Raw genomic sequence first — 57,671 nt, forward strand, 5'->3', positions numbered from 1 at the left:
AGAACGGTACGAACTCATTGCGGCTCAGTGCGCGGCGCAGGTCGCCTTCCATCTCCAGCAAGGACAGTGCCTCGCGGCGTAGACGGTCGTCGAAGACGGCGGCGCGATGGCGGCCTTCGTCCTTCGCTCGATACATGGCCGCGTCGGCGTCGCGCAGCAACTCTTCCGGTCGCTGGTAATGCGGGCTCGGCAGGGCGATGCCGATCGATGCGGAGGTAAAAATCTCCTTGGCACCAAGGCGGAACGGCGTTTGCAGTTCGTCGATGATGCGTTCGGCGATCAGCAGCGCCATCTTCGGATCGGTAATGCCTTCAGCCAGCACGGCAAACTCATCGCCGCCCAGGCGTGCGACCACGTCGCGTGTCTTGAGGCAGGCGCGGATACGGCCACCGACCTGGAACAGCAGGTCGTCACCCACCAGATGACCCACCGAGTCGTTGATGACCTTGAAGCGGTCCAGGTCGATGAACAGCACGGCGAACAGTTCTTGCGTATCGCCGTGATAGCGCTGCAGTGCTTGTTCCAGACGTTGCAGCAGCAGGGTGCGATTGGGCAGGCCGGTCAGCGAGTCATGCAGGGTTTCGTACTTGAGCCGGCGTTCGACACGCTCGCGCTCAGCGATTTGTTCGCGCAGGTCGCGGTTGGCCAGCGCCAGTGCGCGCGTGCGTTCGGTGACGCGACGCTCGAGGCTCGCATAGGCCTGCTTCAGCGATTCGGTGGTGTGCTTGCGCTGCAGTGCGTTGGCCACGTGATAGCCGACGAAGGTCAGCAGCTCCTGGTCGCGCACGTCGTAGGTGTGCTCGGGCGAATAGCTCTGCACCGCCAGCACGCCCATGGCGCGGTCACCCCAGATCAAGGGCACCCCCAGCCAGCACACCGAGCGCGAACCGCGGTGGGTGAGTTCCCCTTGCTGCTGCAGCCGGTCGAACTCATCGGGGTCCGCCAGCAGCGGCTTGGCGTGGCGCAGCACATACTCGGTGACGCCGCGCCCATGTGCGCGTGGCAGGCGCACCGTGTCGAATTCATCGACGGAGTAAGGAAAGCTCAGCGTCTTCTGCTCTTCGTCCAACAGCGCGATGTAGAAGTTGCGCGCGTACAGCAGGCCGCCGATCACCCGATGGACGGCGGCGTAGAAGTTGTCCAGGCCTTCCGAGGCGTTGGCCAGCTCGGCGATGCGGAACAGCGCGGCTTGCAGGCGTTCGCCGCGCTGGCGCTGCAGCACTTGCTGGCGCAATACGCGGTTGGCCTCGCGCAGAGCGGCGGTGCGGCTGGATACGCGACGCTCCAACTCTTCGTGGGCCTCGCGCCGTTCCAGCGCGGTTTGCACGTGCTTGGCCACATAGCTCAGCAGTTCGCGATCGTGCTGGGTGTAATGCGTGTCTTCGCGATAGCTTTGCATCACGATGCCACCCACCACGCGACCGTCGCGCAGCAGCGGCACGCCGAGCCAGTGCTCACACACCGGCCCCAACAGCACGAAACGACCCTTGAACTGCTCAGTCAGCTCGGCCACCGAGCCCATGATGGCCTGGCCGCTTTGCAGCAGATTCCAGGTGAGGCTGTGACGCATCTCCTGCAGCGGTACCGCCTCATTGGGTGACGGCGGCTCCTTGTCCATGGTGTCGACGTAGTACGGGAAGCGCACCGTGTCGGTGGCGGCGTCGTACAGCGCGATATAGAAATTTTCCGCGTACATCAGGCTGCCGAGAATCGCGTGCAGCGAATGCATCATCTCGGTCATGTTGTGCTCGGCGCCCGCCTGATCGGCAATGGCATAGAGCGCTCGCTGCAGGCGTTCGGCCAACGCCAGGCGCGAAATGGCTTCATACAAACGCGAGGTTTCCGCCAGTTGGCGCAAACGCGCGGCGGCCAGGCGGCCCAGCCAGGAAATGTGACTCTGCAACGCCTCGCTGGCCATATCGACGGGCAGTTCAAGCACCAGAGAGCGCAGTCCTTGCGGATCCTCGGCCAGATCCCACTGCACGTGACGGGCGTCCGGCGCAGCTTCGTCACCCACCAAGCGCCAGTGCAGCCGACCCCTGGCACCCATCTCGCCCAGCATCACCTCACAGATTTCCAGCACGCTGGCGGCATCCGTCGCGCGGAACAGGCGCTCCACGGCCGCGTGCATGGCCGCGACATTGCTGTCAGCAGGCCAGGGCACTACAGGCGTATTACTGGAAGGGACCGAAGTCATCAGTCGAAGGCTGATCCGTGCGTAGTCGACAAACGCGACTATATAGCGAGTCCATTCAGCTTTGTCGCCGCCCGTTTCACTTCCCGGGAACTGAACGGCGACTCCGATGTCAAAATTTCGTGATTTGGCGAATCCGGACCTCTGTCACAAAGGCCGTATTTGGGTGTTAGCAAAAAGTAAAACGTGGTACTCTGTGGACGTAAATCGTCTCTGGGAGGGGGCGACTTCCATCCCGTCCTAATGGTACCGCGGGGGTTTTCGCGTACATGCGTCGTTTGTTCTTGTCATTGCCACTGCTGTTGATGCCGCTCATTGCGGCAGGGCAGACTGCGGCCAATGATTCTTACGACGTGGCGGGCCGTCTCCTTACCCAGGCGCCGGATCAGGTCGTGCAGGTGGGGCCTGGTGTGGCCGTGCCGCTGTGGCGTGGTTCGGATGGTCACTGGCTGGCGTTGCAGGCGAGCAATCAGTCGCTTACGTCAGCTCAGCGCGCTGATTCGCCGCTGCAGTTTCGCGCGGTGGATGCAGCTTCCGTGCTGGCTACCGACTTCCAGTATGGTCTCGCCCCGAATGTGCAGGCTCACGTTGGCGTGAGCGAGCACAGCTGGGCGAATAATCAGGCTCCGCGCATCATCGGCAGCGAAGTAGGCGCCACTTACAGCGGGGACCGTTACTCACTGGGTCTCAGCGTGGGTACCGACACCGTCTCGGGCGCTCCGAACCTGCCGCGCTTGCTTCCGGGTGCCATGCCGGGCATCAATGGTCTTTCGGGCTTCGATAGCAGCACGCAGATCAATGCGCGTGGCCGTGTTGCCCTGGACAGCAAGAGCGGTATCGACCTTGGCGCCAGCGTGGGCCGTGTGCGTCTGCTGCCGGGCAATCTGCTGGGCATCAATACGCTCGACCAGAAGGCGGTGAGCTTCGGTGTGGATCGCGGCCCGCTGAGCGGCAGCATCGTCGGTCGCACCATGGCTCCGGAAGCCGGCATCCCTGGCTCGGGCTACAACCCGGAGCGTCGCTGGAATAGCATCGACCTTGGCGTCACCTGGCGTCTGCCGTGGCAGGGTGAGTTGAGCATCGGTGCGCAGAACCTGTGGTCGTCGGGCAATAGCGTGAACACGCCGTCAGGTCCGGAACCGGATCAGTCGCGCACGCCTTACGTGCAATATCACCAGGATCTCTGAGTCGCGCTTCATCGGTGCGCAGACAGCAAAACGCCGGGCATTGCCCGGCGTTTTTCGTTGAGCCTTTGATTTGGAGTCGCTGACAAAACTGCCCTCATCTCTGCGAGGCGGCTTCCAGCGGCCGAAGAATGGTCAAGAAGGGATTCCGCGCCTTCGCAACGTGCCAAGTTGCTGGGGAATGACGACCTTGAACTTCCCACAGGTTTTATGGGTTGCTCGAAAGTCGTCCGGAACAGTGGCTGCCGCTATGAGACGAGTACCCCAGTCGCTGCGAGATCACCACCATAGGCATCCCGATAAGTTGCATGGAATGTAAGTAGGCTTCCTGGATCCGTCGAATACATATCGAATACAGGCGCGGTCCGACCCTTATCGCCTGCATCCGCCTCGCACGTTACATTGTCAGCGCCATCTCTTGCCACGACGGCGGCCACATGAAATTTGCATCCCATTCCAGTGAATTTAGCTTTTGGTATGGTTGTGTAGGCTTGGCCAACCCCGGGATTGGCCGCAGCGTTTACCGCAAATTGGTTGTTATTAGCCAAATCGCCACTCGTGAAACCACTCGCACTGGTCGTGCTCTTCACGGAAAAGCGCGTCGTGGATTTCGCGCCATTGATCTGACCGTATAGACGCTGATCCAGGGGTTCGCCCGCGTGTTGCTGCACCAACATCCGAGCAAATTTCCCGCAATCATTAATATAGTTATCAGCGCTGAATTCGTATTCGTCGAAGCCCGATGTTTTCTTGCCAGTTGCAGTTATCCACGTGTCGGGTACCGGAGCAGTAGCCCCGGGCTTCATCCCCATATAGTTAGCGGCATCAATGCGGGTTCTATAATTTTCGCCATCCGTTGTCTTATACGATGTTCCAATTTTTACCCGTTGGAAAGTCGCGGCTTGACGCGCAAGCGGGGTGGGCGTGATGGGTTGCGGCTGCGCTTGGACCGAATCAGACGATGCCGCTTTCGCCCCCATCACATCTGCTTCGTGCTCCAGCGATTTATCGTCGTTGATTGGCGTGTCACCCGTCATCTGCATGGTCGGCTTCACTCGCCCTTGCGCCTGTTGCACGACATGCCAGGCTTCATGTGGAAGATGCTTTTCCTGCCCTGGCCCTAAATGAATATCGCGCCCTTGCGCATAAGCTAAAGCGTTGAGCTGCGCCGGCCGAGAAGAATTGCGATGCACGCGCACGTCGTCTAGTGCCATCCCGGACATGCCTTCCATGTTGGTTCTCAACACGTCGGGTAGTCCACTGGGGCCCACCGATTTCTTCGCGGATTCAATGGGCGATACCCGCTGCAAGATACCGGAACTTCGACGGTGCGCTGCTAGTCGAGGGCTTGCCTCAATGCCCTCGATAGCTCTCGCTTGAGCCAACTGGCGGGAGCTGCCTCCGAAGGATTGCGAAGGCTGTCGCTGTCGCGCTGAGCCTTCCCCATAGGACGATGCGGCACTGGGATCGTGCTTCTGTTCACCATACTTCTCAGACGAGATGCGTTCCATAGGAAATTTCTAGCCAGAGCCCATTTCATGGTCAGGGTAAAATTCCGCCGCATGGTTTGCTATCAGCAAAATGCTGATTTGGAGGCTCGAGGGGATCAAGCCTCCCTAAGGCTGCCCCCCAAAGAGGTCGATGGTAAGCGAACCGGCGGTTGCAGGCGTGCAGAACGCTGGATGACCAGGCACCGGTTGTCGTGAATCACCTCCAGCGTTCGTTGAAAAGACGACCTTGATCAGCCCAACGATTTTGTTAGCCGCTCTTAGTCCTGTTTGCGGATACGCAGGTCGCCGCTGAAGGTTTCGATGCTCATCTTGCCGTTGCCGCCACCGACCGTGGCTCGCAGCTCGCTGCCCGGCCCGTGTTCCACCTTCTGCACGGTGCCGAAGTCGCTGCGCAGGTCGCCACTGAAGGTGTTCGCCTTGATGACGGCGGAGAGGTTGGCGGGCACCTGCACCTGCACATCACCGCTCATGCTGTCGACGTTGTAGGTGCCGCTCGGTGCAAGCCCACCTGCCAGCTGCACGTCGCCGGATACCGTGCTGAGGCTGAGTTTGCGCCACGGCCCGCCACTGACGCGGATGCGCCCGGACACGGTCTGCAGATCGGCATCAGTGCCGACGTTCGGCGCCAGGATGTCACCGCTCACTGTCTGCAATGCCACCTTGTCCGCACTGCCAGCCAGCTCGATGCTGCCACTCACGGTGTTTGCGTCGACCGAGGGCGCGCGCGCATTCACGCGCGTCTTGCCACTGACCGCGTTGGTCTTGATCTTGCCACCTTCGATCCCGTCGATGCTGAGCGATGCGCTGACGACATCGATATCCAGCGAAGCACCCTTGGGCACGCGCACGTCCAGCGAAGTGGCTCCCATCGAGGTGTCGTTGTTCCAGTTGAACCAACCCGACTTGCTACCCGACTGCACCTTGATGCTCATGTCGCTGTTGCTGCCATCGATGGTGAGCGGTTTGGCGCCGTCGCCAAGATGGCCGCCCACCTGCACCTGGTTGCGATCCCAGGCGGTCACCGTCACCGAGCCTTTGACGTTGCTGATGCTCACGCGCACGTTGGGCGTGGCCTCGTGGTTGAGATTGATGGGCGTATCGGCCAGGGCCTGGCCGATCGACAGGCAGAGCAGGAGGGGAATGATGCGTGCGGTTTTCATGGTGAAGGCTCCGCTGGAATCAACCAGCCTGGTGTTCCATCTGTCGCAACTGCGACTGTTGTTTTTGTGTCCGGTAAAGCAGGCGCTGCAAAGCGGGTGATTTCGGGGCTTGCTCCATGGCCTGACGCAATTCCATGCTGGCGGCATCCAGTTCCACGGCCGCACCGGCAAGGCGTGGGTCATTTGGGCGCCAGCGTTCGGCGTTCGATGGCCATGCGTTGGCGGCGCTGGTGACCGGGCGCTCACGCAGGTGTACTGCCAGGCTGCCGGCAAACAGTGATAGCCCGGCGAAGCTGGCGGCGATCAGCCAGCGCTGAAGGCGATGCGCAGGGCGGCGGGCCACTGGCGTTGTCGTCGCGGTGGCAGCGTCCAGTGTGGCATCGATGTCGCCCCACAAGTCGCGGCGCGGCGATACGGGCTCGCGCAAAGCGCGTGTCTGGCGGAGCCATTCAAATTCGTTCATGAGCTTTCTCCCAATACTTTCCGCAGCAGGCCGCGTGCGCGATGCAGCTGCGCCTTGGACGAACCTACCGCCATGCCGAGTTCGGCACCGATTTCTTCGTGTCGCCAGCCTTCCACGTCGTGCAGCACCAGTACGGCGCGTGCACGCGGTGGCAGTTTGCCGATAGCACGTTCCAGCTCTTCGCGTTCTGCAGCGCAGAAAGGTGTTTCGCCGTGGTCGGGAAGGTTGTCCTCGTCCACCATGCTGACTGGATCGGCGTTGCGCGACCTGATATCCATCAGGGCGACATTCACGGCCAGCCGATACAGCCAGGTACCGAACGAACTCTCGCCGCGGAAACCCGACAGCTTTTGCCAGGCCCGCACAAAAGCATCCTGCGTGAGATCTTCCGCGCGTGCATGGTCGAAACCGGCCAGGCGATAAACGGCGCCGTACACACGGTCCACGTGCAGCCGGTACAGCCGATGGAACGCTTGCCGGTCACCTGCGGCAGCGGCCCGAACGTCGTCCATGTCATTGGGGTCCGCGGCGGGCGCTGGCGGCGGCATCGTGTTTCCGGTGGCGGGGCAGGCTGCAATCATCTTGCCAGCTTGGATGCGCCTGTGTCAGACAAGGTTTAGACGACGTCCAAAAGAAAACCCCGCCGACCTTGCGGCCGACGGGGTTTCAGGGTCACATCCGATCAGGAGGCGACGGCAGTACGCGGCGCCACGCCGGCGTCGTGCAGCTCCTTGGCCACGCGCTGCTGTTCGGCATACAGCTGCTGCGGCATGCGGGCGCCAAAGCTGTGGAGGTACTCGCCGATGGCGGTGAGTTCCGCCGTCCAGCCTGCGTGATCCACGTCGAGCAGGGTGTCGACGGTGGCGGTGTCGAGGCTCAGGCCGTGGAGCTTCAGCTCGCCGTCTGCCGGCAGCGTGCCGATCGGCGTCTGCTTGCCGCTGGCGCGGCCCTCGACGCGGTCGATCATCCACTCCAGCACGCGCAGGTTGTCGCCGTAGCCAGGCCACATGAAGCGGCCGTCTTCGCCCTTGCGGAACCAGTTGACGTGGAAGATCTTCGGCAGCTTCGCGCCGGGCTTGTCGAACGACAGCCAGTGACGGAAGTAGTCGCCGTAGTGGTAGCCGGCGAACGGCTTCATCGCCATGGAGTCGCGACGCAGCACGCCGACGGCACCGGTGGCAGCGGCGGTGGTTTCCGAGCCCATGGCGGCGCCGACGAGCACGCCGTGCGCCCAGTCCTTCGCTTCGAACACTAGCGGGACCAGCGACGGACGACGACCACCGAACACGATGGCGCTGAGCGGCACGCCCTGTGCGTCTTCGGCGTGCGACGACCAGGTCGGGCACTGCTTGGCGCTCACGGTGAAACGCGAATTCGGGTGTGCGGCCGGGCCATTGGCCTGGTCATAGGGGCGACCCTGCCAGTCGGTGACCGGTGTGCCCGGCAGGCCTTCCCACCACGGCTGGTTGTCAGCGGTGACGGCGACGTTGGTGAAGATGGTGTCGCGCGCGATGCTGGCGAGCGCGTTGGGGTTGGTCGAGGTGCTGGTGCCCGGTGCCACGCCGAAGAAGCCGGCTTCCGGGTTGATCGCATAGAGACGTCCATCCGCGCCCGGACGCATCCAGCAGATGTCATCGCCCACGGTCCACACCTTCCAGCCGTCCTTGAGGTAACCCTCCGGCGGAATCAGCATGGCAAGGTTGGTCTTGCCGCAGGCCGACGGGAATGCCGCGGCGACGTAATGCGTCTCGCCCTTCGGATTCTCGATGCCCACGATCAGCATGTGCTCGGCCAGCCAGCCTTCGGACTTGGCCTGGTAGCTGGCGATGCGCAGGGCGTGGCACTTCTTGCCCAGCAGCGCGTTGCCGCCGTAGCCGGAGCCGTACGACTTGATGGTCAGCTCTTCCGGGAAGTGCATGATGAAGCGGCGCTCGGGGTCGAGTTCGCCGGTCGAGTGCAGGCCCTTCACGAAGCTGCCTTCGCGCTCGATGCGCGCCTGTGCAGCCGCGCCCATGCGCGTCATCGTGCGCATGTTGGCCACCACGTACGGGCTATCGGTAATTTCCACACCGCAGCGGGCCAGTGGTGAATCGATCGGGCCCATGCAGTACGGGATGACGTACATGGTGCGGCCTTCCATGCAGCCTTCGAACAGCTCGTCCATCTTGGCGTGGGCGTCGGCCGGGGCCATCCAGTGATTGTTCGGGCCGGCGTCTTCCTCGTCCTTGGTGCAGACAAAGGTGAGGTGCTCAACGCGCGCCACGTCAGAAGGGCTCGAACGATGCAGGTAGCAACCCGGGTGGGTCTGCTGGTTGAGCTCGATGAGGTCGCCGGTCTGCAGCATCTGCTGCACCAGCTGTTGGTATTCGGCGTCCGAGCCATCGCACCAATGGATTTGCGCAGGGCGGGTCAAGGCCGCGACTTGGTCAACCCAGCGCTGCAGTGCTTCCAGCTTGCTCGACATCGTTTCCTCACTCTGGTCTTAAGCCAAAAAAGAACAGAAACGGTAACTTACGTACACTGGCACGGCAAGTTAGACTGCAGCAAAAAACCAACTGGGCTCACCATAAATCGCTGTGCCGGCCCACAGTTAGAGCAGTGGTACCAGACCAATTTGACCAGATGGCTACCAGTGATCGGGGTCACAAAAAAACGCCGCCCGAAGGCGGCGTTTGGATACCGAAGGACGCGGCCGGCGAATCTGGGTCAGGCTGGCGTCAGCGTGCGGATCATGTGCTCGACGTAGGCATCAAACTCATCGTGGCTGATGCGCGGCAGACCCAGCGTGAAATTGAGCTGCAGGAAACCCACATAGGCCGCGTAGGTAAGGCGGGCGCGGTTGAGCGCCTCCTCGGGCGCGAGGCCGGCTTCGTTGTAGATGTTGGTGAGAAATTCCATGCGGCGCTGGGATACGCGCGCCATCACCGGCACCACCTGGGGGTGATCCAACGCCTTCAGCAGCGCGGCATACACTCGGTGCGGCGCCAGTTCGTGCGCGACGCGACGGAACAACTCGGGTAGGCGGGCGCGTGGATCGGGCATGGCCTCGATCTGGGAGATGACTTCGCGTTCGCCGTATTGCTCCCAGCGCTCCAGCGCGGCCTGCAGCAACGCCTCGCGGGTGCGGAAATGCCAGTAGAAGCTGCCCTTGGTCACGCCTAGCTGGCGGGCCAGTGCCTCGACGGCGAGGGCGCCCACACCCTGGTCGGCAATCAGCTTGAGGGCGGCGTCTTCCCAATCTTCGGCGGAAAGGCGAGTGCGTTCAGGTTTGGCGCTTACATTCATTGGCGAATGGTAGCCCAGTCGTAGGCCTTATCGGTGGTGTGATAGCAAGTTATTGAATCAATGAAGGCCGGATGCGGCGGCGCATATTGACGTGGCCATTTGCCGCAATCCATACTCGAGCGTATGGTATCGACATCCCCGATCGAAAAAACCGTCAGCCGAGTCCGCACCACCGATGGCCTGGAACTGGCCGTCGAGGTGCGCAACCCATCAGGCAGCCCTGGTCTGCTGTTTGCGCATGGATTCGGGCAAACCCGGGGCGCCTGGCGGGGTACTGCTGCGGCGCTCGCCGCCGAGGGGTATCGCTGTATCAGCTTCGATAGTCGCGGTCACGGTGAGAGCGACCGCGTACCCGGCGGCGACTACCACATGGAGCAGTTCGTCGACGATCTGCGCCTGCTTGCACGTTCCGAGCAGCGCAAGCCGATTCTGATGGGCGCCTCCATGGGCGGTCTGCTGGGTCTGGTGGTGGCCGGAGAGATCGACCCGGAGGCATTCAGCGCACTGGTGCTGGTGGATATCACGCCACGTTGGGAAACCGCCGGTGTCGAACGCATTCTCGCTTTCATGCAGGCGCACCCGGACGGCTTCGCCAGTTACGAGGAAGCGGCCGAGCAGATCGCCGTCTATATGCCGCATCGCGCCGAACGCAAAACCGAGGACCAGCTGCGTCCGCTGCTGCGTCAAGGCGCTGATGGCCGCCTCCGCTGGCATTGGGATCCTGCGCTGCTCAATGGCCTCGTGAGCGAAAGCGAACGCTACCAGCCGCGTCTTATGGCCGCCGCAGCGCGTGTGCAGGTGCCCACGCTGCTGTTATCGGGCGGGCGCAGCGATGTCGTATCGCGCGGCAATGTCGATGAATTTCTGAAGCTGGTGCCCCACGCGGAACATGTCGAGTTGCCTCGCGCCACGCATATGGTGGCCGGCGATGCCAACGACGCGTTCACTCGCGAGATCGCACGCTTCATCAGCAAGCTTTCTTCACACGATCGCAGCGATGCGGTCGCCCACTGAATCCGTGAACTTGTTTCGCAAAGTCGTCACTCGTAACGAGGTGTTGAGATGTCCGTGATCCTGACTCTGCTGGCGGCGCTCATTGCCACCGGCGCCTGTGCCTACCACCGCACCAGTTTGCGTACATGGGCGATTGCCACGGTGATCACCACCGTCGTGGTTGGCTTTGTTGCTGGCGCGCCATGGACAACCTTCATTCTTCTGGTGATTGAGCTGGCGATTGCCGTGCCGCTGCTCATGGACGGCTTCCGCCGCAAACAGATCAGCGCGCCGCTGCTGAAAATGTTCGCCAAGGTGACGCCCAAGCTTTCCGAAACCGAGCAGACCGCACTGGAAGCGGGCACGGTGGGCTTCGAGGGCGAGCTGTTCTCCGGCAAGCCGGACTGGCACGAGCTGCTGAAGCAGCCCAAGCCCGAGCTGAGCGTGGAAGAGCAGGCCTTTATGGATGGCCCGGTCGAAGAACTGTGCGGCATGATCGATGACTGGCAGATCACCCATGAGCTGGCCGACCTGCCGCCGGAGGTCTGGGCCTTCATCAAGAAGCACAAGTTCTTCGGCATGATCATTCCGAAGCAGTATGGTGGCCTGGGCTTCTCGGCGCTGGCGCACTCGGCCGTGCTGCAGAAGCTCGCCACCATGTCGGCAACGGTCGCATCCACCGTGGCCGTGCCCAACTCGCTCGGCCCGGCCGAACTGTTGCTGCACTACGGCAGCGACGAGCAGAAGAACCACTATCTGCCGCGTCTTGCCGTGGGTGAGGAGATTCCCTGTTTCGCGCTCACTGGTCCGTATGCGGGCTCCGATGCGACGTCGATTACCGACTACGGCGTCGTGTGCAAACAGATCGTCGATGGCGTTGAAACGCTGGGCATGAAGCTCACCTTCGACAAGCGCTACATCACCCTGGCGCCGATTGCGACGGTGGTGGGCCTGGCCTTCCGCTTGTACGACCCGGAAAAACTGCTGGGCGACAAGGAAGATCTGGGCATCACGCTGGCGCTGCTCCCGCGTTCGACGCCGGGTCTGGAGATCGGCCGTCGTCATTTCCCGCTGAACGTCCCGTTCCAGAACGGCCCGCTGCACGGCAAGGACGTGTTCGTGCCGCTGTCGGTGCTCATCGGTGGTCCGCATATGGCCGGCCACGGCTGGCGCATGCTGGTGGAATGCCTTTCGGTTGGTCGCGCCATCTCGCTGCCGTCTAACGCGACGGGTGGCGTGCGCGCCGCCGTGGCAGCGACGGGCGCCTATGCGCGCATGCGCAAGCAGTTCGGCCTCTCCATTGCCCGTTTCGAAGGCGTCGAAGAAGCACTGGCCCGCATCGGCGGCCTGACCTACGCCACGGCAGCGCTGTCGCGCGCTACGGCGGCGGCGGTGGATCGTGGCGAGAAGCCGGCAGTGCCGTCGGCCATCGCGAAGTACCACGCCACCGAATGGGGCCGTGTGATCGCGGGTGATGCGCTGGACGTGCACGGCGGCAAGGGTGTGCAGCTCGGCCCGAAGAACTACGCTGGCCGCGCATGGCAGGGTGTGCCCATCGCCATCACGGTGGAAGGTGCCAACATCATGACGCGCAGCCTGATGATCTTCGGTCAGGGTGCCATTCGCTGCCATCCCTACGTGCTGAAGGAAATGCAGGCGCTGTCGATCGCGGATTATGGTGATCGCCTGCGGTCCTTCGATCGTGCGCTGTTCGGGCACATCGGTTTCGGCATCTCCAATGCCGTGCGTGCCTTCACCATGGGTATCACCGGTTCGCGCATTGGCGAAACGGCGGGCGATGCCTATGTGCGCCGCTATTACCGCAAGCTCAACCGCTACTCCGCGGCGCTGGCACTGTGCGCGGATACCTTCATGGGTGTGCTGGGCGGCAAGCTGAAGTTCAAGGAAAAACTGTCGGCGCGTCTGGGTGACGTGCTGAGCTATCTGTATATCGCCAGCGCCATGCTCAAGCGCTACGAGGACACCGGTCGTCCGGAAGCGGATCGCCCGCTGTTGGCGTGGGCGTTCCATGAATGCATGTGGCGTACGCAGATGGCGCTGGATGGCGCGATCCGCAACTTCCCGGTGAAGCCGGTAGCGTGGTTGCTGCGTGCGCTAGTGTTCCCGTTTGGCCGCCGTGAAGTGCCGCCTTCGGATCGCCTGGGTCGTCGCGTGGCTGCCCTCATCACAGCGCCGGGCGAGGCGCGCGATCGCCTGACTGAGTGGGTTTATCTCACCCCGACGTCGAACAACACGATTGGTCGCATGAACGCGCTGCTGCCCGACGTGATCGCCGCAGAACCGGTGGAGCGCAAGTTCGGCAAGGCGCAGAAGACGGGCCAGTTCAAGTCGCACGACTACAACGGCCAGCTGGTCGAGGCCATGCAGGCGGGTGTGATCAACGCTGCCGAGTTCGAGCTGCTCAAGCGCGTGCGCGAGGGCGTGTTCGAGTTCATCTCGGTGGATGACTTTGATCCTGCCGAACTGCGTGCAGCGGTGACCCGCGCCGATCGCAACAAGAAGCTGGCCGACGCGGCCTGATTCTTCCCGACACCCTAGGAACGGGCGGAGCACCTTAGGCGCTCCGCTCTCGCAGGAGAGCTGCCATGAGTCAGGCGTTGTCGCTGTATCGTCGGTTGGTTTCCCTGCCAGGTGGGCGTTGGCTGTACTCGCGCCTGATCTGCTTCAAAGCACCTTACTTCGCCACGATCCGTCCGCACTTTGTTGTCCTGGAACCGGGCCGTTGCGCGGTCGATATCCGCGATCGTCGTCGTGTTCACAACCACATCGGCACTGTGCATGCGATCGCGTTGTGCAACGCCGCCGAGCTGAGTGCCGGCATGATGACCGACGTCACCATTCCCGCCAGCATGCGCTGGATTCCCAAAGGCATGAGCGTGCAATACCTGGCCAAGGCCAAGGGCACCATGCATGCAGTGGCTACACCGGAGTCCGCCGCTGTTGAATCGATCAGCGGTTATGCGTGGCCGGTAACGGTCAGGATCAGCGATGGTGCGGGCAAGGAAGTGTTCCGCGCACGCATCGACATGTGGGTGTCGCCGCGTAGCTCGCGTTGAGCATTCAGGACGCCATCACGCAGCGGTTCTTGCCTTCGTCCTTGGCGCGGTAAAGTGCGCGATCGGCCGCCTGAATCAGATCCTCGTCGTTCTGCGTTGTGCCCTGCCAAAGCGCGATGCCGATGCTGGCGCTCACCTTGGCAATGAAAGCCCCCTTGCTGCCATCCAGCGGGTAGGGCGCCGCAAGCGCGGCACACACTTGCTGGCAGCGCCGCATCAGTGAGTCTTCGTCACTGACGTCTTCAAGGACGAGTGCAAACTCGTCGCCCCCCAGTCGCGCGACGGTATCGTTCGCGCGCACCTGATCGCCCAGCCGCTCGGCAATGGCCTGCAGCAACATGTCACCGGCGGGATGGCCCTGGGTGTCATTGATGCCCTTGAATCCATCGATATCCAGCAGGGCCAGCGCAAAACCGGGGCCATGGCGTGGCACACGCTGCATGGCGGTGAGCAGCCGGTCGTGAAACAGCACGCGATTGGGTAGGCCGGTAAGCATGTCGTGCGTGGCCTGATAGCGGATGCGCTCCTCCACGCGAAGGCGCTCGGCAATCTCTACATTGAGCTGCGCATTGCGTTCTTCCAGCGTGGCCAGCGTGGCCCTGAGTTCGGCGCGTGCGCGGTACAGCTCCAGAAAGACTCGCACCTTGGACTGCAGGATCATGTCGTTGATCGGCTTGGCGATGTAATCCACCGCGCCGAAGTGGTAGCCGCGCACGCGATTGATGTCATCGGCGTAGGCGGCGGTGACGAAGATGATCGGCGTCTCACGCAGCTTCTCGTCTTCACCGATCAGGAAAGCGACTTCAAAGCCGTCCATCTCCGGCATGTTGACGTCGAGCAGAATCAGCGCGAACTCGTGGTCCAGGCACAGCGCGAGCGCGGCATTGCCGCTGTCGGCCTCAAAAAGTTGCGCACCGCTCTCGGCGAGCAGGTGACGCATGGCCACCAGGTTGGCAGGCGTGTCGTCAACAACGAGGACTTTGGGAGCGGGCAGGGTCATGGCAGGCACAAACGGTTGAGCAGTGGGGCGATGCCGGCAAGCGGCAGGCAATGGTCGGCGCCGGCGAGCTCCAACGCCGCTGCGGGCATGGCGGAGACTTCGGCGTCGGTGGGTTCCTGTACGACGGCCAGGCCGCCGAGGCGACGGATGTGTCGCAAGCCTTCGGCGCCATCGCTGTTGGCGCCGGTGAGTAGGACACCGATCAGCGCTTCGCGATAAGCCTCGGCAGCCGAGTCGAACAGGACGTCGATGGACGGGCGAGCAAAACTGACGCGTTCGTCGACCGACAACGAAAAGCGATGACTGGTTTCCACCAGCAGGTGATAGCCGCTGGGTGCGACATGGATGATGCCGCCTTGCAACGCCGCACGTTCACGGGCTTCGACCACGGGCAACGTGGCGTGCTGTGCCAGGAGTTCACACATCAGGCTCACGGTTGACGAGCCGGTATGGCAACACACCGCGATGGGCAGGGTGAGCTGAGGCGAGAGTGCGGCAAACAGCACTTCCAATGCATGGAGTCCACCTGCGGAACAACCGATGACGATGGCCCGTGCCGTGGTCATGTCACTCCCTGCCAGCCATGCGAGATCCCAGCCGGTAGATGCGCAGCGCAGGATCGACGGGAGTGAAGTCTGCTGCGGATGGGGCAAAATCCAGGCTTTCGCGTGTGCCGAGACACAGGAAGCCGCCGCGCACCAGGCTGTCGCGGAACAGCGCAAGCGTGCGGTCCTGCAGCGGATCGGAGAAATAGATCAACACATTCCGGCACAACACCAGATGTGCCTCGCAAAATACCTCGTCGGTGACCAGGTTGTGATTGGCGAAGATCACATTGCGGCGTAGGCGCTGATCGAGCTTGATCAACTCATAGCGCGCGCTGTAGTAGTCGGCAAGCGAATGGCTGCCACCGGCCGCGAGATAATTGCGCGACCACAGTTGCGCCTCCCGTGCTGGATAGATCCCTTCCTGTGCCTGCTCGAGTGCCCGCTCGTTGAAATCGGTGGCGTAGATCTGCGTGCGTTCGTACAGGCCGGCTTCTTCAAGCAGGATGGCCAGTGAATACACCTCCTGCCCATGCGCACAGCCGGCTTGCCAGATATTGATCTGCGGGTACGAGGCCAGCACCGGGAACACCTGCTCGCGCAACGCGCGAAACACGTCCGGGTCGCGGAACATTTCCGACACCGGTACCGACAGCCCCTCTAACGCGACGGAAAGAAAACCCGGCTCGTGCAGCAGGCGGGCGATAAGCGCGCTCACCGACTCCGCGTGCTGTGAGTGGGCCAGCTGCAAGATGCGTCGCTTCAGCGAGGCGGGCGCGTATTGGCTGAAATCGTAGCCGTGGCGCAGCCTGAGCGCGCGCACGAACAGGTCGATCTCGATGTCTTCCAGCGCGATCTCGGCATCGGCGTCGTGGCTGGTGTCATTCATCGATGCAGCCATACATGCATCATCGACGACAGCTTGTCGATGTCGATGGGCTTGGACAGGTAGTCGTTGGCGCCCGCATCGAGGCATTTCTCGCGATCGCCACGCATGGCCTTGGCGGTCAGCGCGATGATCGGCAGCTTGGCCAGGTGGGCTTGCGCGCGCACTTCACGAATGGTGTCGTAGCCGTCCATGACCGGCATCATCACATCCATCAGCACCAGCTCGATGTCCTCGTGGTCGGCCAGCGCCTTGAGCGCCTTCTGACCGTCCTGCGCCATGGTTACCTGCATGCCCCAGCCACGCAGCACCTTGGACAAGGCAAACAGATTGCGCATGTCGTCATCCACCAGTAGTACCTTGCGGTCGCGCAGGCCGCTGCCGTTGGCGGTGTTGACCGTGGGTGTCGCTACCTTGGAACCGTGGCCCTGGCCGTCCTGAATGCTGTGCAGGAACAGACTCACCTCATCCATCAGACGCTCCGGCGAGCGCGCGCCCTTGATCACGATGCTGTCGGTGTACTGGCGCAGCTTGAGGCTTTCCTCACGGCTCAGCTCGCGGCCGGAATAGATCACCACCGGTGGAATCCGCCCGGTGCTGGACAGCTGCTCCAGGAACTCGGTGCCCGACATGCCGGGCAAGCCGAGGTCGAGCACGATGCAGTCGTAGTTCGTTTCCGCGCTGCGCTGCAATGCTTCTTCGGCGGTGCCTACTTCGTCGATGGTCACGTCGTCATGGCGTAGCAGCGTGCGCATGGCAGCACGAGAGTCAGCATCGTCGTCCACGATCAACAGATGGCGCATGTGCCCTTCGGCAAAATGCAGCAGGCGGTCGAACGCCTCGCCGATGGCTTCACGGCTCACCGGCTTGGTCAGGAAGCCCACCGCGCCCAGTTCGCGGCCGCGACCGGCTTCATCGACGGCGGAGATGAAGTGCACCGGCACATGGCGTGTCGCCGCGTTTTCTTTCAGCTTTGAGATCACCGTCCAGCCATCCATGCCCGGCAGCATCACATCCAGCAGAATGCCGGTGGGCCGATAGCGCAGGGCGAGTTGCAGGCCCGACTCGCCGTCGACAGCGGCCAGCGCGCGGTAACCTTTGCGACGCACCATGTCGGCCAGAATGCGAGCGAACACGGGGTCGTCCTCGATGATGAGGATCACGGTATCCCCCGGCCCGACGAGCTCGCGGTCATCCTCGATCGTTTCAGGCAACAGGGCCGTCGTCGTCGCAGGGCGGGCGACCGCAGGTGCCGGAGCGGATGCAGGCGTGGTTGGCGCCACGCCGTTCGCTGCCGGGCCGTGCTGCGGCAACAGGATGGTGAAGGTGCTGCCGTGCCCGACGTCGCTGTGCATCACGATGTCACCGCCCAGCAATTCCACCATGCGCTTGGAAATGGTCAGGCCCAGGCCGGTGCCGCCGTACTGGCGGCTGGTGCTCGCGTCCACCTGTTCGAACGCGTGGAAGATCTTCTGCGCTTTCTCTGGTGGGATGCCGATGCCGGTATCGCTCACCGCGATGGCGATGACGTCCTTGCCCTGCATCGATGGCGGCAACGCCAGGGCGGGTGACGGCCTGCCGATGTGGACGTTGACCGAACCCTGATGGGTGAACTTGAACGCATTGCCGATCAGGTTGTTGGCCACCTGCTCGAGCTTGGTCGCATCGGTGCGTAGGGTGGTCGGCAGCCCCGCCTCGATATCGACATGGAAGCCGAGCTGCTTCTCCTGCGCGACATGACTGAAGGTGCGCCGGAGCGAGCGCTCCAGGTCACTCAGCGGCACGTCCACCACCACCACGTCCATCTTGCCGGCCTCAACTTTGGAAAGATCGAGGATGTCGTTGATTAGGCGCAGCAGATTGCTGCCGGAGTCGTGGATGATGCGCGCCGATTCGATCTGCTCCGCGTCGAGATTGCCTTCACGGTTGTCGGCGAGGCTGCGCGACAGGATCAGCAGGCTGTTGAGCGGCGTGCGCAGCTCATGCGACATGTTGGCGAGGAACTCGGATTTGTACTGGCTGGCACGCGCCAGTTCCTCGGCCTTCTCCTCGGTTTCGTGCTGCAGGGTTTCAAGCACGAGTTTTTGCTGGTTGAGCGTGTCGGTCTTCTGGCGCAGCTCCTCGTTGGAGGCCTGCAGTTCCTCGGTCTGCACGCGCAGCTCTTCCTCCGACGCCAGCAACCGCTGCGACTGCTCCTGCAGTTCACGGGTCTTGTCGTTGAGTTCTTCGTTGGTCGCCTGCAGGTCCTGCTGTTGGCGCCGGAGAATGTCCTCTGACGCGCGAAGCTCATCCGCCTGCATGGTGGTGCGCAGCAACAGCTCCTGTGTGCGCAGCGCGCGTCGCAGGTTTTCCAGCGACAGCGAAGCGATCGGCAGCAGTTCCTGGAGCAGCTTCTGCTGGGACTCATCGAGATGATGGAAGCTGGCTAGTTCGAGTACACCGAGCAGCTTGTCGCGCAAAAGCAGCGGCAGCACGGTGATCTCGCGCGGTGGCGCCTCGCCGGTGCCGGAGTGGATGCGAACGTAGTCGCCGGGCACCTCCTGCAGGCTGATCGGCTTGCGCTCGATGGCGCATTGGCCCACCAGGCCTTCGCCGACTTCATATTCCGTGCTCAGGTGCCGGCGCTGTTGCAGGCCATAGCTGCCAAGCAGCTTGAGGCGCTGGTCGTCCTCGTCGAAAAGATAGAACACACCAACGCCTGCCTGGAGCAAGGGCACGAGCGTGCTGGTGAGGTGCTCGGCGAACGCCCGCTCGTCCGATACCGCCTGCAGTTCGCCGGCGATCTGCGAAGCATGGCTTTTCACCCAGGTCTGATCGGCGGTTTCGATCGCCATCTGCTTGAACACCTGCAGTGCGCGGGCGATCTCGCCGATTTCGTCGCGGCGCTCCAGCTGGCGGATCTCGATGTTGTGATCGTGATTGGCCAGGCGCGTCATCAGGTCCGTGATGCGACGCATCGGGCGCGTAATCAGGCGGAACGTCATGAGTACCACGGCGGCGCCGAGCAGCAGGCTCAGCAGCAGGGTGGTCCAGGTGACGGCACGTACCACCAGCACGTCGCGACGCTGGGTGTTCTGGCGCTCGTCGAGCAGGCTCAACTCGGTGTCGTCCATCTGCCGAACCAGTGCCACCGCATCGTCGGTACGCACGGTGCGGCGCTCGAGATAAGACGTTTGCACGCGCACGCGTTCCTGGGCGCTGGTACTTGCATCACTCGCCTTGATGGCCTGCATGGCGTCGATGCCGTTCGCCATGGCCTCCTTCTGCCACTGGGCAGCCATGACTTCCAGCCGATCGAGGCGTGCCTGTTGGAGCGCATTGTCGCTGGTCATCTTTCGCAGCTCGGCCAGGTCGGCGGCCACGTCGGCGTTGGCTTTGTGGAACGCCGGCAACTCGGGTCCCTGCGGATTGAGCAGATACCCGCGCAGTGCCATCTGGCCGGCCTGCAGGTGCTCGACTACATCGTCCAGCTTGGCGCGCACGTCATAGGTGTGCCGGGACCATTGCCAGCTGACGTCCTGACGGGAAAGGGATTGCAGGGTAACAATGCCGCTCACCACGAACAGCAGCATGAGCAGGCCGATCGCGAGCAGAATCTTTACCTGCATCGGCTGATGCGCCAGCCAGGAGTAGCGGCTTTTTTTGGGGGTGGCCATACGTCTTCACGGTGAGTTGGCCCGGACGTCTTGCCGGGCCGGACGGTAACTGTCGAACCCACCCGCCTGACCCTGCGACGTCATATCGCTGGTTCTGGCGGGTAGGCCCTCAGGTTATCGCCACTTTCGTGAAGGCGATAGCTGACTCAGGCGCCGGCAGCTGCGCGTCGACGCCAGCTCGGCGCAATGATGGTGCCGCGACGAAGGGCAATGATGAGCAGCAGGGCGGAAAGGCTCGAGCAGAGGATCAGCGCTATCACCGAGGCTTCGGCGCCAAATACGCCACCACTCAGCCAATCGGGTCCGGTGCGGTTGGAGACCAACCAACCCTTCGCATCGGTGCCCGACACCGGAATGCCGAATACCGTGCCTTGCATGATGTTCCATGCGGCGTGCAGGCCGATGCACGGCCACAGCGAGCGCGTCACGTGATAGAGCAGAGCGAGCAGGACGCCGGCCTCGATGGCGATGGCGAGTGAGCTCCATAGGGTAGCGCCGGGGTTGGAGATGTGGATGCCGCCAAAGACCACTGCAGAGATCGCCAATGCTCCCCACGTGCCGAGCCCTTCCTCGGCGATTCGGAACAGGACGCCGCGAAAGACGATCTCTTCAAAGAGGCCGGCGCCGAGACCAACGGCGAGCACGGCAGGAACCCAGTCGACGTCCGGATTTGTGCCGGTGACGTGGTAACTGCCCGCGAGCCAGAGCACCAGCACGACCGCGCTGAAGAGACCCGCGCCGAGAAACAGACCAGCCAGGCCCAGCGTGGGAATGTCGCGCAAGGCGAACTCGCCCATCTTGCGCCGTTCGACAGCCTTGGTCAGCACGAAGTAGCTGATGGCGCTGGGCGCCAGCGTTAGCGCCAGTCTAGCCAGTGCGTGGTCCAGGAGGGTGGCGTCTTTGTCCAGCCACCCGAGTGCGACGACTACAGGTGCGATCAGCTTGTAAAAGACAATGCCTAGCGCGACGAAGAATGCGATGCGTGCAACGGGCGAAAACACCATCCAGCGTTGCCACCCAGTGGCAGATGCAGGCGTGGTGAAGGCGATCGGGTTGGCAGGCATGCGCTAGTTCCCCTTGAAAGAGCACCAAGGTTAACAGTGCAGCTATTGCGGCCACATCTGCCGACCGTCACCCCGACGCTTGCGAGGGGGTGACGGCGGGTTGCGTTACAAATCCACCGACGTGGCGTGCTCGCGCGTCGCCGAGAAACGCACAGCCGGCGAACGTTCCTGCGCCAGCTGCAGATTCACACGCGACGGTGCAAGGTACACCAGCTCGCCGGCAGCATCGACGGCGAGATGGTTGGCATTCTTCTCGCGGAATTCCTCGAGCTTCTTCGCGTCGTCGCAATGGATCCAGCGCGCGGTGGCGACGGTGACGGGCTCGAAGGTGGCGTCCACGCCGTACTCGTCCTTCAGGCGATAGGCCACCACGTCGAACTGCAGTACGCCGACCGCGCCGAGGATCAGGTCGTTGCTCATCAGCGGGCGGAAGAACTGCGTGGCGCCTTCTTCCGACAGCTGGGCCAGACCCTTCTGCAGTGCCTTCATCTTCAGCGGATCGCGCAGGCGTGCGCGGCGGAACAGTTCCGGCGCAAAGTTGGGGATGCCGGTGAAGCTCACCATCTCGCCTTCGGTGAAGGTGTCACCGATGCCGATGGTGCCGTGGTTGTGCAGGCCGATCACGTCGCCGGGATAGGCGTTTTCCACGATTTCGCGGTCGCTGGCCATAAAGGTGAGCGCGTTGGCGATGCGCACGTCCTTGCCAGTGCGCGTCTGCATCATCTTCATGCCGGCGTTATAGGTGCCCGAGCAAACGCGCATGAAGGCGATGCGGTCGCGGTGCGCGGGGTCCATGTTCGCCTGGATCTTGAAGACGAAGCCCGTCAGCGCATCTTCCTCCGGCTTGATGTCACGCGTGAGCGTAGCGCGCGACTTGGGCGAGGGCGCATGCTCGACGAAGAAGTCCAGCAGCAGCTGCACGCCAAAGTTATTTACCGCGGAGCCAAAGAACACCGGCGTGAGCTTACCGGCGAGGTACTGGTCGAGATCGAACGGATGCGAGGCGCCTTGCACCAGCTCCAGTTCATCGCGCAGCTCTGCCAGCGCTTCGGCGCCGATGGCTGCCTCAAGGCCCGGTGCGTCGAGACCCTTGAAGATGGTCGAATCCTGGCGCGTGAAGTTCTTGCCCTGCTCGAACACGTGCACTTCGTCAAGCAGCAGGTGGTACACACCCTTCAGGCGCTTGCCCATGCCGATCGGCCAGGTAAGCGGCGCGCAGGCGATACCCAGCACCGATTCCACTTCGTCCAGCAGCTCGATCGGCGAGCGGCCCTCGCGGTCGAGCTTGTTGATGAAGGTCATGATGGGCGTGTCGCGCAGGCGGCACACCTCCATCAGCTTGATGGTGCGTTCTTCCACGCCCTTGGCGCAGTCGATCACCATCAGCGCGGAGTCCACCGCGGTGAGCACGCGGTAGGTGTCTTCGGAGAAGTCCGCGTGGCCTGGGGTGTCGAGCAGGTTGACGATGCGGCCCTCGTACGGGAACTGCATCACCGACGAAGTCACCGAAATGCCGCGCTCCTTTTCCAGCGCCATCCAGTCGGAGGTGGCGTGGCGAGCGGCCTTGCGGCCTTTCACCGAGCCGGCCATCTGGATGGCACCACCGAACAGCAGCAGCTTTTCGGTGAGCGTGGTCTTGCCCGCGTCAGGATGGCTGACGATGGCGAACGTGCGGCGGCGACGGGTTTCGGTGAGATGCGTAGACATGGCGGTTTCTGGGCTCGCGAACCCGCCATTGTACCAAGGGTGGGGGAGGGGTGCCGGGCAGGCCCAGAAGACCTTGTAGGAGCGCACTTGTGCGCGACCGCGGCCTTCACGACGTTGTTGCCTCAACACAGGGCCAAATGCCCCGCCAGCGGCGGGTCGCGCACAAGTGCGCTCCTACAAATGGGGTTGGGCGGTTACCGGCGAGGTTCCCGCCTCTCCCGCAACACGAGCCGTCGCGCCTGGCTTTCGGGCGGCCAGTACTCGTCCAGCGAATAGAACTCCGGCACGGCCGGCAGGCCCTCGGGTATCACCACCCAGGGCTGCTTGCTGGTGGTGTAGATGTGGATGTCCGGGCTCACCCGGAACGGTTCGTCCATGGTGCCGACGCGGATAAAGGCCACCGCATCGCCGCCACCGCCATAGTGGCTCCACAAAGCGATGCGGCAGGTGGGGCACCGGAAGATCTTCTGACCCTTGCCGCTTTCGGACGGGGTCACGATCACTTCTGGCATGCCTTTGAGCAGGCTGAGGCGGTCCGTTTCGATCATGGCGTTGAGCGCGAACGCGGTGCCTGTTTCGCGTTGGCACCACCGGCAATGGCAGCAGTGCACAAACAGCGGCGGGCCGCTGAACCGGTAGCGCACCTCGCCGCAGTCGCAGCCGCCTTCCATTTCGGGGTTGCCAGTCATCATGGGGAGCACCTCCACCAGACGATGGGCGCGACGCTCAATCGCGCGTCAACAGATCCTCGTAGAACGCTCCATAGGGTTCCGTCGGGTGGGCGATCTGGATCTCCAGAATCCACAAGCCGCTGGCCGGTAGCTCGCTGAGTTCACCCAGATCGCCCGCCTTGAACACCGCGTGGGGGAAGTCACTCACGCGGTGGCCCTTGGTCTCATGGTTGAGACGCCAACCCATCGCCGTCGCTTCTTCCTCGGCGAATGCATACAGGGCCTCACCGCTCAGGCCCTGCGTGCGCCATGCATTGGCCACCCGGCGGTGCAGTTCGCGCGCGGCGTCCGCACAGGCCTGTTTTTCCGGTGCGTGGCCCACCACGAAGGTTTCGCCCGCGTCGCCTTCATGGCCGGCGAACACTAGTCCGAGGTCGATGAAGTAGATGTCGTTCTCGCCCAGGCGCACATAGGGTTCGGAGCGCTCGCGGTACATGAGGGTGGTGTTGACGCCGATGCGGATGATCACCGGGTGCCACAGCCGTTCCATGCCTAGCCCGCTGAACACCTCCGCGGCAGCGGCGCGGGCTTCATCTTCGCTGATGCCGGGGTGCATGCGTTGGCGAATGCCCTCCACCGCAGCCCAAGTGCGCTCGCGCGCGTGCTGCATCAGTGCGGGATCGAAGCGGCTGCCGACCGCTTCCTTCGATGACGTGGGCATGATCTTTCCGTGGTGCTTTGAGTCGGAAAGCATGACACAGCGCGCCCTGCGGCGCAGATCAGGCCAGCAGTACCAGAGTCAGGCCGATCAGCGCGGGCAGTGCCTGAATCCACAGCACTTTACGGCTGGCAGTGAAGCCGCCGAACAGGCCGGCAATCAACACGCAGCCCAGGAAAAACAGCGTGATCGGGGTGCCTTCCCGGCCCTGCCAGAGGCCCCAGAACAGGCCGGCGGCGAGAAAGCCGTTGTAGAGCCCCTGATTGGCGGCCAGCACCTTCGACTGCTTCGCGAATTCCTCGGTCAGGCCAAAGGCGCGGCGGCCCGAGGGGCGGTCCCACAGGAACATTTCCAGTATCAGGAACCACACGTGCAGGAGGGTGACCAGGGCAACAACGAGTTGGGCGGCGATGAACATCGGCTGGGCTGCAAGTGGGAGGAGGTCGAAGTGTTACAGCCTGCCTGCGGTGTCGCAAATGGGTGGGGCGCCCGGCCGGTGGCAGGCGCTGACGGCGCGGCGTAGTGTGTCGGGGCTGGGCTCCAAGCGGTGGTGCGGCAGATTCCAGGGACAATGGGCCTGGCGACTCTCCACTTTCACGGAATCGCAACCATGAAACAGTCACTGCGTACGGCTGTGCTGCTGGTTCTTCTCTGCCCGGTTTGCGCGATGGCCCAGAGCGCTTTCGATGGCACCTGGAAGATCGACACGAGCAAGGTGCAGATGCCCAAGAAGCCCGACGTGATCGTGCTGCAGAACGGCATGTATCACTGCGAGACCTGTGCGCCGCCCATTACGGTCAAGGCGGATGGACAGGACCAGAAGGTCGAGGGCCACCCCTATTTCGACACCATGGTCGTGCAGGTGGTCAATGACCGTACTGTGAAGGAAACCGACAAGAAGGCAGGCAAGGTGGTGGGCACGTCCACCACGACCGTCGCCGCGGATGGCAAGACGGCGCATTTCGAATTCAGCGACAGCAGCAATACCAATGCTGCGCCCGTCACCGGCAGTGGCGACATGAAATTGGTCGCCAAGGGCCCTGCAGGTTCGCATGCAATCTCGGGTTCCTGGGTCACCGCGGACCTTGGCAATTTTTCCGATAACGGTCTGCTGTTCACCTACAAGGAAGAAGGCGGCATGCTCAGCATGACCACGCCGACCGGCCAGTCATACCGCGCGAAGACCGATGGCACTGAGGCGCCCTACAAGGGCGATCCCGGCATCACCAGCGTGACCGTCAAGCGAACCGGCAAAAATTCCCTGGTGGAAACCGACAAGCGTGATGGCAGGGTGATCAACGTCATCAAGCAGACCCTGAGCCCGGATGGCGAAAGCATGACCGTCGTCTTTGACGACGAGTTGCGGCAGCGCTCGATGTTGTACGTGGCGGTGAAGCAGTAACGGTCACTCGTCCAGATGGCGGAACGTCACCACCAGCACGTCGCGGTGCGCGGGATGCGTTGGGTCGTGCGGTGTCACTGCGGTGACGCCATGGCAAACGCGCGTGTCGTCCACCAGCGCCGCATCGAGGGAGTGGGTGAGGGTGAAGCTGCCCAATAGCTCACCATCCGGCTGGTGGATGCTGGTGGTGCCGCTTTCGATATTCACGCGGTCGATCAGCAGCACCAGCACGTAATCCACGCCGTCGCGATGGACGCCCTCGGGCGTGGGCTCGCCAGCGGCGCCGGGGCGCGCCTCGATGCGAAACTGGTGCACTTCCACCTGCCAGCGCTGTACGGCGGGTGCGAGGCTGCTGAAAAAGTCACGACTGAAACCAAGGATGCACTGCAGGCTTGGGCCATCAGCGATGGCGGGCAGCACGGGCTCGAACCAGCGCTCGATGCCGCCCTGCAGGCTGTTGTAGTCCAGGCTCTGGTAATGCGGCTGATGGGGTTTGCGCTGGATGTCACCGTGGGCGCTGGCCGTGAACACCGCGTGGCGCCTCCGCCGGTGGCGCCCCTTGGCGGCCAAGTAGCTGTCCGGACCGAGCTCGTCCCAGCTGGCGACAAAGGCGGCCCATTCCGCCAGGCCGGCGTCCGGGCCCAGCAGCTGGCGCATCACGTCGCTGGTGACAAAGGCAAATCCGTCCTGGTGGATAAGGGTCTGCAGGTTCTGCAGGCCGGAGGCTTGGTGGTTGGTCATGTCGCAATGGGGTGGGGTGGAGGACATAAGCATAGCGCCCTTCGAAACCCTGAGAAATGGCGCAGCCATGCGGCTTCGGGGCGCATGTACTGGCCCTGCGGGTGACCTGTCTCTGTCAATTGGATGTGTAGACGTTTAGACGTCTATTGACACGAGTGCCAATGCGTCGATAAAGTCCCCTCCACTCATCGAGACCGGCGGAGGGACAGGCCCTTTGAAGCCGGGGCAACCTGCGGAACAGTTCCGCGACGGTGCCAATTCCTGCGGCAGCGCGTCGGGCGCAAGCCGCGAGATGGGGGCAAATCCGCACCGCTGCGTCATCGCAGGCTGTGCGTTGCTCTCCTCTCCGGTCCGCAGTTCGATGCCGACCGGAGAAGAGACCCATGTCCAGCCAGCCGCAACCTGTTCCTCCCGCTGTGACCGCCCCTATCGCGGCCACCGGTGCCATGCGGTCGGACCTCACCACCCAGCGCTGCACTCGCCGCCTCACCCTGACGCCCAAGTACGGCAGCGCGCCGTGCGAGGTGGATGTGCGTTACCTCTGGTGTGGCGCGCCGGATGCGCCCACGGTGATCGTGCAGGGCGGTATCTCTGCCAATCGCGACGTGGTGACGCTGGATGGTGAAGCGGCACCCGGCTGGTGGCAGGACCAGGTAGGCACTGGCCTGCCGCTGGATCTCGATCGCTATCGCGTGCTTTGCATTGACTGGCTCACGCCCGCCGACCTTGGTGGCGTACATGCCATCTCGAGCGAGGATCAGGCTGACGCACTGGCGGCGCTGGTAGAGGCGCTGGGCATCGGTCGCGTACACGCTTTCATCGGCTCGTCCTATGGCGCCATGGCCGCGCTGGCATTCGCTGCGCGCCATCCCTATGCGCTGGGCCGATTGGTGCTGTTGTGCGGCGCGCATCGTCCGCATCCCCTCGCTACCGCGCAGCGTTCGGTGCAGCGCGGCATCGTACGTCTCGGTCTTGATTGCGGTCAGCCCGGGCAGGCGCTGGCGCTGGCTCGTCAGTTGGCCATGACCACCTACCGCGGCAGCGAAGAGTTCGCGCGTCGCTTCAATGCCGCACCCGAGTTTCGCGAGGGTCGTTTCCACTTTCCAGTGGAGGACTATCTCGAGCACGCCGGCCGGCGCTTCGTCGAACGCTTCGACGTGGAGCGCTTTCTCGCGCTGTCCGAGTCGATCGACCTGCACGATGTCACGCCCGAACAAATCGCCGCTCCCGCCACGCTGATCGGCTTCCCGTCGGATCGCCTGGTGCCGCTCGCCGACCTGTGCGAACTGCAGCGCCGCCTGCATGGGGCCGCCACGCTGGAAGTGGTGGAGTCGCCCTACGGACATGACGCATTTCTCAAGGAAACCGACCGCATCGCGCCGCTGCTGCGCGAAGCGCTGGCCGGCTGTTGACCCCGACTCCAACAAGAACGCCACAAAGCTAGATGCACGGAGAATCACCATGAGCGACACCCCCGCCCCCTGTACCCGCGCCGTGCGCGCCGGCATCGAATCGGACACCCAGCATGGTGCCGTGGTGCCACCGCTGCATCTGTCAACCAACTACGCGTTCAATGGCCTAGGTGGCAAGCGCGCGTATGACTACTCGCGCAGTGGCAACCCCACGCGCGATCTGTTGGGCGAAGCGCTCGCCGAGCTGGAGCAGGGCGCTGGCGCCGTGGTCACTGCCAGCGGCATGGCGGCGGTAGCACTGGCACTGGAGTTGGTGCCGGCGGGCTCACTCGTGCTCGCGGCGCACGATTGCTACGGCGGTACCTGGCGCCTGCTGGATGCGTGGGCGAAGAAGGGGCGGTTCCGGGTGAAGTTCGCCGACCTCACCAACAGTCATGTGCTTGCGGATGGCCTGGCGGAGAAGCCTTCGCTGGTATGGGTGGAAACGCCCTCCAATCCGCTGCTGCGCATTACCGATATTCGCCACATCACCCAGGCTGCGCACGCGGTGGGTGCGTTGGTGGTGGTGGATAACACTTTCCTCTCGCCGGCATTGCAGCAGCCTTTGACGCTGGGTGCTGACGTGGTGGTGCATTCCACCACCAAGTACATCAATGGCCACAGTGACGTGGTGGGTGGTGCCGTGGTGGCGCGCGATCCTGCGGTGGCCGAACAGCTCAAGTGGTGGGGCAATTGCAACGGTCTTACCGGCGCGCCGTTCGACAGCTTCCTCACCCTGCGTGGTCTTCGCACGCTTAGCGTGCGTCTGCGCCAGCATCAGGAAAGCGCAGCTCGCATTGCCGAGCTGCTGGACGGCCACGCTGCCGTGCGCAAGGTTTATTACCCAGGTCTTGAGAGCCACACGGGTCACGCGTTGGCCGCCCGTCAGCAGCTGGGCTTCGGCGCGATGCTGAGTTTTGAGCTGGAAGGTGATGTCTCGCATATCGAGGCCTTCGTCGATGGTTTGCGCTACTTCTCGCTGGCCGAGTCGCTCGGCGGCGTCGAAAGCCTGATTGCACATCCCGCGTCGATGACGCATGCGTCGATGGCTCCCGACGCGCGCCGCGCGGCTGGTATTGCGGATAGCCTGTTGCGCCTGTCCGTGGGTATCGAGGATGGCGACGACCTGCTGCACGATTTGAAGGCAGCGCTGCAGCGTGCCGAGGCAGTGGGTGAAGGCAAACGCCGGGTGAGCGCATGAGCGCCGTGTTGGTGGAGGATGCCGCGACCACGTCGAAACCGCAGACGTCCGCGGGTATTGCCGCTGTGCTGCTGGGCACCGGTGTGGTGGGCGGTGCTTTTCTCAAGCTGCTCAACACGCCGGCCGCTGCATCGATCAAGCTGGTGGGCGCGGCCAATTCGCGTCGCCAGCAGACGCACACCGAACAACTGGCCGACCGCACGCTGCGCGAAAAGCTGAAGAGTCACGGCGATCCGCGCAACGACGCCACCCTGCTGGCGGCGCTCGATGAAAGCGATGCGTCGGTGAAGGTCATTATCGATGCCACCGCGAGCGGCGCGCTCGCATCACGGCATGCGGAGTGGCTGGCGCGTGGCTATCACGTCGTCACCGCCAACAAATCACTAGCCGGTGGTGACCTGCCCGGTTGGCGCTCGCTGCAGGCGGCGCTCGCGCAGGGCGGACGCTATGGTGATTCGGCGACTGTGGGCGCGGGCTTGCCCGTCATCTCCACGCTGCGCCGCCTGCGTCATTGCGGCGACGCGCTGCTGACACTGGAAGGTGTGTTCTCGGGTTCACTGTCGTACCTGTTCAACCAGTACGACGGCAGCCAGCCGTTCTCCGCATTGCTGCGTCGCGCACGCGAACTGGGGTACACCGAACCCGATCCTCGCAGCGATCTTTCCGGTGAAGACGTGGCGCGCAAGCTGCTGATTCTGGCGCGCTGTGCTGGCTTCGCGCTGCGCCCGGACGAAGTGGAAGTGGAAAGTCTGGTGCCGGAAAGTCTGCGTGGTGTGGATGTGGAAACCTTCCTGGCGCGTTTGGACGAACTCGACGAGCCGCTGGCGGCGCGTCATGCGGAAGCGAAAGCACGCGGCGGTGCGTTGCGTTTTCTTGCGCGCCTCAATCAGCGCGGCCGCGCACGCGTGGGGCTGATGGAAGTGCCAGCCAATCATCCGGCCACGCGTCTGTACGGTACCGACAACCAGTTTGCGCTGAGCACTACGCGCTACAACACGCAGCCGTTGGTGATCCAAGGGCCAGGTGCAGGACCGGAGGTGACGGCGCAGGCATTGCTGGGGGACGTGCTGGCGTTGGCGTAGCGCTAGCGAGGCGACGGTCGCGCACAAGTGCGCTCCTACAGATTCGATACGCGTTGTAGGAGCGCACTTGTGCGCGACCAACCTTCAACGTGATTCGTGCCCAAAAAAGAAAACGCGCGGCTCATCACCGCGCGTTTTTCATTTCCATCGATCTGGCAACGGTCAGTCGTGCACGTGCGGGTTGGCTTCTGCCTCTTCCACCGACGGCGTGCGCCAGCCGGACTTCACGCCCCACACGTAGAACACCAGACCAATCACCGCGACCACCACGAGGTCGGTACCGTAGGTGAGGTAGCCGTTTCCACCGAAATCGGTACTGCCCAGCCACGACACCAGCGCCAGCGTCGGCAGGTAGAAGATCAACCACCACGCGCCCTTCATCTGACGACCGAAGTCCTCCCAGTTGGCCTTGAACTGGTAGTACAGGTACACCGGCAGGGCCACCACCATCAGCAGAATGATTTCGCCGGTCAGCGGCCAGCGCGCCCAATACAACAGCTCGGTGGCCATGATGAAGGCCACGCCCGCCAGGATCGGCAGTCCGGGAATTCGCAGTGGGCGATGCATGCTCGGAGCGGTGCGGCGCAGCGTCATCGCGCTCACCGGTCCGGTGAGGTACGAAATGATCGTCGCCACTGAGATCACCGCCGCCAGCGTGCCCCAGCCGCGAAACTTAAACAGGAAGATGTACGACACCAGCAAGTTGAACCACATCGCCGGACGCGGCACGCCCCACTTCGGGTGGATGCGGCCGAGGATCTTCGGCAGGGTGCCGTTGCGCTCCATGCCGTAGATCATGCGGGCGGTGGTGGCGGTGTAGGTCATGCCGGTGCCGCTGGGGCTGATGAAGGCATCGACGTACAGCAGCATGGCCAGCCAGTGCAGGTTGACGATGATGGCCAGCTCGGCAAACGGCGAACGGAAATCGATACCGTGCCAGCCGGCCTTGGCCAGCATGTCAGGCGGCACCGAGCCGAGGTAGGCCACCTGCAGGATCACGTAGACCACGGTGGCCAGCAGGATGGAGCCAATCACCGCAAAGGGAATGCTCTTGCCCGGGTTGCGCGCTTCGCCCGCTAGGTTCACCGGGCTCTGGAAGCCGTTGAACGAGAACACGATGCCGGCGGTAGCGACTGCAGTGAGCACAGCGGCAAGGTCAATGGCATGCGCATCGCCGTGTACGCCCACCGAGAGGTTCTCGCTGTGGAAGCCGCTGGCAATCAGCGCCAGGCCGGTAGCGGCCGGCACGATCAGCTTGAAGGTGGTGATCAGCGTGTTGGAACGCGCAAACAGCTTCACGCTCCAGAAGTTGAGCAGGAAGTAGATGATGACAAGCACCGCTGCGATGCCCAGGCCGGTCATCGAGAGCTCACCATGGCCGTCGGGCATGTGCATGTACAGGTCTTGCGCCCACTTCCACGGCCACGAGGCCATGTACTGGACCGACGCTTCCGCCTCCACCGGAATCACCGAGACGATGGCGATCCAGTTGGCCCACGCGCCGATGAAGCCCACCAGCGAACCATGCGAGTAATGGCTGTAGCGCACCATGCCGCCCGACTCGGGGAACATCGCGCCCAGCTCTGCGTAGGTCAGGGCAATGGTCATGATGATGGCCGCGCCCAGCACCCAGGCCCAGATGGCGCCGGGGCCAGCCAGTCCTGCCGCTTTCCACGCGCCAAACAGCCAGCCGGAGCCGATGATCGAGCCCAGGCCGGTAAGCATGAGCGCAAATGGGCCGACATCGCGGCGGATGGGAGATTGAGACATGCAGGTCCCCAGGGTCAGTAGATCGACGAGCCGCCACCCGGGCGACATAAGGTCCGGATCATGACAGACCGTTCATGGTGCTGTCAGCCCACCGGGAGTCATGGTCCGGGGAGCTGTGCAGCGGGTAGGTGGTTGAATGGATTGCGGAAAGTGCGGTGCATGGGCTCACTGTGCACTTTGAGAGCGGACTGGGTGAGGGGGCTTGAGATATCCCCTCTTGCGCGTCATTCCAGCGAAAGCTGGAATCCAGCGACTTTCTCGCCGACTCCAACTAAAGGCACTGGATTCCGGCTTGACCAGCCTTCGGCTGTTGAAAAGCGCCTCGCCGGAATGACGGTGAGGGGATAGGTGGTCTGTTGCGAGTCCCCCCCCACAGCCCAGCCCTGTCCCCGAAGGGGATAGGGCGCACGAAGCGTCAGCACTCGATCACGTTGACCGCCAGACCGCCACGCGACGTTTCCTTGTACTTATCCTTCATGTCGCGACCGGTGTCGCGCATGGTGGCGATCACTTTGTCCAGCGACACGCGGTGCTTGCCGTCGCTCTTGAGTGCCATGCGGCTGGCGTTGATGGCCTTCACCGAACCCATCGCGTTGCGCTCGATGCAGGGAATCTGCACCAGGCCACCGATGGGGTCGCAGGTCAGGCCGAGGTTGTGCTCCATGCCAATTTCGGCGGCGTTTTCCACCTGCAGCACGTTACCGCCGAGTGCAGCGGTGAGGCCGCCCGCGGCCATTGAGCACGCCACGCCCACTTCACCCTGGCAGCCCACTTCAGCGCCGGAGATTGAGGCGTTCTCCTTGTAGAGAATGCCGATAGCGGCGGCGGTGAGCAGAAAATCGACGATGCCGTTTTCGTCTGACTTCGGGCAGAAGCGGTGGTAGTAGTGCAGCACGGCGGGCACGATGCCGGCGGCGCCGTTGGTCGGTGCCGTCACCACGCGACCGCCCGCGGCGTTCTCCTCATTCACGGCGAGGGCGTAGAGGTTTACCCAGTCGAGAATGGTGAGCGGATCCTTCAGCGAAGCTTCCGGCTGGTCACGCAGGTCGGCGGCCATCGCCGGCGCGCGGCGCGTGACCTTGAGGCCACCCGGCAGCACGCCTGGCGAGCGCAGGCCGCGATTCACGCAATCCTGCATGGCCTTCCAGATGGTCAGCAGGCCGGCGCGTGTTTCCTGCTCGCTGCGCCAGACCTTTTCGTTCTCCATCATCAACTGCGCAATGGTGAGGTTGTGCTTGTGGCACAGCTCCAGCATCTGATCGCCGGTGGAGAACGGGTAGGGCTGCTCGGTGGTATCGGCCACGATGCGGTCTTCTGCCGCCTCGTCGTGGTTCACCACGAAGCCGCCGCCCACGGAGTAGTAGTCGCGCGTGGCCAACTCGTGGCCTTCGGCGTCATAAGCGGAGAAGCGCATGCCGTTGGTGTGGAACGGCAGCTTCTGGCGCTTGTTGAACACCAGGTCGCGCTTCTCCTCGAACTCGATCTCATGCTTGCCGAGCACGCGCAGGCGCTGCGTGGTGCGGATACGCTCCAGCGTTTCGGGAATCTGGTCGGGGTCGACCGTATCCGGGTGTGCCCCTTCAAAGCCAAGCAGCACCGCTTTGTCGGTGCCGTGGCCGCGGCCGGTCATGGCCAGCGAGCCGTACAGCTCGGCGCGCACGCGCACGACACGGTCCAGCACGCCTTTCTCTTCCAGCCAGCGCTCGGCAAAACGGGCCGCGGCGCGCATGGGGCCGACGGTATGCGAGGAGGACGGACCAATGCCGATCTTGAACAGGTCGAATACGCTGACAGCCATGGAAACACGCAGAGTGGGCGGGGAGAGCCGTCTATTCTACGCGGGCTGGCGAGACTTCGTTGTCGCGGCGCAGCGATGGTTTCGGTGCGCGGGCGTATGGACTTCGGTAGGGCCCTTTTTACCCTCAAGCAAACCTACTCGTCATTCCCGCGAAGGCGGGAATCCAGCGTCTTCGGCCGCGTCGCGATAAAGGCACTGGATGACCAGCTTCGCTGTTGTGAAGCACCTCCCGCCTTCGCGGGAATGACGAGTAGGAAGGGCTGTTTAGAACGTGTAACGCACGTTCAACATGACGCTACGCGGCGCCGAGTAAAAACCCTGCGCCCAATACAAGCTGGTGATGTACTTGCGATTGGTCACGTTGTCGATGTTGAGCGTGGTGCCCCAGTGCTGGCCGAAGTCATAACCGGCCATCAGGCCAAGTACCGCGTACGCGCCCTGCGTGGTGAAGATCTCGCTGCCGTTGGTCGCCACCGCGCCCTGGTCGCGATAGATGCGATCCTGCCAACGCATCGTGCCACCCACCTTGAAACCCGGCAGAGCATCGAAGCGATAGCTGGTAGCGAGGCGGAACATGCGGCGCGGCACATAGGTACGTACGTTATGGCCACTCGGATCGACGATGCCCAGCTGCGTATAGCCACCGCTCAACTGCCAGTTGTCAGTGATCTGACCACCGATATCGAACTCGTAGCCTTTTGAAGTGGCATTGATGCCTTGGTAGTAATCCTGGTTGGTCGCCATGTTGTGACCAGCGTATTCGGCCAGGCCGTCCTGGCGTGAGCGGAACAAGGCGAACGTCGCATTCAGACGGCCGTCGTACCACTCACCTTTAACGCCGACTTCGAGGTTGGCGCCGGTGACCGGATCGAGCACCTTGTTGTTTACATCGGTCTGCGTCTGCGGATTGAACAGCTGCGAGTAGCTCACATAAGCCGAGTAGTTTTTCGCGAAGTCGTAAACCAGACCAACAAAAGGCGTGGTCTGCGTCTTGTCGTAGTTGCTCGGCACACCGTAGTTCTCGCCGCGTTGCTCAATATGGACGAGGCTGGCGCCGGTGATCAGCGTAACGGGATCGGCCAGGCTCCAGCGCGCGGTGGCGTATAGCGTCTTGCGCGTGGTGTGGAAGTCGCCGTGACCATACGAGGCGTCGAACGGCGGTTCCGGATAGTCACCTGTCCACTCCGTGAGCGGCCCCAGCGGCGTGCCGATGCCTTCGCCGTAGCTGGACAACTGGTGCACGTCGTCCTTTGCCCAGTTCGCGCCCAGCACCAGCTCATGCTTGCGGCCGGCAAGTTGGAAAGGGCCGGTCGCGTAGAGATCGGCGACGTACTGCTTTTCGTTGCTGGTATACGCGGACGGATAGGCATACAGGCCGAGTCCCGTCTGCGCATTCGGCGTGCCGTACACGTAGAACAGGTTGCTGTCCTGAGTGATGCGGCGATAGTTGAGCGCGGCCTTGAGGCTCCACTCCTCACCCAGCTGCTGCGTGAGTTCGACGAAGCCGCGTGTGTCTGCGACGTTCCAGCGCGACCAATCGGCGGAAGTACTGGTGTCGCGGGAGTAATCAGTGGGCGAGCCGTCGGTGTTGTAGAGCGGCAACGCGCCCCACATGCCGCCATGCGTCTTGTTCTTCTGATAAGTCACGCCTGCGGTGAGCAAGGTGCTACTGCCGAGGTCGGCGTCCACGATGCCTGACAGCACTTGCTTGTGCAGGTTGTAGCGGTCCAGATAGCTGTCCGTGTCCTGGTCGGCGGCAATGAAGCGACCGCGCACGCTGCGCGAGTTGTTGAGCGGTCCGGACAGGTCGACATCGAGGCGGCGATTGTCCCAGCTACCCACAGTCAGGCCGATATCGCCTTGATAATCCGCGGTCGGACGTTTGCGCACGAAGTTGATCGTGGCCGATGGGTTGCCGGTAAACGACAGCAGGCCGTTGGCGCCGCGCAGCACTTCGATGCGCTGGTACGGCGCGGTATCGACATCGCCTTCCTGCTGGCCATTGGCAAAGGGAAGGCCAAGGCCGTCAACAAGGAAGTTGGTGATATCGAAACCTCGCGCGCTGTAGTACGTGCGATCGGTTTCCACGCGCTCCACATTGACACCGGTGGTGGTGTCCAGCACCGCGTTGATGTTGGTGAGGTTGAAGTCCTTCATCTGCTGGTCGGTGACCACGCTGACCGACTGCGGTGTCTCCCGCAGCGACAACGGCAAGCGTGTCGCCCCAGCCGTCGAACGGGTGGTGTAAGCGTCGCCATCATCCGCGACGGTCGCCGTGGCCTGCACTCCCTCCAGGTTCTTTACATCGCGGGTGGCTTCGGCGGTTGTGGGTGTCTCCTCGGCATGCAAGGCCGGCAGAGCGAAGGCAAGGCTCAGGGCGATGGCGATACCGCGCGGCAGGGGATGGCGCAGCCGAAGCTGCGAGGCTCGAGAAAGCATCGGGAGGGCCTTGGATAGTTTTTGTTGGTTTCGGGAGTGCGGCTGCGCGAAGCGCGGCCAGGGCGGGAGCGGCGGCGGCCCGCGTGATCAAATAATAATTATTCTCATTTGAGATTGCCAGCCCCGGAGTACAGAAGAGATGCCGCGGTGCCTTGATCTGGCGGGAAGGGCGTTCGTTGTGACGAGAGGTGTGGCGCGGCGGCGCTCGCCGGATGCCGGGCGCTCGGGTATCGTCCGCCGCCTATGTCGATGCGATACGTGCTCTACCAGCGTGACTACTGCCACCTGTGCGATCAGGCGCTGGCGGTGATGGCCGAGGCCCGCTCACCCGATTTCGACAGCGTATGGGTCGATGACGACGATGCGCTGGAGGTGCGCTATGGCACGCGCGTGCCCGTGCTGCGGGATGACGAGGACGGGCGCGAGCTGGACTGGCCGTTTGATGCGAATGCTGTGCGAGCGTTCGTGGACGCTTCTCTGTAGGAGCGCACTTGTGCGCGACCGCAACCTTTATGGTCTCGGCGACGTGCGAGGTCGCGGTCGCGGTCGCGCACAAGTGCGCTCCTACAGGAGAGATGCGATTACTTGGCGGTGAGCACCAGGTGCGCGTTGATCTTCACATCGGCGCCGATCACCGAGGTGTCGGCGTAGTCACCGGTACCCACGCCGAAATCGAGGCGCTTCACCGAGCCGCTGACATCGAGCGTTGCGCCGGTACCTTGCGGCTTGAACGTCACATTGAGGCTGACCGGCTTGGTCACGCCACGCAGCGTCAGGTTGCCATCTGCGATCACCTGCGCGCCGTTCTGGCGAAAGCCGGTGGTGACGAAATGGGCCTTGGGAAACTTCGCCACATTGAAGAAGTCCGCGCCGGGCAGAGCGCCATCGCGATCGCTGTCACCGGTCTTCACGCTGGCTGGGTCCACATCCACATCGAACTTCGACGTGGCCAGCTTGGCCGCGTCGTAGCTGATCGCAGCAGTCCACTTGTTGAAAGTGCCGTCGAACGATTGGCCCTGGAACGTACCGGTAAAACCAAGCTTGCTGCCCGCGGGCTGCACCGCGTAGTCGGCGGCACTGGCGATGCCGGGCACGGCCAGCGCAAGCACTAGCGGGGCGACGAGGGTGAGGTGTTTCATCAACGTTCTCCTTGGGAGGGGGATGCATCGCGCGGTCGGCGGAACGGCAGCATGCGCAGCAAGGTGTTGTCACGGTCGATCAGGTGATGCTTCCAGGCGCCGCCAATGTGCAGCACCAGTACCAACACCAGGAACCAGAACAGGTTTTCGTGAATGCTGTGCGAAAGGTGCCGCAGATCCGGATTGGCGGCGCCCAGCGCAGGCAGGTTGAACATCTTGAAGAACTGCAGCGGCTTGCCCGCCACCGAATTGAACCACCAGCCGCTGAGCGGCAAGGCGACGATCAGCAGATACAGCACACCGTGCACCGCATGCGCGGCCAACTGCTGCCAGCGCGGCGCGGGATCCTCAACTGGACGGCGATCACTGAGGCGCCACAGCAGACGCAACAGAAACAGCGCAAGCACGGTCAGGCCAATCGACTTGTGCAGGGCCAGCCAGTTGATCTTTTGCATCGGGTTACTGGCCAGATCCATGCATAGACCAAAGATGCCGTTGCCGATGATCAGCAGCGCGGTGGTCCAGTGGAAAAACTTGGCGACCGAACCCCATTGACGGCCGTTGCTGCGCAGGCTCATAGCTAATCCTTGGTGGTGTTGGCGTTGTTGTCCTGGATGGCCTCCAGCTCCAGCCATAGGCTGACGCTGTGCCCGATGGAGTTGGCATTGGACGTGATGCCGAAATCATCCCGCTGAAGCATGGCCGTAGCAGAAAAACCCACCATGGTATGCATGCCGTAGATGGTGGTGCCCTTGCGATTGAAGGTGAAAGGCAGCGTTACCGGTTGTGTCACGCCGCGCAGGGTGAGATTCCCTTGCAACACGCCGTGCGTGTCGTCCTTACGTTCAACTGACGTGCTGACGAAATGCGCATAGTGCGCTTTATCAGCGTCGAGGTAGGCGGGCTTCAGCACGGCCGCGTTCCACGCGGCATCGCCCATGTCCAGGCTGGCGAGGTCGATGTCCAGCTCGGTGGCCGACTGACTCCAGTCGTCCGGGTCGAAGCGCAGCCAGCCCTGGGCGATGTGCAAGCGGCCGAATGGGCGCGAAAAACCGTTGTGATCGATGCTGAAGACGATCTGGCTATGCGTGGTGTCGTAGCGGTAGGTGACTGGCGCTGCCAGTACGGCGCCGAGTGGCCAGCAAGCGGCCATCAGGGCGAGAAGTAGACCGCATGTGAGTCGTAGCCGGCGCATGCACGAGAGTCTGGACGATCCTTCCAGGTGGCGCCAGCCGTTCACAGGCGAACGCATTGTTTCCCGCGACGCTGTCTTCACAAAACGCAGCTGGCACAAGCGGGGGGAGAGCGTAAATAGTCTGTTTGTTTTGCTCGTTCTGATGCCGTGCCTCTGGCATCATCGAACGATTCTGGGGGAAACAATGCTGTCTCTGTTGCTAAGCGCCTTCCTGTTCGCAGGCTTGCCGACGCCCGCGACGACTTTTGCACCACCTGCGCAGCCGGGTGGCATGGCGCTGCCCACGCCTCAGTTTCGGCGTTATGGCACGGCCGAAGGGTTGCCCAGCAGTAGCGTGTACACGGTGGTGCAGGCCCCGGACGGGGCCATGTGGTTTGGCACCAAAAGCGGCATCGCCCGCTATGACGGCATGGGCTTCAAGGTGTTCCGCCATGTGGTCGGCGACCCACAGTCACTTCACAACAACGGTATTTCCGCCTTGATGTTCGATCGGGGCGGGCGTTTGTGGGCAGCTGGCCTGGAGGCCGGGCTCAACCGTTACGACGATCGCGCCGGCACCTTCCTCCACTGGGGTCATGACGCCAACGACCCGGCGAGCCTCGCCAGTGACAAGGCCTGGTCCATCGCGCACACCGAGGACGGCACGATCTGGGTGGGCACGGCCATGGGCCTGGATCGACTGCGCCTGGATGGCCGTGGCTTCGACCACATGCTGGTCACCGGCAATGCGCCGGAAACCCTGGGTACGGTCGGTTCGTTGTATGTGGATGCGCGCGGGCAGCTATGGGTCGGCAGCGATAACGGTATTTTCCGGCGTGACGAGGCGGGCGAGTTTCACCCCATCAAGTCCGCTACGCCGGGCGAGGCGCTGGACGCCTGGCGCATCGAAGGCGATGGCGACGAAATCCGCGTCGCCTCGACGCACGGCCTTTTTGTCGTCGGGAAGGACGACATAGCGCGCCAGATCGGCCGTGGCGAGCTTCCCGAAACCAACATCCTCAGCAGCGTGCACGATCGCATCGGCCGTTTGTGGATTGGCACTCAGCGCGGCCTGTACCTTCAGGAGAAGCCGGGTGGCCCGGTGCAGCCGGTGACCAATCAGCCGGTGCTCTTCGGCAATCTGCCTGGCACTTGGGTATGGAAGATTCAGCCGGACAACGAGGGCGGTCTGTGGATCGCGTTGTTCGACGGTGGCGTGGGTTATCTGGCGCCGGGCTGGAACAACGTCAGCCGCTTCACCCACATCCCCGATGACGACAACAGCTTGCGTGATTCGGTGGCTTATTCCGTAGCTCGGGGCAACAACAGCACGATCTGGGTGGGTGAGCGCGGCGGCCGCGTGGATCGCCTGTGGCCATCCAGTGGCAAGGTGGAGCACACCCTGTCGGGTCTGCGTGGCGACGTGCTCGGCATGACTGAGGACGAGCAAGGGCGCTTATGGGTCACCGTGCAGGGCACCTTGTTCCGCTACGTCAACGGCAAGCTCGATCAAGTGCCAGGTACCGCCGGCGGCATGAAGCACCCGCTGGAAGTGGAGGTGGGTCCCGACGGCAAGCTGTACGCGCGCACTTTCGGCGAAGGCATGTTCCGGGTCGATCAGGAAACGCTGACGATAACGCCGATACCGTTTCGCCCAGCACAGGAGCGAGCACGCTGGGGCAGCCAGATCACCTTGAGAGACGGCGTGTTCTGGTACGCCAGCGACGGCGGTCTGTTGAAGCTGGACAGTACCAACAGCTTTTTCGAGCCTGTTGCCGGGGTGGACAGCAGCGAGTCGGTGGACGCTTTCGACTTTGTCGACGATGGCAGCCTGTGGCTGGCGCGCCCGGATGGTCTGGAGCATTACCACCGCCACGGTGATGCCTTGGTGCTGGATCGCAAAATCACGGCGGCGAATGGATGGCCATCCATCAACGTGGTCGATCTCGCCGTGGACAAGTACCACCGTGTGTGGGCTTTCGGTCGCGATGGTTTGTGGCGGTTCGATCCCGACACCGAGCAGTTCCGCGAACTGGGCCTGCAGGACGGCCTAAGCAACGGCGAATTCATGCGCGGCTTCGGTCGCCTCAAGGACGGCACCATCTACGCGCCTACGCTCGGTGGCGTGATGGGCTTCAACCCCAATCGCGTCGATGAGCATGCGGCGCCGCCGCCGGTGGCGATCACGCATGTCAGCGTGCGCCGCAACGACGCCGTGCAAGATCTGTCGGTGCCAGCGTCCAACGACCTCTTCATCGGCTGGAAGGACAGTGGCCTCAATATCGAGGCGCGTGTGTTTTCCTATGTCGATCCGTCGGCCAATCGCTACCGCTTCCGCATGACGGGGCTGGATTCGACCTGGGTGAATACCGGCAGCCGAGGCGAGCGCGACTTCACCGGATTGCCGCACGGCAACTACACGCTGGATGTGATGGCCGCTGGTGCTGATGGCGTTTGGGCCACGCTGGCGCAACCGATACAGATTCACGTACAGGCGCCTCCGTGGGCGCGCTGGTGGGCGTGGTGTGGCTACGTATTGTTGGCTGTTCTGCTGGTATGGCTGGGCTTGCAGGCATGGCGCCGTCGGTTGGCGCAACGTCACCAGATTCAACTGGCCGAGCAGCGCAGTCGTCTGGCCGAGCAAGCGAGTGCCGCAAAGACCCAATTCCTCGCCACGCTCAGCCATGAGATCCGCACGCCGATGACCGGCGTGATGGGCATGGCGGAACTGTTGCTCAGCACGCCGTTGAGCATCACGCAGCGCGACTACGCCGAGGCTATGCAGCGCTCGGGTGGCATGCTGCTCAAACTGGTCAACGATGCGCTCGATCTGGCACGCATCGAGGCGGGCAAGCTGGAACTGGACAATGCACCGTTCGATCCGCGCACGCTGATCGCCGATGTGGCGCAACTCGAGATGGGTCAGGCGCGAGCTAAGGGGCTGCGCTTCGAGCTCGACATGCCGGATGATTTGCCGCATCGCATGGTGGGCGACGCCCTGCGCATCAAGCAGGTGCTGCTGAATCTGGCCAACAACGCCATGAAATTCACCGAGCGCGGTAGCGTGACCTTGCGCGTACGGCGCACCGAGGATGGTCTGCGCTTCAGCGTCATCGACACCGGGCCGGGCATCCCAGAAGCGAGTCAGGCGCGCTTGTTCCAGCGCTTTGAGCAGGTAACGGGTCCGCAGCGGCGTGCGGGCAGCGGCCTGGGTCTGGCGATATGCCGTGAGTTGGTGGCGATGATGGGTGGCAGCATCGAGCTGGAGTCCAAGGTGGCGTTCGGCAGCACTTTCCATGTGCGCCTGCCCTTGCCGGTGGCACACGAGCCTGCCGCCGTCGTGACCGCACGAACCGAAGGCGCGACGCAGGCGACGCTGCAAGTGTTGTTGGTGGAAGACGACGCCATTGTGGCGGCGGTGATTCGCGGCCTGCTCGAACGGGCAGGGCATCAGGTGCGCTACGTGGGCAACGGCCTCGCCGCGCTGGCCGAACTCGCGCAGGCGCCATGCGACATGATTTTGCTCGATCTTGATCTGCCGGGTATCGATGGATTTCAGATCGCTCGTTTGGTTCGTCAGCGCGAGGAGGCTGGCCATCGCGTGCCGATCGTGGCGATCACGGCACGCTCGGGTGGCGATGAGGAAACCCGCGCGCGAGAGGCGGGTATGGATGGCTTCCTGCGCAAGCCGCTCACGGGTGAGCAGTTGCTGGATGCGATCAATGAGCAGCTCGCCACAACCGCCGATGGAGCAGCACTGTAGGAGCGCACTTGTGCGCGACCGTCACCCATAGATTCGCCGCGACGTGAGAGGCCGCAGTCGCGCACGAGTGCGCTCCTACAGAGGTGGGCGGCAACGTGAAACTGTGCGCGTTGTTACATACAAGCGAGGATGCGATCAACGAGCCGATGGCAGTGCTACAGGAATCTCTGGACGGCCAGCGTGTCGCCCATGGTGGGAGCGCACCCTGTGCGCGACGGTCGTTACCTGATCCTCTCTTCCGGTCGTTGCAGTCGCGCACAGGGTGCGCTCCCACAAGAGGGAGAGACAGGGTCACATATCGAACTTGTTCACCTCGAACCCGCGACGCTTGTACTCGGTCCAGCGAGTACGTGAGCCGTCACGTTCGGCAGGATCAGCAGCGACCACTTCCAGCACGCGATCGTAGCGGCCTTCTGCGCAGTCTTCGCGCAAATTGATCAGCATCGGTCGTTCCGGTGTATCGATGCCGGGTGGTGCGATCAGCACGGCGGTGAACTGGTCATCGTCGTCGCCGGCGAGCTGGTGCGAGATGAAGCCGTCGGGATCGAACTCCCACAGCAGCTCGTCGATGGCTTCGGCCTGTGCGAAGTCGCGCGCGAGGACCAGCGTGGGCTGCTGCGCGGCAAACGCGCGCTTGGCGAGTTCGCACACCAGCAGCAATGGCTGCTCGCGAAAGCGCGGCTTGTCGATCAGATAGAAGTCGGCGCGAGGCATGGTGAGGCCCTTTTTGTTCGTCATTCCGGCGTACCCCGAAAAGGGGGCAAGGGCCGGAATCCAGTGGCGATACAGTTTGGTTGTTGCGGCCGAGCGTACTGATGTGAAAACGCTCGCGACAACCGATTCATGTCGCTGCTGGATTCCGGCCTGCGCCGGAATGACGGCAGAGAGAAATTACGCGGCGCGATCGATCAGCCACTGCACCAGCAGCGACACCGGTCGGCCGGTGGCCAGGCCCTTGCGGCCTTCGTCCCACGCGGTGCCGGCGATATCCAGGTGCGCCCAGCGCTGGCCATCGGTGAAGCGCGACAGGAAGCAGCCCGCAGTGATGGCGCCGGCATTCTTGCCGCCGATGTTGGCAATGTCGGCAAAGCCGGACTCCAGCTGCACCTGGTAGTCGTCCCACAGCGGCAGGCGCCACGCGCGATCCAGCGTGTTTTCACCGGCAGCGATCAGCTCGGCGGCCAGATCGTCGTGCTTGCTCATCAGGCCGCTGGCGTGTTTGCCCAGCGCGATCACGCAGGCGCCAGTCAGCGTGGCGGCGTCGATCAGCACCTTCGGCTCGAACGTCTTGGCGGTGTAGGTGAGCGCATCGCACAGGATCAGGCGACCTTCCGCGTCGGTGTTGAGCACCTCGATGGTCAGGCCCGACAGGCTGGTCAGCACGTCACTGGGGCGGTAGCTGTCGCCATCGGGCATGTTCTCGACCGCCGGCACCACGCACACCAGGTTCACCGGCACCCCCAGCTTCACGGCGGCCACAAAGCTGCCGAGCACGCCGGCGGCGCCGCCCATGTCGAACTTCATCTCTTCCATGCCCGGACCGGGCTTGAGGCTGATGCCGCCGGTGTCGAAGGTGATGCCCTTGCCGACGAAGGCGTAAGGCTTGTCGCCTTCCACGCCACCCTTGTACTCGAGGATCACCAGCTTGGGCTTGTTGGTCGAGCCGCGACCCACGGCCAGCAGTGAGCCGAAACCGAGCTCGCCCATCTTTTCATGATCGAGCACGCTGCAGCTCACCTTGTCGTTCTGCGCGGCGAACTGCTCGGCCTGGCTCGCGATGTAGGCGGGGTTGCAGATGTTCGGCGGCAGGTTGGCCAGTTCGCGCGCAAAGCGCACGCCTTCGGCGATGGCCACGGCCTGCTGCAGACCTGCCTTGGCGTCATCGCCAGCGGCAAAGGTCACGGCGCCCAGCTCCGGCTGCGCGGACTTTTCGCGCGGCTTGAAGGTGGCGGTGTAGCGATAGGCAGCAAAGTCAGCGGCGAGCACCGCCGTGCGCACGCGCCATGCGGCGTCGTGACCCGGCACATCCACCTCGGCGAGGTAAGACACGGCGCTGTCGATCGGCAGGCGACCCAGGGCACGCGCCGCTTCGATATTCACCTTCTGGAAGCGTGCACCATCGAACGACTTCTGCGTTCCCAGTCCCACCACCAGCACACGCTTGGCGGCGACGCCCTCGGGCGCGTACAGCACAGCCGTGGTGCCGGCCTTGCCGTTGATGTCCCCGCTCTCCACCTGGCGCTTGATGGCGCCGTGCGCGGCGGTATCAATGCGGGCGGCGGCGCTGGTGAGCACACCGTTCTCATAGACGCCGACCACCACGCAAGCGGTTTCGACGGTTTCGGGAGCGGAGGAGCCGAGGCTGAACTGGAGAGTCATGAAGATGTCCTGCGGAAAGGTCCGGAATGGCCCGGACAGGCTAGACTTGGGGTTTGCCGACCCTCAAAGGGCGGCGCCAAGCCCTTCATCTTATCGCATGTCGAGAACCTGTCCCCAAGAACCGGGTTACACTTCACCGTTGTTTCTCATCCCGCACGCTCCCCGGCGTGGTGGGCTTCTGCGAGCGTGAGGACCGGTTCTGAGCATCCTCGATCGTTATTTCCTGCGTGAGCTGGCACAGACCGTAGCCGCCACCGCCATCGTGCTGCTGGCCATCATGGCCGGCACCTCGTTTGCGCACGTGCTGCAGCAGGTGGCCAACGGCAGCTTCCCGGCCAGTGTGATGTTCCAGGTGCTGGGCCTGAACATGCTCGATGGCCTTACCACGCTGTTGCCGCTGTCGGCCTTTCTGGGTGTGCTCAACGGCCTGGGCCGCATGTATCGCGAAAGCGAAATGCACGTACTGGCCTCGTCCGGCATGGGCGCTTCGGGCCTGCTGCGCCCGGTGGCGATTCTCTCGATCGGCGTGGCGGTTCTGGTGGGCACGGTGTCGCTATGGCTGGGGCCATGGGCGGCGCGGACCTCCGATCAACTGGTGGCCGAAGCGAATCGTTCGGTGATCGCCGCCGGCCTGGATGCTGGACGTTTCACTTCGCTGCCTGGTAAGGGCGGCATCATTCTGGTGGATGAGCTGAGCCGCGACGGCAGCACCCTGGGCAGCACTTTCATCGCCACCGAGCGCGCCGGAAAAGACAACGTCACGCACATCAAGCTGGTGACCGGCAAGCGCGGCCAGCTCTATCAGGAAACCGACGGTAATGGCCGCTTCCTGGCGTTGAAGGACGGCTGGCAGTACGACATCCCGCTGGGCGCGGATAACTGGCGCAAGATGCAGTACGAACGCAACGACGCCTCGCTGGACAACATCCAGTCCGACCAGGATGCGGAAGATCCCGCGCACTCGCTCTCCACCTTGCAGCTGCTGCGCACGGACAACCCCGATACACGCGCCGAGTTCGCATGGCGCACCATTGCGCCGGCGATGACGCTGGTGCTGCTTGCGCTGGCCTTGCCCATGTCGCGCCAGAGCCCGCGTGAACCGCGCTTTGGCCGCTTGTTGCTGGCGGTGCTCAGCTTCTACTTCTACTACTTGCTGCTGGCGTTGTGCCGCGGCCAGATCATCAAAGGCCACTGGCACCATTCGGCGCCGATGTGGATGGTGACCTTCGTCGTGTTCGGTATTGCCGTATGGATGTTCCGTAACCAGTACGCCGAACGCAAACCGCGAAGGGCGGGTGCCTGATGGCCGCCTTGCGCATACGCCGCGTCGACTGGCTGGTCGGCATCACCGTTCTCGGGTCGATGCTGATGGTGTGGCTGGTGATCACCGGTCTCGACGCCGTCTTCCAGTTCCTGCGTCAGCTCGGCAACGTCGGCAAGAACGGCTTCACCATCACCAACGCCGTGGTCTACGTGCTGGTGACATTCCCGCGTCGCCTGTACGAAATGTTCGGCAATGCGGCGCTGATCGGCGGCTTGCTGGGCCTCGGCGGCCTGGCCTCCACCAACGAGCTGACCGCGCTGCGCGCCTGCGGCCTTTCCAAACTGCGCATCGCCGTATCGGCGGTGGGCGTGGTGGCCATCATGGTGGTGGCGGTGGTGATTCTTGGCGAGACGGCGGCACCGTGGGGTGACCAGCAGGCTCAGGCGATGCAGCTGCGCCTGAAGTCGAACAACGCAGGCATGGTCGGCAACTCCGGCCTGTGGGAGCGCGACGGCAACAACATCATCAACGTCAAGAGCTGGATGGCACGGCATGAGGGCGCGATCGACAAGGTCGAACTGAACGACGTGCGCGTGTTCCACATGACGCCGGATGGTCAGCTGGACCGTTTCGACTGGGCCGTTTCCGCGCTGCACGATGGCAATCACTGGGTGATGAAGAACGTGCAGAGCACCGTGCTCGACGAGCATGGCGTGCGCCGCACACAGGCTGCCAGCCAGCAGTGGGAAACCAACCTCAATGCGCAGGTGCTGGCGCAATCGGTGATCCAGGTTCAATACCTGCCGATGCGCGCACTTTGGCGCAACATTCAATACAACGAGCGCAACGGACAGAGCACCACGGTATTTGCCAGCGCGTTCTGGACCCGTGCGCTGTATCCGCTGAATGTGCTGGTACTGGTGTTGTGCGCCATGCCGTTCTCGTTCGGCACGTTGCGTTCGGGTGGTCTGGGCAAGCGCATGTTCATCGGCATGTTGCTGGCCATCGGCTGGTACTTCCTGCAGAAGGCGATGGTGAACTTCGGTACGGTTTATGGCGTGCCGCCGTTCCTGGCCAATATCCTGCCGGCGATGATTCTGGCGTTGATTGCGTGGTTGTATTTCCGCAAGCACGGATAGCAGCAAAGCACTGCCTCTGTTTGTAGGAGCGCACTTGTGCGCGACCGCCGCGTCATGCAGACCCCGCTACGCCGGGTTGTCGCGCACAAGTGTGCTCCTACATTTTTGGCGGCGCCTCGAGCGTCAGTCTCCCTCAGCTGTGTCCGTTGGCTCCGCATCCGCCACGAACTGCCCATCCTCCGCCAGTCGCGCAAACAGCCCGCCCTGGCGAATCAACTCATCGAAGCGTCCCTGTTCCACCAGACGCCCCTGATCGAGCACCAGAATCAGGTCAGCATGGCGCACGGTCGACAAACGATGCGCGATAACGAAGGTCGTACGGCCCACGGTCAAACGATCGAGCGCGCGCTGTATGCGTGCCTCCGTTGCGTTGTCGAGGGCGCTGGTGGCTTCGTCCAGGATCAGGATAGGCGCGTCTTTGAGCATGGCGCGCGCAATCGCCAGGCGCTGCCGTTCACCACCGGATAGCGAGCGACCACGCTCTGCAACAAGCGTCTCAAGACCTTCGGGTTTTCGAGCGATGAAGGCAGCGGCTTCCGCGGCGGCGACCGCTTCTTCGATGGCTTGCGGGTCGGCTTCGGGGTTGCCTACGCGCAGGTTGTCGAGAATGGATCGGTAGAACATGCCCGCATCCTGAAACACCACACCGATGTTCTGGCGCAGTGATTCCAGTGTCACGTCGCGGACATCATGGCCGTCGACGGTGACGCGGCCCTCGCTGGGGTCGTAGGCGCGATACAGCAGGCTGAGGGCGGTGCTTTTGCCGGCGCCGGTGGGGCCAACCAGTGCAATGGTGCTGCCGGATGCTGCGCGAAAACTCAGGTTGTGCAGGGCAGGCTGCACCGGGTCATAGCCGAAGCTGACGCGGTCGAACACGACTTCGCCGCGTACCCGCGGCAGCGTTATGGCGTTGGGACGATCTTCGATCTCCGAGCGGCGATCCAGTACGGCGAAAAAGTCCCGCAACGATTGCGATTGGAAGAACAGGTTCGACAGGAAGGTGGCGAACTGTTCCAGTCGACCAATCAGCAGCATTGAGAAGCCGACGAAACTGACAATGCCGCCCACGCTAATCTCACCACGCGCGTGCAGTGTTGCGCCGACCGCGAAGATCGCCACGATGGTGAGTGTGCTGGCCGCGCGATTAAGTACAGACAGAATGGCCCAGCCGCGTAACACCGGGTATTGCGCGTTGAGTGTCCTTTTCATCAAGTCGTGCAGGGCGCGTGACTCCGCCGCCAGTCGCGTAAAGCTTTGCACAACGGTCACGTTGCCGAACACGTCACCTGCTCGCGTAGCAATTTCGTGGTGCAGTTCTTCCACTTCGCCTTGCGCCTTGTGCGTGCGTTGCACCGCAATGGCATTGAACACGGAAAAGCACACCAGTAAGGCGATCATTAATAGCGCGAGCTTCCAATTCAGCCACAGCGCCACCGGCACCATCACGAGAATCGACAGCAACGTCGCAAGGTGTTCGCGAAAGAAGCTCAACCACAGATTGAACAAGTTGCTGACACCGACATTCATGATGCGCGACAGCCGGCCCGTGTGATATTCGCCGTGGAACGACTGCGGCATGGCGGCGGCATGTTCAAAGAACAACGCGATCGCGGCGAGTCGCCTGCGATGGGCCAACCGGTCGGCATGCAGCGATACCCATACGTTGGCGAGCACGCCGGCAAAACCGACGCCGGCCCAAAGGGCGATCAGGCGTGGTGCGCCGCTGCCGCTGTTTGCACCCAAGGCATCCACCACCTTGCCGAACAGCACGGGCTCGAGGAAGAACACGCCGGCCAGGGCCAGGTTGGCCAGCGCAAGCGTGATCGCCAGTTTGCGCTCGGGTGCGAGCAGACCGATGACGCGCAGGTACAGGCGCAGAAACGACATGCCGTGGCTCCGCTTGACTCGCACCCGCATCGTGCAGGTTCCGTGATGCCAAAGGCTATCTCAAACGGCAGGCCATCGTCCGCGTGAGAAAGCATTGGGTGTGCCCCAGCGCAGGTACCCGGGGTGGAAGATCAACGTACCGGGCAATTCCTACGTGATGTCGTTCACGGCCTACACATATGCAGCCACGGCTGACGCGCAACGGCGCGCCAGTCCTCGTAGGTGACATCCATCGCGGTTGCCCCACCAATTCTCAGACTATTCCCATGGTTAGTGGGGTACGCAGATCGTTAGTGTGTCGTCGCAAATTTCTGTGCTGGGGTCGTCCCGACCTGTCCCCCGAAGGCGGCAGGCGGCGCCAGGCACTTTTCTTCGACGAAGGATGACTGGGATATGGAAGTCCATGGCGGCCCAGTCGACGTGGCGCCCTTACGATGGCGACCGCGTTGGCTACTATCTGGCACGCTGATCGCATTCGCAGCGACGGCTTATTTCGAGTCGGCGTTCGGACAGTCGGTCGATACGGCAACGCAAGAGTTGCTGCGCCAACAAGAGCGTGAGCGCGCCCTGCGCGAACAACTGGAAACCACACCTGATGTGCGCCTGAAGCAGCCGACGACTGTCGCGCCCGATCGGCTCCCCGCGGACGAAACCCCGTGCTTTCCCATCCAGCGCATCGTTCTGGACGGAGACGATGCCGACGCCTTCCGTTGGGCGTTGAGAGCGGCCGACCCCGCACATGATCCGGCCACTGGTCGTTGCCTCGGCACCGGCGGCATCAACGTGGTGATGAAACGCATCCAGAACGCCATCGTGGCGCGCGGCTTCGTCACCACGCGCGTGCTGGCCAAGAACCAGGACCTGCATGCGAGCGTGCTCACACTCACCGTGGTGCCGGGTCGCAAGGCACCGTCGCCGTCACAGGCACCACGCTCGACAACACCGGCGGCCAACTCACCCAGCGCGGTGATGCCGGCAGCCTCACCGTTACCGTCACGCAAGCCCTAGGCAACACCGGCGGCGGCACGATCGGTGCCGAAGGCAGCGCCGCCGTGCATGCCGGCAGCATCGACAACAGCGGCGGCACCACCGTCGCGCACCACGACCTCACCCTCAACGGTGATGGCGACCTCCTCAACCAGAACGGCGGCGTCATTCAAACCGGCGGCGCGCTCGCGCTCAACGCCGGCGGCACGTTTGACAACAGTGCCGGCCAGCTCGACGCCACCGGCGCCGCCTCGATCCAGGCGGGCACCATGCGCAACATCGGTGGTCAGGTGTTGGCTGGTGACGCGAGCACACCCGATGCGGCCCTCGCCATCACCGCCACCAACGGCATCGACAACCGCGGTGGCACCCTCGGCAATCGCGGCGGTGATGTCACGCTGCATGCGGCGACCATGGATAACAGCGCCAGCGGCACGCTGGTCGCCCAGCGCGACCTCACACTTGACATCGCCGCACTCAACAATGCGGGCGGCACCACCTACGCCAACCCTGGACTCTTTGGTGGATTGAACGGGACCGATATGGTGGCAGCCGAAACTCTCCCCAGGTTGGACTACGGGGCGGCGACCTTTGTTGCGCAACACATGGGGGATGCCGATATTCAGAAGAACTACGGATCCAACTTCAACTCCGATTATGGCAACTGGCAGTACAACTGGAAGTCGCCTTCGATGCCAGGCGCGACGTCATCACCTTCGACGCAGCAGGGCTACGACCCGAGGCAGAACAACGTGTAACGCCGACCCCAACCCCGACCCCTGATCCGACACCCACGCCAGACCCGTCGCCTACCCCGTTGCCTGGGTATCTCGTGCCACAAGTGCCGTCCTATATCAGCGCTTCCACCGCCATGCTTTCCTATGGCATGCGCAGTATCGGTACGCTGCATGATCGCCTCGGCGAGCTTCATGGGGACGAAAAGGGTAGTCCGGGTAACAGTGACGAGTTCTATGCGCGCGTGTTTGGCGGCAACTATCAGTATGCTAGCAATCGCAGTGCTGCCCAAAACGGCTACGGCTTTAAGCAAAACGACCGCGGCGTACAGATTGGTGGTACCTGGCTGAGGACAGAGCATGATGCCTCCACGTTCCGCTTGGGTATGTATGCCAGCAGCGGCAAGTCGACGATCTCTCCCAAGGCCATTGATGGGACTAGCACCATGCGCATGAGCGGTAGCAGCGTCGCCGCTACAGGTACTTATGTGCACAGCAGCGGCTTATACGTTGATGGCGTGGTCGCACGTAATTACTACAACACCCATGTGGATACCGCCTATCGCGGCAGCGACATGGCTAGCCTCAAAACGCATGGCTGGGCGTACTCACTTGAAAGCGGTTACCCGTTTGTGTTCGGTAATGAGATTCGCCTGGAGCCACAGGCCCAGGTGATCTATCAGTCGCTGAGCAACAACAGCTTTACGGATGCCGACGATCTGAATGTAAGCACGCGCACCGCGGGTGCATGGACGGGGCGTGTTGGCGCTAACCTGAGTCGCACGTTTGCCACCGGCGGTGGCCAACGCTGGACGCCATGGGCGCGTGTGAATTACCTCTGGAATGCGGGTGCTCGCAGCACAGTTAATGTGATCAGCTATAGGTGGGGTGCCAACGATAGCTTCACGTCGGGCAGCCTGGGGCAGGTCTGGCAGTTGGGTGCGGGCGTCACTGGCGCTCTGACGCGCACGCTGTCGGTGTACGGTAGCGCTGATTACCAGACCAATTCGGGTAGTTCAGGCGAGCAGGGCTGGGCAGCCAACCTGGGAATGCGCTGGCAGTTCTAAGTCAGCGACGGCGTGCAGTCTGGGGAAGGTTGCACGCCGTTTGGGTTTCTACTTCATCGCGCTAAATTGGCGCAGCGCAAGGGCCGTGTCGCAAGACGTGGCCCTTTTTTTCGCAAGTTGAGGGCAGGCCTTTGGGTGCTTGCTACGGTGCGAGGGAGCGATCAAGCTGGGAGCCTATTTTTCCAGCGAGCGACCACCGTGGAACTGATCGATCTGCGTAGCGACACCGTGACCCGTCCCACCCCGGCCATGCGCGCCGCGATGATGGATGCCGCAGTGGGTGATGACGTCTACGGTGAGGACCCCACCGTCAATGCACTGCAGCAGCGTCTTGCGGCCGATCTCGGCTTTGAGGCGGCGGTGTTCGTGCCTACGGGGACGCAGTCGAACCTTATTGCGCTGATGTCGCATTGCGAGCGTGGCGATGAGTATCTGGTGGGTGCAGATGCGCACACGTACAAGTTTGAGGGTGGTGGTGCTGCCGTGCTCGGTTCCATTCAGCCGCAGCCGATTCCGCATGACGTAGATGGCAGCCTGCCGTTGGATAAGCTGGCAGCGGCGATCAAACCGATTGATCCGCACTTTGCCCGCACGCGCTTGCTGGCATTGGAAAACACCTGGCACGGCCGCGTGCTGCCGATGAGCTACCTGAAGGCCGCGCATGATTTCGCACGTGAGCGTGGGCTTGCCTTGCATTTGGACGGCGCCCGCCTGTTCAACGCGGCCGTTGCCAGTGGCGTGCATGCGCGTGAGATTGCCAAGCACTTCGACAGTGTGTCCGTGTGCCTGTCCAAGGGGTTGGGTGCCCCGGTGGGCTCCGTGCTGGTTGGTTCGGCCGTGCTGATCGAAAAGGCGCGTCGATGGAAGAAGGTGGCGGGCGGTGGCTGGCGACAGGCCGGCATGCTCGCCGCCGCGGCGCAGTACGCGCTGGATCATCACGTGGATCGCTTGGCGGACGACCACGCGCGGGCGGTGACGTTGGCCGCGGGCCTTGCCGATGTTCCCGGTGTGAAGTTGCTTGGCCAGCACACCAACATGGTATTCATTGATGTCCCGGCGGATCGTCTGCGCGAATTGGACGTCCATTTGCGCAGTGCCGATATCCGCATAAGCATCGGTTACCTTCCCACGCTGCGGTTGGTAACGCACCTGGATGTGAGCGATGAGGGTATCGCGAGGACCGTGGCAGCGTTCCGTGAGTTCTTTACCCGCTGAGGCGCCGCGCTCGGTAATGGCTCGTTATGGGCCGCGCAGATCCAGGCTGATGGCGCGAAGCGTGTAGTCGCCTGGGTAAGCGGCGTCTTTGAAGGCGAGCCGTTTGGCCAGCCTGCGCATGCTCGCGTTGGTGGATAGCACCGTGCCGTTCATTCTCCGAATGTGCCGTGCGCGCGCTATGCCAATCAGGGTCTCCATCAGCTGCCGGGCAAGTCCAAGGCCTTGCCAGTCGTCGGCAACCGTCACCGCAAATTCGCAGGTCTCGCCTACGGCGTCGGTGACGTAGCGGGCACCACCCGTCATCCGCTGGGTGGAACCTTCGCTGCTTAGCGCTACGAGTGCCACGACATGACCTTGAGAGCTTGGCGCGGCGGGATGCAGAATGTTTTCCGGTACGTCGCGCACGGTCGCGAAGAAGCGGGAATACCGGGCTTCCTTGCCGAGCCGGTCGAACGCGTCATCTAGCATGTTCTCATCTTCGGGACGTATCGATCGCACGGTGACCGTTCGGCCATCGCGCAAGGTCAGGATTCTTGGGCTGATCCTTCCAGTCGGATCAAGGCTTTCCATATTCAACCTCGACAGACCACCGGTCGATATTCGCTGTTGAGTGACTTCGGTGCCCGGCACATGCTCAGGCCATGATGTTGACGCCGCCGTCGATATACAACGTCTCGCCAGACAGGCGGCGCGCGTAGGGCGTGGCCAGGAAGGCGCAGGTGAAGCCGACGTCCATGATGTCCACCAGCTCACCCAGGGGAGCGCGCTGCGATGCCTCGCTCAATAGCCGGTCGAAATCCTTGAGCCCGCTTGCTGCACGGGTCTTGAGTGGACCCGGGGAGACTGCATGCACGCGGATGCCTTTGGGGCCCAGTTCGTAGGCGAGGTAGCGCGCGCAGGATTCGAGAGCTGCCTTTACTGGCCCCATCACGCTGTAATTGGTCACCACCTTGTTGGCGCCGTAGTAGCTCATGGTCAACAGCGTGCCGCCGTCCTTCATGAGCGGCGCTGCCAACCTTGCCATGCGCACGAAGGAGTGGCAGGAAATGTCCATCGCCGCAGCGAAACCTTCGCTCGAACTTTGCAGCAGGCCGCCTTCGAGTTCGCTCTTGGGTGCCCAGGCGATGGAGTGCACGACGATGTCCAGCTTTCCCCACTCCGCGGCGATGCGCTCGAACACGGCTTCAAGTTCGCTGGGTTGCGCCACATCGAGCGGTAGCAGCAGTGGCGCGCTTAATGCCGTCGCAATCGGCTCGACGTAACGCCGCGCCTTGTCGTTCAAATAAGTGATGGCCAGGTCGGCGCCCAGCTCGTGGAAGGCTTTCGCGCATCCGTAGGCAATCGAGTGCTCGTTGGCGATGCCTGTGACCAGCGCCTTGGCTCCCTTCAGTATCGGTTGCGATGCTTCGCTGGACATGTCGTGGCTCCTTCAAGCCGTCGGCGCCTTGCCCACACCTATCCCACCAAGGCCATCGTGTGGCGCGCAATCATCAGTTCTTCGTCGGTAGGTATGACCCAGACACCCACCCGGCTTTGCTGGGTGGTGATGCAGGGGGCGCCTTTGCCGTTGGCCTGGTCGTCCAGTTCGATGCCACACCATGCCACCATGTCCGCGACGCGCTTGCGAATCGGTGGCGCGTTTTCGCCAATGCCCGCGGTGAACACCAACGCATCCAGGCCGCCCATGGCGGCTGCCAGCGAACCGAGTTCCCTGGCAATGCGGTAGACGAACAGATCGACGGCGGCACGGGCACGCGGATCAGCGCTCGCCAGCAATTCCCGCATATCACTCGATATGCCGGACACGCCAAGCAGTCCGGATTGGCGATAGATCAAATCCTCGACGGCGCTCGGCGCCATGCCAAGCTGGCTGATGAGGTACAGGATGACACCGGGATCGATACTGCCGCAGCGCGTGCCCATCGGCAGCCCCTCGACGGCCGTGAACCCCATGGTGCTGGCCACGCTTTTGCAGCCCACCATGGCGCACATGCTTGCGCCGTTGCCCAAGTGCGCGACAACCGTGCGCCCGTTCGCGGCGGCGGGTGAGTAGTCGGCCAACACGCTGGCGATGTACTCATACGACAGTCCATGGAATCCATAACGCCGCACGCCTTGCTCGGTGATGGATGCGGGCAACGCGTATGCCTGGGCCACGGCCGGCTGGCTGCGATGAAACGCCGTGTCGAAGCACGCCACCTGGGGCAGTTCCGGGCGTCGCTTGCGGATGATGCGGATGGTCTTCAGGTTGTGTGGCTGATGCAAGGGTGCGAGAGGCGACAGCGTGTCCAACTCATCGACCACCTCGGGGGTGGCCAATGCGGATGTGGTGAACCGATCGCCGCCGTGCACCACCCGGTGCCCAGCAGCCACCACTTGATAGCCTTCGCCATAGCCGCGCAGGAAGTCGCCGATAGCGGCGATGCCACCTTCGTGTCCCAGAGGCTCCCCCGAAGCAGGCGCAGCGCCCAGATCCGAGGGAAGGGCTTGGCCCTGTGAGCCGTACACGCGAAAACGTGCTTGCGTGTACAAACCGTCCACCTGGCCGCGCATCACAAGACGAAGCCCGCCGCTGACCTCGAACACACGAAACTTTATGCTCGATGAGCCTGCGTTCAATACAAGGATGACGTCGATCATGCGTTCACCCCAGGATCTTCGCGCTTTCGCGCCGCGCCAATGCCACCATCGACGCCACCGCACACGAGGCGAGGCGCGTCTCCACCGAGTCGGCGCGGCTGGTCAGGATAATCGGCACGCGTGCACCCAGCACGACGCCCGCCGCATCGGCACCGGCCAGAAAGGACAGGCTCTTGGCCAACATGTTGCCTGCTTCGAGGTCGGGCACCATGAGCACGTTGGCGCGCCCGGCCACGGGCGACTGGATTTGCTTGATGCGCGCTGCCTCGGGATCGATGGCGTTATCGAGCGCGAGCGGTCCATCGACCAGCGCACCCGTCACCTGGCGACGGTCGACCATCTTGCACAGGGCCGCGGCCTCGACTGTCGAGGGGATTTTCGGATTGACGGTCTCCATCGCCGACAAAATCGCCACGCGCACTTCGGGCAGCTTCAACGCGTGGCCCAGATCGATGGCGTTCTGCAGGATGTCGACTTTTTCCTCAAGCGTGGGTGCGATGTTGATGGCCGCGTCGGTGATGATCAGCGCGGTCTCGTGGTCCGGCACGTCCATCACAAAGCAATGGCTGATGCGCCGGGCGGTGCGCAACCCGGTTTCGCGTTTGACCACCGCGGCCATCAGTTCATCGGTGTGGAGACTGCCCTTCATGAGCGCCTCTGCTTGTCCTTCCTTCACGCAGGCTACCGCGGCAGCTGCAGAAGCCTGGCTGTATGGCGCGTCGACGATTGGATACGAGGCAATGTCGATACCGTTTTCGGCGGCCACCGCCTCGATGCGCGCTCGAGGTCCGACCAGTACGGGCGCGATAAGCCCGGCTTTGGCAGCCTCCACGGCGCCTTCTAGCGAACTCTTATCGCAAGGATGGGCGACAGCCACGGGTAGTGGCGGCAACGTCTTGCAGAGTTCGATCAGGCGCTGATACTTGGCATGTTTCTGTTCCATCGACGCCTCCTGAGGGCTGTCGCTAGCGATCGGTGAACTTGTCAGGCGTGAGTCGGCGTTTCTCCGTGGCCCTTCTTCGGCAGTCGCGACGGCTCGCCGAGTACGCCGCGAATACGTGCCATCGTCGATCGCTGCTGCTCCGTGTGGAGCTCGCTCTTCACGCGCTCATCGGCCGTCAGCGCATCGATGAAGTTCAGCAGCCGCTTGCGATCGGCGGGGGTCGCAAGCAGACGCGGCAGCGTCGCCACGGCTCGCTCCGGTTCGTAGCGCACGATGATGTCCTGCTCGCCACGAATCCGGCGCCACTCCTCGTCGGACAGTGGCGGGAGGTAGTCGGCGTAATCCTTGGTCAGCTGCTCGCGCTGGGCCAGCTTGCTCAACAGCAATGGCTCGCCCTTGCGTTCCAACAGGTAGGCCACGCGCGCCACGGCCTCGGCGTATCCGCCTTGCTCGATCGCGGCCAGTGCCTGCTGTACGTAAGGCAGCTCGCGCGGATCGACCACCGCGTGCGCGGCTTCTTCGCGCGCATGATGTCGATCGGCCAGATGCATCGTGAACATGTTCGCGTAGACCCCGAAGAACAGCGCCTCGGTAGCTGCGTCGCGCAACGCCGTGCAGCAGTCGAGCGAAGCGCTGAGCATCGAGGCGGCAGTCTTTTCGAATGCACTCCAGGGGTTGCTATCGTCGGTCGGTCGGCGATGGTCCTTGGCCGACTTCGCCGCCGGAGGCAGCCACCTCGACCACGGATTCATGTCGGACCATGCCCATCGCTGCACGCGTAGTGGATGCAGTGCACGCAACACTTGCGCGCCCGCTTCGCTCGACAAGGACTCCACGAATGGCTGGGCAAATAGCTGGTAGGCAAGCTGATTGAACTCCGACACTTCGGCAACGGCCTCGAAGGGCTTTTCATCCACGCGGCCAAACTTGTTCAGTCGTGCAGCAATGTCCTCCAACTGCAGCTCGGTAAAGGTGACGTCATAGCCAGTGCCTTGTTCACCGTTCTTCGTCGGCACGATGCGCATGCCGTACAGGCCGGGCGGGAAGCTCTCGATGGCCTCCAATACATTGACGATTTGCGCGTGTTCCTTCTTGGCCACTTTGCCTGACACGAAAATGCCAAGGTGGCCCACGCTTTCGTGCATCAGGCCGACGATGACCTGACCGCGCGCCTTGATTTCTTCCGTGCTCTCGTAAAGGTCAGCCACCCAGTTGAACGCCTGCTGGGGTGGCGTGATGTTGTCACCCATCGAGGCGAACAGAACGATCGGGGAGCGGATGTCGCGCAGATCGAACGGCTTGCCGTCGCCGTTGGTCACTTCACCGGACCACAGCTTGTTGC

At 63.1% G+C, this 57,671-nt stretch carries 45 protein-coding genes, 2 pseudogenes and 1 riboswitch (2 of these 48 only partly in view); of the genes and pseudogenes, 16 read left to right on the forward strand and 31 right to left on the reverse strand.

Going from position 1 to position 57,671, the window contains the following annotated elements; all coding sequences use genetic code 11:
• Window positions 1–2,197 carry the 5' portion of a bifunctional diguanylate cyclase/phosphodiesterase gene (locus AC0GUR_RS14785; protein ID WP_472878256.1) on the reverse strand. The gene continues 707 nt to the left of window position 1, outside the view, so 2,197 of the gene's 2,904 nt are visible here — the first part of the coding sequence; the start codon lies at window positions 2,195–2,197; its stop codon lies off the left edge, out of view.
• Window positions 2,198–2,463: 266 nt separating this feature from the next.
• Between AC0GUR_RS14785 and AC0GUR_RS14790 the strand changes: the two genes are divergently transcribed.
• Window positions 2,464–3,381 carry a hypothetical protein gene (locus AC0GUR_RS14790; protein ID WP_472878257.1) on the forward strand — a complete coding sequence of 306 codons (918 nt, stop codon included), beginning with the start codon at window positions 2,464–2,466 and terminating at the stop codon, window positions 3,379–3,381.
• A 245-nt stretch (window positions 3,382–3,626) separates the two neighbouring features.
• Here AC0GUR_RS14790 and AC0GUR_RS14795 read toward each other — a convergent pair whose 3' ends face one another.
• The 6 genes from AC0GUR_RS14795 to AC0GUR_RS14820 all read right to left on the reverse strand — a co-directional run bounded on the left by AC0GUR_RS14795 (window position 3,627) and on the right by AC0GUR_RS14820 (window position 9,797).
• A complete protein-coding gene (locus tag AC0GUR_RS14795; RefSeq protein ID WP_472878258.1) occupies window positions 3,627–4,889 on the reverse strand; it encodes an eCIS core domain-containing protein in 1,263 nt (420 codons plus the stop codon).
• A gap of 257 nt (window positions 4,890–5,146) precedes the next feature.
• On the reverse strand, window positions 5,147–6,049 hold the full coding sequence (locus AC0GUR_RS14800; protein WP_472878259.1) for a DUF4097 family beta strand repeat-containing protein: 903 nt from the start codon (window positions 6,047–6,049) through the stop codon (window positions 5,147–5,149).
• A gap of 19 nt (window positions 6,050–6,068) precedes the next feature.
• Window positions 6,069–6,512, reverse strand: coding sequence for a hypothetical protein (locus tag AC0GUR_RS14805; protein WP_472878260.1), 444 nt, complete (start codon window positions 6,510–6,512; stop codon window positions 6,069–6,071).
• Window positions 6,509–7,060, reverse strand: a complete 552-nt coding sequence (locus AC0GUR_RS14810) for an RNA polymerase sigma factor (RefSeq protein WP_472878261.1) — start codon at window positions 7,058–7,060, stop codon at window positions 6,509–6,511. The genes AC0GUR_RS14805 and AC0GUR_RS14810 overlap by 4 nt, the downstream gene beginning before the upstream one ends.
• Before the next feature lie 134 nt (window positions 7,061–7,194).
• The gene (locus AC0GUR_RS14815; RefSeq protein WP_472878262.1) at window positions 7,195–8,976 is read right to left on the reverse strand and encodes a phosphoenolpyruvate carboxykinase (GTP); all 1,782 of its coding nucleotides are present in this window, start codon (window positions 8,974–8,976) and stop codon (window positions 7,195–7,197) included.
• A gap of 242 nt (window positions 8,977–9,218) precedes the next feature.
• Window positions 9,219–9,797, reverse strand: a complete 579-nt coding sequence (locus AC0GUR_RS14820) for a TetR/AcrR family transcriptional regulator (RefSeq protein ID WP_472878263.1) — start codon at window positions 9,795–9,797, stop codon at window positions 9,219–9,221.
• Window positions 9,798–9,920: 123 nt separating this feature from the next.
• On the opposite strand from AC0GUR_RS14820, the gene AC0GUR_RS14825 reads away from it, so the two are divergent.
• From AC0GUR_RS14825 to AC0GUR_RS14835, 3 genes are all read left to right on the forward strand, one after another.
• The gene (locus AC0GUR_RS14825) at window positions 9,921–10,811 is read left to right on the forward strand and encodes an alpha/beta fold hydrolase (RefSeq protein WP_472878264.1); all 891 of its coding nucleotides are present in this window, start codon (window positions 9,921–9,923) and stop codon (window positions 10,809–10,811) included.
• Between the two features lie 48 nt (window positions 10,812–10,859).
• Window positions 10,860–13,331, forward strand: a complete 2,472-nt coding sequence (locus AC0GUR_RS14830; RefSeq protein WP_472878265.1) for an acyl-CoA dehydrogenase — start codon at window positions 10,860–10,862, stop codon at window positions 13,329–13,331.
• Between the two features lie 65 nt (window positions 13,332–13,396).
• Window positions 13,397–13,867 carry a hotdog fold domain-containing protein gene (locus AC0GUR_RS14835; protein ID WP_472878266.1) on the forward strand — a complete coding sequence of 157 codons (471 nt, stop codon included), beginning with the start codon at window positions 13,397–13,399 and terminating at the stop codon, window positions 13,865–13,867.
• A gap of 4 nt (window positions 13,868–13,871) precedes the next feature.
• Here AC0GUR_RS14835 and AC0GUR_RS14840 read toward each other — a convergent pair whose 3' ends face one another.
• The 9 genes from AC0GUR_RS14840 to AC0GUR_RS14880 form a co-directional block, all read right to left on the reverse strand.
• The gene (locus AC0GUR_RS14840; protein WP_472878267.1) at window positions 13,872–14,867 is read right to left on the reverse strand and encodes a diguanylate cyclase domain-containing protein; all 996 of its coding nucleotides are present in this window, start codon (window positions 14,865–14,867) and stop codon (window positions 13,872–13,874) included.
• A complete protein-coding gene (locus AC0GUR_RS14845) occupies window positions 14,864–15,433 on the reverse strand; it encodes a chemotaxis protein CheB (RefSeq protein WP_472878268.1) in 570 nt (189 codons plus the stop codon). The genes AC0GUR_RS14840 and AC0GUR_RS14845 overlap by 4 nt, the downstream gene beginning before the upstream one ends.
• A gap of 1 nt (window position 15,434) precedes the next feature.
• The gene (locus tag AC0GUR_RS14850; protein WP_472878269.1) at window positions 15,435–16,301 is read right to left on the reverse strand and encodes a CheR family methyltransferase; all 867 of its coding nucleotides are present in this window, start codon (window positions 16,299–16,301) and stop codon (window positions 15,435–15,437) included.
• The gene (locus AC0GUR_RS14855; protein ID WP_472878270.1) at window positions 16,298–19,954 is read right to left on the reverse strand and encodes a response regulator; all 3,657 of its coding nucleotides are present in this window, start codon (window positions 19,952–19,954) and stop codon (window positions 16,298–16,300) included. Before AC0GUR_RS14855 ends, AC0GUR_RS14850 begins: the two co-directional genes overlap by 4 nt.
• Before the next feature lie 146 nt (window positions 19,955–20,100).
• The gene (locus AC0GUR_RS14860) at window positions 20,101–21,018 is read right to left on the reverse strand and encodes a lysostaphin resistance A-like protein (RefSeq protein WP_472878271.1); all 918 of its coding nucleotides are present in this window, start codon (window positions 21,016–21,018) and stop codon (window positions 20,101–20,103) included.
• A gap of 105 nt (window positions 21,019–21,123) precedes the next feature.
• Window positions 21,124–22,725: a peptide chain release factor 3 gene (locus AC0GUR_RS14865; RefSeq protein WP_472878272.1), complete on the reverse strand. Its 1,602-nt coding sequence runs from the start codon at window positions 22,723–22,725 to the stop codon at window positions 21,124–21,126.
• A gap of 194 nt (window positions 22,726–22,919) precedes the next feature.
• On the reverse strand, window positions 22,920–23,417 hold the full coding sequence (locus AC0GUR_RS14870) for a GFA family protein (RefSeq protein WP_472878273.1): 498 nt from the start codon (window positions 23,415–23,417) through the stop codon (window positions 22,920–22,922).
• A 34-nt stretch (window positions 23,418–23,451) separates the two neighbouring features.
• Window positions 23,452–24,117: a M24 family metallopeptidase gene (locus tag AC0GUR_RS14875; protein ID WP_472878274.1), complete on the reverse strand. Its 666-nt coding sequence runs from the start codon at window positions 24,115–24,117 to the stop codon at window positions 23,452–23,454.
• Between the two features lie 58 nt (window positions 24,118–24,175).
• Entirely contained in the window at window positions 24,176–24,532 is a 357-nt protein-coding gene (locus tag AC0GUR_RS14880) for a DUF1304 domain-containing protein (RefSeq protein WP_472878275.1), read from the reverse strand.
• Window positions 24,533–24,724: 192 nt separating this feature from the next.
• Here AC0GUR_RS14880 and AC0GUR_RS14885 point away from each other — a divergent pair, with 192 nt between their 5' ends.
• Complete coding sequence (locus AC0GUR_RS14885; protein WP_472878276.1) at window positions 24,725–25,516, forward strand: hypothetical protein; 792 nt, start codon at window positions 24,725–24,727, stop codon at window positions 25,514–25,516.
• A gap of 3 nt (window positions 25,517–25,519) precedes the next feature.
• Here AC0GUR_RS14885 and AC0GUR_RS14890 read toward each other — a convergent pair whose 3' ends face one another.
• On the reverse strand, window positions 25,520–26,257 hold the full coding sequence (locus tag AC0GUR_RS14890) for a 2OG-Fe dioxygenase family protein (protein WP_472878277.1): 738 nt from the start codon (window positions 26,255–26,257) through the stop codon (window positions 25,520–25,522).
• Window positions 26,258–26,439: 182 nt separating this feature from the next.
• Window positions 26,440–26,556: riboswitch (SAM riboswitch) on the forward strand.
• Window positions 26,557–26,640: 84 nt separating this feature from the next.
• Between AC0GUR_RS14890 and metX the strand changes: the two genes are divergently transcribed.
• Genes metX through AC0GUR_RS14905 form a run of 3 tightly spaced genes read left to right on the forward strand, consistent with a single transcriptional unit; the run spans window position 26,641 to window position 29,991 of the window.
• Window positions 26,641–27,669, forward strand: a complete 1,029-nt coding sequence (metX, locus tag AC0GUR_RS14895) for a homoserine O-succinyltransferase MetX (protein WP_472878278.1) — start codon at window positions 26,641–26,643, stop codon at window positions 27,667–27,669.
• Between the two features lie 49 nt (window positions 27,670–27,718).
• Window positions 27,719–28,909, forward strand: a complete 1,191-nt coding sequence (metB, locus tag AC0GUR_RS14900) for a cystathionine gamma-synthase (protein ID WP_472878279.1) — start codon at window positions 27,719–27,721, stop codon at window positions 28,907–28,909.
• Entirely contained in the window at window positions 28,906–29,991 is a 1,086-nt protein-coding gene (locus tag AC0GUR_RS14905) for a homoserine dehydrogenase family protein (protein ID WP_472878280.1), read from the forward strand. Before metB ends, AC0GUR_RS14905 begins: the two co-directional genes overlap by 4 nt.
• 162 nt (window positions 29,992–30,153) lie before the next feature.
• On the opposite strand, the gene AC0GUR_RS14910 is transcribed toward AC0GUR_RS14905, so the two are convergent.
• The 3 genes from AC0GUR_RS14910 to AC0GUR_RS14920 all read right to left on the reverse strand — a co-directional run bounded on the left by AC0GUR_RS14910 (window position 30,154) and on the right by AC0GUR_RS14920 (window position 35,998).
• The gene (locus AC0GUR_RS14910; protein ID WP_472878281.1) at window positions 30,154–31,761 is read right to left on the reverse strand and encodes an APC family permease; all 1,608 of its coding nucleotides are present in this window, start codon (window positions 31,759–31,761) and stop codon (window positions 30,154–30,156) included.
• Between the two features lie 415 nt (window positions 31,762–32,176).
• The gene (locus AC0GUR_RS14915; RefSeq protein WP_472878282.1) at window positions 32,177–33,559 is read right to left on the reverse strand and encodes an L-serine ammonia-lyase; all 1,383 of its coding nucleotides are present in this window, start codon (window positions 33,557–33,559) and stop codon (window positions 32,177–32,179) included.
• A 264-nt stretch (window positions 33,560–33,823) separates the two neighbouring features.
• Window positions 33,824–35,998 (reverse strand): TonB-dependent siderophore receptor, encoded by a 2,175-nt coding sequence (locus AC0GUR_RS14920; RefSeq protein WP_472878283.1) that lies wholly within the window; start codon window positions 35,996–35,998, stop codon window positions 33,824–33,826.
• A 243-nt stretch (window positions 35,999–36,241) separates the two neighbouring features.
• Here AC0GUR_RS14920 and AC0GUR_RS14925 point away from each other — a divergent pair, with 243 nt between their 5' ends.
• A complete protein-coding gene (locus AC0GUR_RS14925; RefSeq protein ID WP_472878284.1) occupies window positions 36,242–36,481 on the forward strand; it encodes a glutaredoxin family protein in 240 nt (79 codons plus the stop codon).
• A 98-nt stretch (window positions 36,482–36,579) separates the two neighbouring features.
• On the opposite strand, the gene AC0GUR_RS14930 is transcribed toward AC0GUR_RS14925, so the two are convergent.
• Genes AC0GUR_RS14930 through AC0GUR_RS14940 form a run of 3 tightly spaced genes read right to left on the reverse strand, consistent with a single transcriptional unit; the run spans window position 36,580 to window position 38,332 of the window.
• Window positions 36,580–37,137 (reverse strand): YceI family protein, encoded by a 558-nt coding sequence (locus AC0GUR_RS14930; protein ID WP_472878285.1) that lies wholly within the window; start codon window positions 37,135–37,137, stop codon window positions 36,580–36,582.
• On the reverse strand, window positions 37,137–37,715 hold the full coding sequence (locus AC0GUR_RS14935) for a cytochrome b (protein WP_472878286.1): 579 nt from the start codon (window positions 37,713–37,715) through the stop codon (window positions 37,137–37,139). The genes AC0GUR_RS14930 and AC0GUR_RS14935 overlap by 1 nt, the downstream gene beginning before the upstream one ends.
• Window positions 37,716–37,717: 2 nt before the next feature.
• The gene (locus tag AC0GUR_RS14940; protein WP_472878287.1) at window positions 37,718–38,332 is read right to left on the reverse strand and encodes a YceI family protein; all 615 of its coding nucleotides are present in this window, start codon (window positions 38,330–38,332) and stop codon (window positions 37,718–37,720) included.
• A 184-nt stretch (window positions 38,333–38,516) separates the two neighbouring features.
• Between AC0GUR_RS14940 and AC0GUR_RS14945 the strand changes: the two genes are divergently transcribed.
• A complete protein-coding gene (locus AC0GUR_RS14945) occupies window positions 38,517–42,074 on the forward strand; it encodes a hybrid sensor histidine kinase/response regulator (protein WP_472878288.1) in 3,558 nt (1,185 codons plus the stop codon).
• Window positions 42,075–42,365: 291 nt separating this feature from the next.
• Here the strand turns inward: AC0GUR_RS14945 and AC0GUR_RS14950 are convergent, their stop codons facing one another.
• Together AC0GUR_RS14950 and AC0GUR_RS14955 are read right to left on the reverse strand one after the other, a co-directional pair.
• Window positions 42,366–42,788, reverse strand: a complete 423-nt coding sequence (locus tag AC0GUR_RS14950; protein ID WP_472878315.1) for a DNA polymerase III subunit chi — start codon at window positions 42,786–42,788, stop codon at window positions 42,366–42,368.
• Between the two features lie 177 nt (window positions 42,789–42,965).
• Window positions 42,966–44,453, reverse strand: coding sequence for a leucyl aminopeptidase (locus tag AC0GUR_RS14955; RefSeq protein ID WP_472878289.1), 1,488 nt, complete (start codon window positions 44,451–44,453; stop codon window positions 42,966–42,968).
• Window positions 44,454–44,658: 205 nt separating this feature from the next.
• Between AC0GUR_RS14955 and lptF the strand changes: the two genes are divergently transcribed.
• Window positions 44,659–45,756, forward strand: coding sequence for an LPS export ABC transporter permease LptF (gene lptF / locus AC0GUR_RS14960; RefSeq protein ID WP_472878316.1), 1,098 nt, complete (start codon window positions 44,659–44,661; stop codon window positions 45,754–45,756).
• Complete coding sequence (gene lptG, locus AC0GUR_RS14965) at window positions 45,756–46,856, forward strand: LPS export ABC transporter permease LptG (RefSeq protein WP_472878290.1); 1,101 nt, start codon at window positions 45,756–45,758, stop codon at window positions 46,854–46,856. Before lptF ends, lptG begins: the two co-directional genes overlap by 1 nt.
• A gap of 123 nt (window positions 46,857–46,979) precedes the next feature.
• Here lptG and AC0GUR_RS14970 read toward each other — a convergent pair whose 3' ends face one another.
• A complete protein-coding gene (locus AC0GUR_RS14970; RefSeq protein ID WP_472878291.1) occupies window positions 46,980–48,743 on the reverse strand; it encodes a glucan ABC transporter ATP-binding protein/ permease in 1,764 nt (587 codons plus the stop codon).
• A 393-nt stretch (window positions 48,744–49,136) separates the two neighbouring features.
• Between AC0GUR_RS14970 and AC0GUR_RS14975 the strand changes: the two are divergent.
• The 4 genes and pseudogenes from AC0GUR_RS14975 to ltaE form a co-directional block, all read left to right on the forward strand.
• Window positions 49,137–49,643 (forward strand): annotated as a pseudogene (locus tag AC0GUR_RS14975) (POTRA domain-containing protein); the annotation flags it as partial.
• Between the two features lie 122 nt (window positions 49,644–49,765).
• Window positions 49,766–50,488 (forward strand): annotated as a pseudogene (locus AC0GUR_RS14980) (hypothetical protein); the annotation flags it as partial.
• Entirely contained in the window at window positions 50,440–51,531 is a 1,092-nt protein-coding gene (locus tag AC0GUR_RS14985) for an autotransporter family protein (RefSeq protein ID WP_472878317.1), read from the forward strand. The pseudogene AC0GUR_RS14980 and the gene AC0GUR_RS14985, both read left to right, overlap by 49 nt.
• Before the next feature lie 198 nt (window positions 51,532–51,729).
• Window positions 51,730–52,746 (forward strand): low-specificity L-threonine aldolase, encoded by a 1,017-nt coding sequence (gene ltaE / locus AC0GUR_RS14990; RefSeq protein WP_472878292.1) that lies wholly within the window; start codon window positions 51,730–51,732, stop codon window positions 52,744–52,746.
• Between the two features lie 24 nt (window positions 52,747–52,770).
• Here the strand turns inward: ltaE and AC0GUR_RS14995 are convergent, their stop codons facing one another.
• From AC0GUR_RS14995 to AC0GUR_RS15015, 5 genes are all read right to left on the reverse strand, one after another.
• Window positions 52,771–53,214 (reverse strand): GNAT family N-acetyltransferase, encoded by a 444-nt coding sequence (locus AC0GUR_RS14995; RefSeq protein ID WP_472878293.1) that lies wholly within the window; start codon window positions 53,212–53,214, stop codon window positions 52,771–52,773.
• Window positions 53,215–53,380: 166 nt separating this feature from the next.
• A complete protein-coding gene (fabI, locus tag AC0GUR_RS15000; RefSeq protein WP_472878294.1) occupies window positions 53,381–54,163 on the reverse strand; it encodes an enoyl-ACP reductase FabI in 783 nt (260 codons plus the stop codon).
• Window positions 54,164–54,201: 38 nt separating this feature from the next.
• Complete coding sequence (locus AC0GUR_RS15005; protein ID WP_472878295.1) at window positions 54,202–55,386, reverse strand: acetate/propionate family kinase; 1,185 nt, start codon at window positions 55,384–55,386, stop codon at window positions 54,202–54,204.
• A gap of 4 nt (window positions 55,387–55,390) precedes the next feature.
• Complete coding sequence (locus AC0GUR_RS15010) at window positions 55,391–56,329, reverse strand: phosphate acetyltransferase (protein WP_472878296.1); 939 nt, start codon at window positions 56,327–56,329, stop codon at window positions 55,391–55,393.
• A 41-nt stretch (window positions 56,330–56,370) separates the two neighbouring features.
• Window positions 56,371–57,671: the 3' portion of a DUF3141 domain-containing protein gene (locus tag AC0GUR_RS15015; protein WP_472878297.1), read on the reverse strand. Its footprint extends 1,036 nt past the window's final position; 1,301 of the gene's 2,337 nt are visible here — the last part of the coding sequence; its start codon lies beyond the right edge, outside the window; the stop codon is at window positions 56,371–56,373.

Source organism: Dyella sp. PARNA 12/25, assembly GCF_055702865.1.

Excerpts from the sequence above, each read along its gene's own strand:
- AC0GUR_RS14790 (WP_472878257.1), top strand. The coding sequence starts at position 2,464 with ATGCGTCGTTTGTTCTTGTCATTGCCACTGCTGTTGATGCCGCTCATT.
- AC0GUR_RS14795 (WP_472878258.1), bottom strand. The coding sequence starts at position 4,889 with ATGGAACGCATCTCGTCTGAGAAGTATGGTGAACAGAAGCACGATCCC.
- AC0GUR_RS14800 (WP_472878259.1), bottom strand. The coding sequence starts at position 6,049 with ATGAAAACCGCACGCATCATTCCCCTCCTGCTCTGCCTGTCGATCGGC.
- AC0GUR_RS14805 (WP_472878260.1), bottom strand. The coding sequence starts at position 6,512 with ATGAACGAATTTGAATGGCTCCGCCAGACACGCGCTTTGCGCGAGCCC.
- AC0GUR_RS14810 (WP_472878261.1), bottom strand. The coding sequence starts at position 7,060 with ATGCCGCCGCCAGCGCCCGCCGCGGACCCCAATGACATGGACGACGTT.
- AC0GUR_RS14815 (WP_472878262.1), bottom strand. The coding sequence starts at position 8,976 with ATGTCGAGCAAGCTGGAAGCACTGCAGCGCTGGGTTGACCAAGTCGCG.
- AC0GUR_RS14820 (WP_472878263.1), bottom strand. The coding sequence starts at position 9,797 with ATGAATGTAAGCGCCAAACCTGAACGCACTCGCCTTTCCGCCGAAGAT.
- AC0GUR_RS14825 (WP_472878264.1), top strand. The coding sequence starts at position 9,921 with ATGGTATCGACATCCCCGATCGAAAAAACCGTCAGCCGAGTCCGCACC.
- AC0GUR_RS14830 (WP_472878265.1), top strand. The coding sequence starts at position 10,860 with ATGTCCGTGATCCTGACTCTGCTGGCGGCGCTCATTGCCACCGGCGCC.
- AC0GUR_RS14835 (WP_472878266.1), top strand. The coding sequence starts at position 13,397 with ATGAGTCAGGCGTTGTCGCTGTATCGTCGGTTGGTTTCCCTGCCAGGT.
- AC0GUR_RS14840 (WP_472878267.1), bottom strand. The coding sequence starts at position 14,867 with ATGACCCTGCCCGCTCCCAAAGTCCTCGTTGTTGACGACACGCCTGCC.
- AC0GUR_RS14845 (WP_472878268.1), bottom strand. The coding sequence starts at position 15,433 with ATGACCACGGCACGGGCCATCGTCATCGGTTGTTCCGCAGGTGGACTC.
- AC0GUR_RS14850 (WP_472878269.1), bottom strand. The coding sequence starts at position 16,301 with ATGAATGACACCAGCCACGACGCCGATGCCGAGATCGCGCTGGAAGAC.
- AC0GUR_RS14855 (WP_472878270.1), bottom strand. The coding sequence starts at position 19,954 with ATGGCCACCCCCAAAAAAAGCCGCTACTCCTGGCTGGCGCATCAGCCG.
- AC0GUR_RS14860 (WP_472878271.1), bottom strand. The coding sequence starts at position 21,018 with ATGCCTGCCAACCCGATCGCCTTCACCACGCCTGCATCTGCCACTGGG.
- AC0GUR_RS14865 (WP_472878272.1), bottom strand. The coding sequence starts at position 22,725 with ATGTCTACGCATCTCACCGAAACCCGTCGCCGCCGCACGTTCGCCATC.
- AC0GUR_RS14870 (WP_472878273.1), bottom strand. The coding sequence starts at position 23,417 with ATGATGACTGGCAACCCCGAAATGGAAGGCGGCTGCGACTGCGGCGAG.
- AC0GUR_RS14875 (WP_472878274.1), bottom strand. The coding sequence starts at position 24,117 with ATGCCCACGTCATCGAAGGAAGCGGTCGGCAGCCGCTTCGATCCCGCA.
- AC0GUR_RS14880 (WP_472878275.1), bottom strand. The coding sequence starts at position 24,532 with ATGTTCATCGCCGCCCAACTCGTTGTTGCCCTGGTCACCCTCCTGCAC.
- AC0GUR_RS14885 (WP_472878276.1), top strand. The coding sequence starts at position 24,725 with ATGAAACAGTCACTGCGTACGGCTGTGCTGCTGGTTCTTCTCTGCCCG.
- AC0GUR_RS14890 (WP_472878277.1), bottom strand. The coding sequence starts at position 26,257 with ATGACCAACCACCAAGCCTCCGGCCTGCAGAACCTGCAGACCCTTATC.
- metX (WP_472878278.1), top strand. The coding sequence starts at position 26,641 with ATGTCCAGCCAGCCGCAACCTGTTCCTCCCGCTGTGACCGCCCCTATC.
- metB (WP_472878279.1), top strand. The coding sequence starts at position 27,719 with ATGAGCGACACCCCCGCCCCCTGTACCCGCGCCGTGCGCGCCGGCATC.
- AC0GUR_RS14905 (WP_472878280.1), top strand. The coding sequence starts at position 28,906 with ATGAGCGCCGTGTTGGTGGAGGATGCCGCGACCACGTCGAAACCGCAG.
- AC0GUR_RS14910 (WP_472878281.1), bottom strand. The coding sequence starts at position 31,761 with ATGTCTCAATCTCCCATCCGCCGCGATGTCGGCCCATTTGCGCTCATG.
- AC0GUR_RS14915 (WP_472878282.1), bottom strand. The coding sequence starts at position 33,559 with ATGGCTGTCAGCGTATTCGACCTGTTCAAGATCGGCATTGGTCCGTCC.
- AC0GUR_RS14920 (WP_472878283.1), bottom strand. The coding sequence starts at position 35,998 with ATGCTTTCTCGAGCCTCGCAGCTTCGGCTGCGCCATCCCCTGCCGCGC.
- AC0GUR_RS14925 (WP_472878284.1), top strand. The coding sequence starts at position 36,242 with ATGTCGATGCGATACGTGCTCTACCAGCGTGACTACTGCCACCTGTGC.
- AC0GUR_RS14930 (WP_472878285.1), bottom strand. The coding sequence starts at position 37,137 with ATGAAACACCTCACCCTCGTCGCCCCGCTAGTGCTTGCGCTGGCCGTG.
- AC0GUR_RS14935 (WP_472878286.1), bottom strand. The coding sequence starts at position 37,715 with ATGAGCCTGCGCAGCAACGGCCGTCAATGGGGTTCGGTCGCCAAGTTT.
- AC0GUR_RS14940 (WP_472878287.1), bottom strand. The coding sequence starts at position 38,332 with ATGCGCCGGCTACGACTCACATGCGGTCTACTTCTCGCCCTGATGGCC.
- AC0GUR_RS14945 (WP_472878288.1), top strand. The coding sequence starts at position 38,517 with ATGCTGTCTCTGTTGCTAAGCGCCTTCCTGTTCGCAGGCTTGCCGACG.
- AC0GUR_RS14950 (WP_472878315.1), bottom strand. The coding sequence starts at position 42,788 with ATGCCTCGCGCCGACTTCTATCTGATCGACAAGCCGCGCTTTCGCGAG.
- AC0GUR_RS14955 (WP_472878289.1), bottom strand. The coding sequence starts at position 44,453 with ATGACTCTCCAGTTCAGCCTCGGCTCCTCCGCTCCCGAAACCGTCGAA.
- lptG (WP_472878290.1), top strand. The coding sequence starts at position 45,756 with ATGGCCGCCTTGCGCATACGCCGCGTCGACTGGCTGGTCGGCATCACC.
- AC0GUR_RS14970 (WP_472878291.1), bottom strand. The coding sequence starts at position 48,743 with ATGTCGTTTCTGCGCCTGTACCTGCGCGTCATCGGTCTGCTCGCACCC.
- AC0GUR_RS14995 (WP_472878293.1), bottom strand. The coding sequence starts at position 53,214 with ATGCTAGATGACGCGTTCGACCGGCTCGGCAAGGAAGCCCGGTATTCC.
- fabI (WP_472878294.1), bottom strand. The coding sequence starts at position 54,163 with ATGTCCAGCGAAGCATCGCAACCGATACTGAAGGGAGCCAAGGCGCTG.
- AC0GUR_RS15005 (WP_472878295.1), bottom strand. The coding sequence starts at position 55,386 with ATGATCGACGTCATCCTTGTATTGAACGCAGGCTCATCGAGCATAAAG.
- AC0GUR_RS15010 (WP_472878296.1), bottom strand. The coding sequence starts at position 56,329 with ATGGAACAGAAACATGCCAAGTATCAGCGCCTGATCGAACTCTGCAAG.